Below are 42,254 nucleotides of genomic sequence, written 5' to 3' on the forward strand. Positions count from 1 at the left end.
ATGTCGTTAATGTGCTTGGGTGTATTCACTAATTTATCTCTTGAGTTACTTAATAGTAGTAATGCCGTAACCGTTGTTTATGTGGATTACTTTGCGCTTTTCATATTTGTAGTGACGCAACCTTTCCTCTAAATCAAACCTAACTTTGGCGATGTTTTCATTACGCATACGGTCTATGCAGGCTACGATTTTACGTGAGGTGAAACGATCGCTTTTCTTTTCCACTTCATCGACAGCAAGCAATAGCTCAAGCAACCCGCCACTTCGATTAGCCGAGTAAATATCCTTGTAGAGCTGTTTAATTGTCACTGACTTATTTGCTGTTTTCATATCAACACCTAACAATCTAAAGCGTCATCTAATCGCTGTCTTCTGAGCTTATATTGCTTGTACTGAATTAATCGCTCAGATAATGATTTATGACGTCTTATTTCAGTTTCTCTATGAAAAACAATGTGTGCCTTTTCTGATAAATCACACGCAATCATAACGCCGTGTTTTGTGCGAGTTTTATCAAGAACTGCAATAGGACCAAGAGCACCCTCTGTGCGAACGGCTGCATAGAGCTCTTTGTAACTTGCTTTTATTGATGAATTATTTCTCATGGCTTTCACTTCCCTTTTAAAGACCGAGCTTTTATCGAGATAACACCAAACGGATAAGCAGCAATAAGAACACTGCAGTTGTTGATGTAAAAACCAAGCCCATTTCTACCAAATTTAAAAACGTATTTATTTTTGAGATCTGATAGTTTCATTTTTTCTTGACATAGCGTGCATATCATTTGTTTTACGTGCTTGTTTTTCATGCTTTCTTCCTTGCTAATCCGTGAGCTATATACCTAGTGATTAAGTTGATAGCTGACGACACATAAGTTAGTTGCAATACAACAAGAGCTGCATAAGCAATCATTAATGGCTCATATCCAGACAACGTAAAAGCGGTAGAAATAATTAACATTGCAGGAATGGATATTAGAAGTCCCGCAAACAAGAAACGCGCAAAAGCTGAGATGCAATACTTCCAACCTTTAGGCGCATTAAGCGCATTAGATTGCGAAAGATACTTATCATACATAGCTCCCCACGCATCAAAGCGCTCATCACAGGGCTCGTTATGCGCCTGTTGAGCCATGTATCTTTTGGCCATGAAAAGCAAAAACTCTTGCTTACTTGTGATTGGTTTCATTCTGATAACTCCAAGTGATTAATAGAAAACGAACCGATATATCCATCCAATGAAACAGCAACTTCGCCATAAACTATTCTAGGTTTGCTAGAAATTACGCCTTCATGGAAATCCTCTTTATCAGAGACAATGCGGAAAAACTTCACTTTTGCACCGACAGGAAACGCTTTCGCTGCTTCTGGTACTGTCCAAGCTTTCATGCTGTATCCTTGTGTTGTTTTAGCTCTAACGCGAGCGACCATTTAAGAATTTATAGCCTCGTAACGTGAGGCGAACGACCAGTTGCGCACATGGTAAGCGGTGCTATGATGTAGCTTCCAAAAAAACATCAACACACAAGGTATTAAATGAATAAATTAAGTTATTACTCAATGGTAAGCTCCTCAGAAAAGTTTTCAGTTCCACCTGAGAAGCCGCCACCGCCGCCATCTAACAAAAAAGGATAAATTTATGAGTAACCAATTAGCTCGACATGAATTAATGTTTAACATTCACTACTCTCATTCGCTTGCAGATATGAATGCTTGCTATTATCAGCGCATCAGTTCCAGTATTACTTTTTTATCAATACTTCTTGGTACCACTGTGATGGCGACAAACCTTAATTCGTTATTTGTCGGCTTTTTGGTTACTGCATTTTCAACTTTTTCTTTTGTGGTTAAACCCGGCGAAAAGGGTGTTTTATTTCAAATTCAACAAAAGCGTTACATTGAATTGATTGAAACATCACTTTCCGATACAGAGCTAATGCAAGCATTTCAGGTTATTCAAAAAGATGATTTAAAAACCATTCGCAATTTTGAAGCCGCCGCTTACATTAGAGCAGGTAAAATAATGGGTTTAGATGTAAGTGATAAACAATTAACTCGATTTCAATTTTTTATGACTCACCTTGGCGGTGAAACATTAAAGCGAAAAGATAATTAACCTTAATTGGTGGCGTTAATTCGCCACCATTTTTTCATCATTAATCTGTATAGCTCTTATATAATTCAGTCCAACCATTAATCTGCGAGGCTACAGGTGCGCAGCTGTGATTTTCCGCATACGCCATGATCATCTTTATTAAAAAGTCTTCTCTGCTCATCACTTATTCTTCTAACTTACTGAGCCACGTTATTTGTGGCGCGCCATAAATCTGCCCAATCTTTCAAATGAGCGGTCGCCGGTGTGTGCCCATGATTTTGCATATATGCAATTGCCATTTTTGCGATAAATTCTTGCTGTTGCATCATTACGTTGTCCTCAGTCGATAGCCACCGTTATTCCACGACTCTAAAATTGATTGTTGGTGGAGTAAGTTTAATATCTGCTTGCTTTGCTCTTGTGGTATACCAAAGGCCGCTTTTAACCCTCGATAACTAGGCTTTACTGCGCCACTTAAAATAGCCTCTTTCGCCTCACTTAAAACACTTGCAGCAAAGTGCATCTCAAGTGTTTTGTTTGTACTTACACTTGGCAATACACTTTGAATTTGTTGACTTACACTTGGTGGTGTAACCGTTGTATTTATTTGGCTTGATACACTTCTTACACTTGCTTCAAGTGTATTTAATGAATGTAAAGTGAGAGCCATGACGACAGAAACCACCTCGATAGATACCGCTATAAACAAGGTGATTTTTGAGTCGTACTGGCTCAAAATTGAAGAGTCTTTTGCGTTTGATTGCGCGTGATAAAGCGCATTCAGCTCGTTGGTTACACGAGAAACCGTGATTGCCGTTTTATCCGCTTTTGATATTTGGTTTGCGCTGAGTTGCGTCTTAGAAAGTAACTGTAAGTTGTCTAACTCCAGTTTCTTATTATTGATTTGTTCGGTTATGGCCACGTTCTGTTTTGTGGCTACCGTCATTTGATTTGCGCCTTTCTCAATCGCTGAGATAGAAGCAATAGTACTTATCACCATAAGCGAGCCTGTTAACGCAACAAGAAGTAAGGCGATAAGTGAATTCTGTTTAGCGACAGTGGGTATAAAAGTGGGTGAAATAGTTTTTACTAAATCAAGAGTGATCCCAATGATCGCAAATATAGCCGCCACACCAATGGCAGAGCCTAATTCGTACATGAATGAATACGTTAGATATGCAGATGTAATCGCACACGAAAGCAATACAAGCATGCAAAATGCTTTAGCTAGTGAAGCTAAGGAAATATTCATAATACAGCCCTGAATTAAAGAGGCATTGGTGGAGTGGCGTCAGAGCCAAACTCTGTTGCTACCGATAAAAGCGTTGAAGCTAGATCATGATCACCTAAATCGTAAGCCATCTGAGATAGCGAGCCGATTTGATTTGTTAGGCTTTCGCGCATTTTTTCTGAGCGGAAATGAAAAGAGCTGTCAGGCATACCATTTTCTTTCATGGCTTCCATTTGGAATTGATAACCTTGAAGCAATCCGTTATATACAACAGTAAGTGCGCTAGTGCTTGTCATGATCCGTATTCTCTCGAATAACAACCTGTCGGTTGTTGTTTAACGTAATAATAGCGATTTTTTCATGGGGAAATATGAGCATTTCCTCCGCGAATTTGTTGTGTTTAATTTCCATCTGAACGATGGCGCGGTAGAAGTTCGACGAATATTCATGAGCAGGAACAATGCTAATTGGCTTGTGCTTTGTTACTGAGAATATTTGTACTGAAACCATACCTATGCCACGTAAGTATCTTTAGGGACTTTTACATCCCAACCTGCCGCCTCTAAAGAGGCCATAACCATTTGTGCCTGATTAACATAAAGCGTGGAACACTTCCCAATTTGAAGTGTTGGTATCTGGCATCTGTAGGCCATAGAGCGCACAGCCTCAAGTGTTAATCCGTGTTTTTGAGCGTATTCCCTTAAAGTAATCGGAGCCATATCTGGCTGAATGATTATTACTGGACGCTCACTATTTCCATTCATTTACTGTATCCTCTAAAAGTTTTACTGGCGCAGTCTGGTGCAACAGCCTGCAATACCACCCATACGTCTGGATTATTCCAGACAATTGTCAGGAGGTCAACATGTCTTTTGAAAAAAAACTAAAAGCTATAATTAAAGAAGAGGGTTATTCACAAGCAGGTTTTGCAAGTGAGATCGGGATATCAACATCAGCGGTGGAAAAGTATATTTCTGGAAAGCAGGAGCCTGCAGGAGGGGTTATGTTAAGAATTGTAAATCATGAAAAATTTAAAAAGTACACATTATGGCTAATGACTGGTGATGTTAATCCAGATGCCGGACAAATTTGCCCGGCTTTCTCAACTCAAGAGAAATGCGGATTAACTATTGGCAATGGCGATATACAGAAAAAGGCTTAGCTGTTTTAGCTATTGTTTTTTATCGTTGGGGAGGGCATTTCAATGTCTATTAAATCTATCCCTAATGGTTATGAGGTCGATTGTCGTCCGCAAGGTCGAAGTGGTACACGGTATAGAAAGAGATTTAAAACTAGGGCGGAAGCTGTTCAGTATGAACGTTGGCTTATCTCAACCCAGAACCAAAAGGGCTGGCTAGAGAAACCTAAAGATAAAAGACCGCTAATTACCTTGATTAACTTGTGGTACAAGCATTATGGACAGCAGCTTAAAACTGGCGAGAAAGAACTTAGGCATCTTATTAAATTAGATAAAGAACTTGGTCAGCCCAAAGCCTACCAAGTTACTAAGAGTCTTCTTTCTGATTATCGCGCTAACATGTTAGCTGCTGGAAAAAAAGCGACTACAATCAATAGAAATCACTGGCGATTAAGTGGTGTATTTAAAGTATTAATCAAGTCTGGAGAATTAGTTGGAGAGCATCCATTAAAGGGGTTCGCGCAATTAAAAGAGCCTAGTAGAGAGATGGGATTCTTGAGCCTTGATGAAATTAGGCTCTTGCTTAATTCTTTAGAAGGGGACGCTCTGAAAATTGCAAAGCTTAGTCTAGCTACTGGTGCGAGATGGAGTGAAGCCGCAAATCTAAGAGGCTCCAACCTTATCTCTGGTAAGGTAATATTTATTAATACTAAGAATGGTAAAAATAGAACGGTGCCAATAACCCCTGAGCTTTTTAGTGAGATATTCACAGGTAAAAGTGGGAGCTTGTTCAAGCCGTGTTATATGGATTTTTACGAAGTATTAAAGAGCCTTAATTTTGATCTACCTAAAGGTCAGGCAGCGCATGTATTAAGGCATACATTTGCGAGTCATTTCATCATCAATGGAGGCAATATCTTGACCTTGCAGAGAATACTAGGTCATGCGTCTGTGCTGCAGACAATGACATATGCACACCTTGCCCCAGACTATTTAACTGAGGCTTTAGAATTCAACCCTCTGGCCACATTGTGACCCAACAGGTGTCATAATATGTAATAGTTAGTTATGTTTATAGTCAATAACTACTTGATTGCAATAATAACCTGTTGATACTTAAGATATAAAAAAGGCTGATTATTTCAGCCTTTTTTATTGTTTATAGTTACTAGAATTTACTTAACGCTAAATTCTTTTGATAATTGGTGAGCAAGGTATTTAAACATATTAAATACAGCGGTTGTTTTTTCTGTTGGTAAGCCTTGCTCTGATAAAAAGTACTCACCTTTAAATACTAACACTTCGTCTTTTTCTTCTACGCTAGTTGCTCGCATACCTTCAACGTAGCTCTCGTGATCTTGAATGATTTGGTTGGCGATTAACAGTAAATCTGCCTCTGAAATGGATTTTTTATCGCTCATATATCACTCATTTTTTGCTATATAAAAGAGGGATTTTAAGCATAACGGTTAGAAAATACAATTGATGTAAATCATGGCTAGTAAAATAAAAATTCAGTGAAGATTGACAATTTTATTGTGAGCAAGTGCAAGATATTTAACTCACCTTTTGAGCTATGGACGTGTAAATGATAATAGAGTCGGCCTAATTAAAAAAGGGAGTTTGATGGTAGGTTATGTCTAAATTACATCTAATTAACAACTGTCCAAACTACGACCATTCAGTAACGAATGTAAAAAAAGTGGTTGACGTAGTGCCATCCTCCCTCAATAGTAATATATAGATAAAGTTTAATTTATAGCTGTTGATATCATTATTTTAAGCAGCATTGTATTTCAGCACGAGGACGTTAGTGAGACATTATGGGTAAATCTCTAGTTATCGTGGAGTCACCAGCCAAAGCAAAAACAATAAATAAATACCTTGGCAAAGACTTCATCGTAAAATCCAGTGTAGGTCACGTACGTGATTTACCTATGGGCTCAACGAGCACAGGTAAAAAAGCGGCTGCGGCATCGACTAAAGGCTTAAGTGTTGAAGAAAAAGCACGCATTAAGAAAGAAAGAGATAAAAAAAATCTAATCAATAAAATGGGTATTGACCCATACAATGATTGGGCTGCTAACTATCAAATTCTTCCAGGTAAAGAAAAAGTAGTTGCTGAATTACAAAAATTAGCGGAAAGCGCAGATACTATTTATCTCGCAACCGATTTGGACCGTGAAGGGGAAGCTATTGCGTGGCACCTTCGCGAGATCATCGGTGGTGATGATTCACGCTTTAAACGTGTGGTTTTTAACGAAATCACTAAAAATGCAATTCAGCAGGCTTTTGAAACTCCAGGTGAGTTGAGTATGCCTGGTGTAAATGCACAACAAGCACGTCGCTTCTTAGACCGTGTAGTTGGTTTCATGGCTTCTCCATTGTTGTGGAAAAAAGTGGCCCGTGGTTTATCTGCTGGCCGTGTTCAATCAGTTGCTGTGAAGGTATTGGTTGAGCGTGAGCGTGAAATCAATGCATTTATTCCTGAAGAGTTTTGGGATATTCATGCAGACACGTTAACTGCAGACAAAGAAAACTTCCGTCTACAAGTAGCTCAACGCAATGGTTCTGCCTTCAAGCCGTTAAATCAAGCGGATACTCTTGCAGCTGCTAGTATTCTTGAAAAAGCAGAATATGAAGTGTGTAAGCGTGAAGATCGCCCAACAAAAAGTAAGCCATCAGCACCGTATATCACTTCAACACTGCAACAAGCGGCAAGTACACGTCTAGGTTATGGTGTGAAAAAGACCATGATGTTAGCTCAGCGCCTCTATGAGGGCGGTTACATCACTTATATGCGTACTGACTCAACTAACTTAAGTAAAGAGGCTGTAGAGGCGTTACGTGAGTTTATTGGTTCTGAATATGGCGATAGCTATTTACCTTCAGCCCCTATTTTTTATGGTAGCAAAGAAGGCGCACAAGAAGCCCACGAAGCGATTCGTCCTTCAAGTGTTGATGTGAAAGTTGATGACCTACAAGGTATGGAAGCGGACGCTCATAAACTTTACAACCTAATTTGGAATCAATTTGTTGCTTGTCAAATGACACCAGCACAATACGATTCAACCACATTAAGCGTAAAAGCCGATGAATTTACTCTAAAAGCAAAAGGACGCATCCTTAAGTTTGATGGTTGGACTCGCGTGCAACGTCCAATGGGTAAGAATGAAGATCAATTATTACCAGCGGTTCAACTTGGCGATAAGCTAAAACTTGAACAGCTTGATCCAAAACAACACTTCACTAAACCACCAGCGCGTTTCACAGAAGCGGCATTGGTTAAAGAACTTGAGAAAAAAGGCATTGGTCGTCCATCGACTTATGCATCAATCATCTCAACTATTCAAGACCGTGGTTATGTTCGTGTTGAAAGTCGCCGTTTCTATGCCGAGAAAATGGGTGAGATCGTAACAGACCGTTTAAATCAATCGTTTGATGATTTAATGGATTACGACTTTACTGCTCGTATGGAAGGCAACTTAGATAAGATTGCTGAAGGCGATAAAGATTGGAAAGACGTACTTAATGCTTTCTTCCAAGATTTTACTGACGATATTGCTAAAGCTGAGCTTGATGAATCAGAAGGCGGTATGTCACCAAATAATATCGTAGAAACTGATATTAAGTGTCCTACTTGTAGCCGTAATATGGGTATTCGTACTGCATCAACTGGCGTATTCCTTGGATGTTCTGGTTACGCATTACCACCAAAAGAACGTTGTAAGACAACCATTAACTTAGGCAATGAAGAGGGCATTATTAATGTTCTTGAAGAAGACGTAGAAACCGCAGCACTACGAGCGAAGAAACGTTGTCCTAAGTGTGAAACGGCGATGGACCCTTACCTAATTGATCAAGATCGTAAGCTTCATGTTTGTGGTAATAACCCTAACTGTGAAGGCTACATTATTGAGAAAGGTGAATTCCAACTTAAAGGCTATGATGGTCCAATTGTCGAGTGTGACAAATGTGGTTCAGACATGGAACTTAAGAACGGCCGTTTTGGTAAATATATGGATTGTACGAGTGAAACGTGTAAAAACACACGTAAGATCTTAAGAAATGGTGAAGTTGCGCCACCAAAAGAAGATCCTGTACATCTTCCTGAATTGGAATGTGAAAAATCAGACGCGTACTTTGTGTTACGTGATGGCGCATCAGGTTTATTCTTAGCAGCAAGTACATTCCCTAAATCGCGTGAAACTCGTGCGCCATTAGTGGAAGAGCTCGTTCGCTTTAAAGATCGTCTGTCTCCTAAGTTCTTATACTTAACAGAAGCACCGACGCACGATCCAGATGGTAAGCCAGCAGTGATTCGCTTTAGTCGTAAAACGAAAGAGAATTATGTTCGTACTGAAAGTGATGGCAAACCATCAGGTTGGACTGGTTTATACATCGATGGCAAGTGGGCAATTACCGATAAGCGTAAAAACCAAAAGCCGAAAAAGAAGATTAATAATCTTTTTTGAAAATAGCTAACTAAAAAGTTAAAAGGAGCCGCAGTAATGTGGCTCCTTTTTTATGCCATTAAATCATAACTCTTCATATTTTTAATTATTTTACTATATTCATTGATCTAACGCGGTATACCGAACAGCAACTAAGACCATAATAAAGGCAATATATTTTTACTGTTCTATGGAAGTCGGTAGCGTTATGCGTCAATACATGAAGTATTTAATCCCAACAGTTATTCCTTTAATTATTTTATTACTCCCTTTGTCCGCTTTTCCTTTTGAAGGAATGACAATAATTCAGCAGCGTGTCATTGCTATCTTTTTATTGGCAGCACTGTGTTGGGTATTTGAGCCAATTCCAATTTACGCAACCTCAGTAGTCATTATTGTTCTCGAACTATTAATGGTTTCTGATAAAGGATTTATCTTATTTAAGATGAATCAAGATGCACCTCATTTTGGAGAGTTGCTAAATTACAGTGATATTATGGCAACCTTTGCCAGTCCGATAATTATGCTGTTCTTAGGTGGTTTTTTCCTAGCAATGGCGGCAACGAAATATCGATTGGATGTTAACTTAGCCAGAGTATTGTTAAAACCATTTGGAACCAACCCTAAGTTTGTCATGCTTGGCTTAATGTTGATTACAGGTATTTTCTCAATGTTTATGTCGAATACGGCAACAACGGCGATGATGCTATCGATCTTAACGCCTGTTATTGCCGTATTTGGTCCGAAAGATCCAGGCCGAGTTGCGTTTGCTTTGTGTATTCCTATTGCGGCGAACATTGGTGGTATTGGAACCCCGATTGGAACCCCACCAAATGCCATTGCCTTGAAATATCTTGTTGGAGACAACCTAATCACATTCGGTGAGTGGATGGCATTTGGTGTGCCATTTGTCATCGTGATGATGGCGCTTGCTTGGTTCTTAATTACCTACTTATACCCAGCAAAACAAACCACTATGAATTTAGATATCAAAGGGAAGTTCTTAAAAACACCAAAAGCGATCATGGTGTACATCACATTCGCAGGAACGATCCTTTTATGGTTAATGGGGTCAAGTCATGGCATGAACTCATATACTGTTGCGCTAATTCCAGTTGCGGTTTTCTCTCTGACGGGGATCATCAACAAAGAAGATCTTAAGAAAATATCATGGGATGTGCTGTGGTTAGTTTCAGGTGGTATTGCTCTTGGTTTAGCGTTAGATAAAACAGGCTTGGCTAAGTTAGTGGTTCACAGTATTCCTTTTGATGCTTATTCTCCTTATGTGGTTTTATTTGGTGCTGCATTCTTATGTTTAGTCATGGCAAATTTCATGTCACATACAGCAACGGCGAACTTATTGATGCCGATCATGGCTGCGTTAGGTACTTCAATGACGTCATTGACCCCATTAGGTGGTGAGCTAACCTTAATACTGATAGTTACATTTGCCGCTTCTCTAGGTATGTCATTACCAATCAGTACACCACCAAATGCATTGGCGCATGCAACCGGTAATGTAGAAAGTAATCAAATGGCAAAAACAGGTGTGATATTGGGCGTCGTTGGTGTGTTATTAAGTTTTGTAATGGTATGGATCCTTCATACTGTGGGCCATATTGGATAGCCTATGAATCAAGAAAAATTACAACGTTTGATTGATGCCTATTTTAGTCAAGAAGAGCGAAGAATTGTTATTCCTGCGGGTGAAACGATCTTAGAGCAGGGTGCCGACAATGACCGTCTATACTATGTTTGCTCTGGTGAGTTAGAAGGGTTCTATCAAGAAGAAGAGAGTGAAAGCCAAGTTATGGTATTTAGTGCCTCTGAAGGCGCATTCATAGGCGTTCATAGTTTCTTTTCTGAAACCTTAATTGCTTCATCAACCGTAGTGAGTAAAACAGAAAGTGAACTTGGGTGGATAGATACAAAGACCACAGCAGTTGAGCTAGAGCGCTATGGGCCACTTACCGCGCAGTTTACGCCTATTATTGTTAATGAGCTTTCTCGTCGTCAGCGCAGAGCCATGCAAGAATCGATAGAGAAAGAAAAAGCACTACAAAAACTCTACTCTGCAGAGCAAATGACCACACTTGGTCAATTGGCTGCGGGTATTGCTCATGAGCTTAATAATGCGGTTGGAGTCTTAAGCAGTAAAACAGAGCGTCTTCAGTCTATCATTTTAGAGTTACTAGAAGAGATACACCCAGAAGCGAGTAGTTTTGTTGATCAAGGTTTGATGAATGGTCAAAACATTAGTTCATCAGAAGTTCGCACAAGAGGGCGTGAAATAGAAGAGCGTTATGGTCTTGAAAGAGATCTCGCGCGTGAATTAGCTCGTGCGGTGCCTAGTGGTGAGTTATCAACGTACTGGTTAAGCGCTCCTGAAAAAGCCATACGCTATTGGAATATCGGTCGAGATCTTCATGACATGAGGTTAGCGGCAAGGCATTCTGTAGGTATTGTTCGCTCGGTGAAACAACTAGGTAGAACAGATATAGATACCGATGAAATCCTTGATGTGAATGACAGCATTAATAAAGCGCTCGTCTTATTACAGAGTGATTTGAGGCGCGTCTCTGTGCATATGAGCCCAGCAGCAATGCCAATGGTAAAAGCATCAGCCACTGAGTTAGTTCAGGTGTGGGCTAATGTGATTAAAAATGCCAGTGATGCAATGGAGAAAATACAATCACCAGAAATTGAAATTTCGACTCGAGTATCAGGTCGATTTGTTTTAGTGACGATTGCGAATAATGGTCCTGAAATAGATGAAGTGACTCGCCGTAAAATATTCCAACCGAATTTTACCACCAAAAAGGGCGGACTTTCTTTTGGTTTAGGGCTCGGTCTAGCCATCGTAAAACGAATTATTACAGGATACGGTGGCTCAATTGCAGTAAAGAGCAATCAAGAGAAAACCATTTTTAGAATTAAATTGCCAGTCGAGGACGGTCATGGAAAAACTTAATCTGATTTGTGTAGACGATCAAAGGGAAGTGCTGAGTGCCGTTTTGCAAGATCTTGCACCACTTAAATCATGGATTAATATCGAGGAATGTGAATCTGCGGATGAAGCATTAGACTTGATGGATGAGCTAGACAGTGAAGGAGGATATATCGCTTTAGTATTATCCGATCACGTAATGCCAGGAAAAAATGGTGTTGAATTATTGACTGATGTTTCCCACGATTATCGCTTTTTAAGAACAAAAAAAGTTCTGTTAACAGGGCAAGCAACTCATCAAGATACAATTATCGCTATTAATCGAGCGCGTATTGAAAGCTATATTGAAAAGCCATGGAACGGGGACGAATTAAGAGTGTTAGTTACTCGTTTAGTGACGGAATATATTTTTGATAAAGGGTTGGAATATACTGACTATCAAGAACATTTGGATCAACAAGTTGTTCTTAGCCGATTAAGATAGTGCCAAATTAAAACGCCTTACATAAGCAAACTATGTAAGGCGCTTTTATAGGTTACTACACTTGAATTAATTCGTTACCAGAGTGTTCACCTTTTGAAAAGGCATCAATACTACCTAGTGTTGTCGCAGCTATATTATCTAATGCTTCTTCCGTTAAGAAGGCTTGGTGGCCAGTGAAAAGTACATTATGGCAAGCAGATAAACGACGGAAAACGTCATCGGTGATAATGTCGTTTGATTTATCTTGGAAGAAAAGCTCTTTCTCATGATCATAAACATCTAAACCGAGCGCACCGATCTTGCCTGCTTTTAAGGCTTCAATAGCGTTGGCTGAATTTAATAATCCACCACGACTGGTATTAATGATCATTACGCCATCTTTCATTTTTTCAAATGAATCTGTGTCTAATAAGTGCGTGTTTTCAGGGGTTAATGGACAATGTAGTGTAATTACATCTGATTTCGCAAAAATCTCATCTAAGGTGGTGTATTTCACCCCTAAATCAATCGCAACTTGGCTTGGGTATGGGTCATAACACAAGATTTCCATTCCTAAACCTTTAAGAATTCGCATGGTTGCGAGCCCAATTTTACCCGAGCCAATAACACCAACCGTCTTACCAAAGAAATTGAAGCCTGTTAACCCTTCTAGAGAGAAGTTGGCATCACGAGTTCGTTGATACGCTTTATGGAAACGACGGTTTAAGCACATCATCATTCCGACAGCATGTTCGGCGATGGCTTCTGGTGAGTAAGCGGGCACTCGAACTACTTGGAGGCCTAGTTCTTTTGCCGCATCAAGGTCTACACGGTCAAATCCCGCACAACGCATAGCGATTAATTTAGTGCCTTGATTCGCAAGTTTAGTGAGGACAGGAGCAGATAAATCATCATTAACGAATGCACAAACTACATCGGCACTATCTGCAATAGGTGCTGTACTTTCAGTAAGTTGAAAATTGAAATATTGACATTCGAATTGGTAATTTTGATTGATACTATTGAAAGAAACTTCATCATAAGATTTAGTACTGAACATTGCGATTTTCATATAATATCCTTACAAATAAACAGGTTATAATAATGCTAACTCTTTCCACTTTACCACTTCTTTAACTAAAAATAAGATAAAACTCATGAATAAAATGTTTTAATGCTTATGGTATTAAGAGTATTTACGTATCAGAACTATAATTTGTTCATAGTTAACTATTATTTTCCTAAGTTTAGCGATTGCGCTCATGTAATTGATAATAGATATCATCTAGACTTAATGAATATTCAGTAATGAGGTTTTTATTATGATGCAGAAAATAACAAATTGGTTGAGTAGAGATCCAGAACCAAGAACTCGAGAAGAGCTTCAGTACCTTGTCGATATTGGTAATATGGCAGAATTAGAAGATCGCTTCTCTTCTCGACTTCAATTTGGTACCGCTGGATTGCGAGGAATGGTAGGAGCTGGGCCTAACCGAATGAATCGTCTGGTAATTCAAGAAACAGCTACTGGATTAGGTCATTATTTAATAGACCATATCTCGAATGCTAGCGAAAGAGGTGTTGTTATAGGCTATGACGGCCGCACAGATTCCCAACAGTTTGCACACGATACAGCAAGTGTATTAACAGCATTGGGCATCAAGGTTTTTTTAACAACCAAAGTTGCGGCAACACCTATTGTAGCTTATGGGATTAAGAAGTTTAATGCAGCCGGAGCCGTCGTGGTTACCGCAAGTCATAACCCACCAGAATATAATGGTTTTAAAGTGTATTGGGAGAATGGGGCGCAAATTATTCCGCCACACGATTCAGGTATTGCCAATGAGATCGATATTGCAGCCACAAAGCCTATTCCACTGATGTCATTGAGTGATGCTGAGGCTCGAGGGCTTTTAGTGTGGTTAGATGACGAATACTATCAATGTTATCGTAATGCAATGAACAGCAATCCACTGCTTTCAAATCATACCAACCCATCAGCCATTTCAATTGCTTATACAGCGATGCATGGTGTGGGTGCCGATATGGCAGAAACCTTATTGCGTGATGCTGGATTTAATCATGTGGTAAGCGTGGCAGAACAAAGAGAACCAGATGGAACCTTCCCAACGGTAAATTTCCCTAATCCTGAAGAAAAAGGGGCTATGGATATGGTTATCGCCCTTGCTGATTCAGTGCAGGCAGAGCTTGCATGCGCTAATGATCCTGATGCAGACCGTTTTGCACTTGCTGCACGAAAAGATGACGGTAGCTATCAAATGCTTACAGGCGATCAGGTTGGTATTTTATTTGGGCATTATCTGTTGAAACATACAGAACCAAGTAAGCAGCTTGTTGGTAATACCATTGTTTCGTCCACGTTATTGAAAAAGGTTGCGGAATCGAAAGGGGCAGAGTATTTCCAAACGCTAACGGGCTTCAAATGGCTAACTAATGTTGCGATGCAAAAACAAAGTGAAGAGAAACAATTTCTTTTTGCTTATGAAGAAGCGCTTGGATACACCATTGGCAGTGAAGTGTGGGATAAAGATGGTTTATCTGCTTTAGTTGCTTTTGCTCAATTAGCGGCAGAACTTTCAACACAAGGTAAGAGTGTCTGGGATGAGTTGGAATTAATTTATCGTACTCATGGATTGTATATAAATGCACAGCGCAGTATCGCTTTAGCACCAAATTATCCGCCGGTTGGCGATAAGCTAAGAGCGAATCCACCAAAGCAAATTGCTGGAGTGAATATTGCGGTTACTGAAGATTTAAAAGCGTCATTGAGATATCTCTCAGATGGCACGACAGAATCAATCGATTTACCAGCCAGTGATGTTGTGATTTATCATTTAGAAGATGGTTCTCGTATTATTGTTCGCCCATCAGGTACTGAGCCAAAACTGAAGTGTTATTACGAAGTGGTGGTAGCGATTGCACCAGCAGATGAATACTCGGTCATTCAAACTAAAGCTAATGAAGCGATGGATCATTTAATTGAAGAGCATCAAAAGAGCCTAGTTTAAAAGTGAGAAGATCAAGAAACTAAGCTTTTAAAAAGTAGGATAGAAACAAAAACGGTGAGCATTAAACTCACCGTTTTTATTTTAAATAATATAGATTTACAGAGTGGTTACAAAAGAGCTCAGCATCCATAGTGCAAGAATGATAAAAATTCCGCCCATGAATTTGTGTTGATACGTTCTGAATTTCACGTTATTGATTAGTGACTTTCCAAGTGTTCCCACTAATGCTACCAAGATTAAGTTAAACAATAAACCAAGAACGTTAAGCAATAAGCCAAGCACCAACATTTGCTCACCAGAGGTTGCCGCTATATTGGTTGAAACAAATTGCGGTAAAAACATCACAAAGAAGACTAATGCTTTAGGGTTTAGTAAATTACTAACTAGTGCACGCTGGTAAAACGTGGTTGCCATTGTCGAACCTTGTTGTAGTTTTGGTGCCTCATCTGCTTCTGCTCGAATACAATCCCAACCCATCTTTAATAAGTACGCGCCACCAACTAGGTGCAATGCTTTTAAGGCTAAAGGACTCATTGCGATTAACGCAGATACACCTAAAGCAGCAAGGAGCGTCAAAATAATTCCCGAGGTCGCATTACCTAAGCTGGCAAATAAACCCACTTTACGGCCGTAACTCATGCTTGAACTTGCAATCAACAGCATATCCGGACCAGGTAATAAAAGTAGGGCGATAACGGCGGTTAAGTAAACAGGAAGAATAGTAATATCAATCATTATTTTATTTTGAATTATAAATCAGGTGGCGGATTTTATAGCAGTAAGATCTACTTTTCCATTTTTAAAGCGCCATTTTAGAATAAATAATCAGCATGTTAAAAAATAATGATATATTTGTTATTAAGTGGTATTGGATGTGGCTTTTATGTGTCTAAGTTACTAGGGTTACCACGGTAACTTGTCATTTCGCTTATCTTGCAACCCACTCAGCTTCAATCAGTGTTTTTCCATCGAGTTTTAAGCGGCTAAGAAAAATATCGCCCATGTGAATTTCTCCAACACCTTGAGGTGTACCAGTCATGATGACATCACCGTCATACAATTGGGTATAGGATTTTAAATCAACAAGGATAGTTTCTGGAGAGTAAATCATTTGGCTAACTTGGCCACATTGGACTCTCATACTGTTAATAAAGAGCTCAATTTGAAGTTGGCTAATATCTATATCATTAAGAGGGATGAAACGGCTAAATACCGCTGAGCCATCAAATGCTTTTGCTCGCTCCCAAGGCAATCCTTTGCTTTTTAGCTCAGATTGTAAGTCTCGTTTGGTTAAATCAATACCAATCGCAACGGCAGATAGCTGTTCTTTTTCAATCAGAAAACAGATCTCTACTTCATAATGTAGGCGCTCTTGGTGAAAAGCTGAAAGTGTAGAAGTAATACATGAGTTCGGTTTATTAAATACCACCATTTGTTCTGGTATCGTATTATTTAATTCATTAATGTGGGCAACGTAATTGCGACCAATACACAATAATTTAGATGGAGTGATTAATTTTTCTCCAAAACGAACCGAATTCATTTTCCTATCCTTGGTTTTTAAATATGCAATGCAGAGTGTACCTGAACTCCTCTTTTTTCAATCGTACTCTGTTGAGTTTTTAGTCAAAAATCAGATCTCTAGCTCAACTACGAATAGGATCATATAGATAATTATGGTGATCTGTTGTGCTGTTAATGAGATAAGTCAGATCACCGTTTATATGGTTTATTATTTTTGAATTATTTCTTGCTAGGGATTGTAGGCAAAAGTAAAAAAGGAAGATTGAATAAAAGCGACAGTTTGATCAAAAAAGCCACGCTACCTAAAATTCTCACAAAATAGGTAGCGTGGCTTTTATCTTTAAAAAATCGATTATGTTAGCTGATTCCGATTAACGGATGATCATTTGCTCACGCTCAGGACCAACAGATACCATGCTTACTGGCACACCCATTAATTCTTCAATACGTAATACATAAGCTTGAGCCGCTTTTGGCAAGCTTTCAAAAGTACGACAACCTGTAATGTCTTCTTCCCATGCTTCCATGTTTTCGTAAACAGGGCTTAGTGCTGATGTTTGAGGCCAGATTGGGTTCTCAGTATGTTCGCCAGCGTAAGACGTACAGATTTTAAGATCCGCCATGCCACTTAAGCAGTCAATTTTTGTTAGTGCGATTTCAGTTGCTGCTTGTAGTTCAACACCGTTACGCGTTGCTACTGCATCGAAGTAACCCATGTCACGTGGGCGGCCTGTTACTGCACCATACTCGTTAGCTGCTTCACGGAAGTTATCTTGCTCTTCCATTGCAGTAACTAGCGTACCTGTACCAACAGATGAGCTGAATGATTTCGCTACAGCGATAATACGCTCAGGGCGTAATGCAGGTAAGCCACTGCCGATACCAGCATAAGCCGCTGTAACGTTTGAAGAGGTAGTCCATGGGTATTCACCGTAAACTAAATCACGGCCAGCACCGAGTTGTGCTTCAAACAATAAGTTTGCATCGTTCTTCTGCATTACTTTTAGAGGCTCAGTCACGTTACAAATGAATTTACGCCAAGGTGCAGTTACTTCTAGTAGCCATTCTGTCATTTCTTCCGCTGTTTGGTTGAAATCACAAGTAGGGTAAAGTGCTTTAAGTTGTGGCATTTTCCAATCAAGCATGAACTTGATACGTTCTAGAAGAACCTCAGGTTGCATTAACCAACCAACAAGGATACCTTTTTTCATTACACGATCGCCGTATGCAGGAGCAATACCTTGACGGGTTGAACCGTAAGCACCGTCGCCTAAACGTAATTCTTCAAGTGTATCTTCAAGCGCATGAATAGGAAGGCAAAGCGTAGCACGGTCAGAAATGTGCATTTTTACTTCAATACCAGCCGCTTTAACTTCTGCGATTTCTTCGCTTAATGCCGCAGGGCTAATTACCATGCCAGGACCAAGAACCGCTGTACAGTTTGGGTTAAAAATACCGCTTGGAAGTTGGTGTAACTTAAAGGTACCAAAGTCATTTACTACAGTATGACCGGCGTTATTACCGCCTTGAAAACGAATACTTGCAGACGCATCAGCAGCAAGAAAATCAACGATACGGCCTTTACCTTCATCGCCCCAATTAGCACCAACAACAACAATAGACGGCATAACACAAACTCCTAAATGATTAAGACGCTATGCTAATCCCAATAATGCAATATGAGAAATTAATTATAATTATCGACTTGATAAGAAATCCATATATCATATTGAGTGAAATGTATTCAAAAAGAGAGTATAGGCATGCTTGATCTTAACTGGCTTAAAACATTTGTCACGTTAGCAGAGTTAAAACACTTTGGTAAAACGGCAGCAGCCCTTCATATGACACAACCCAATGTCAGCCTACATATTAAACAGTTAGAAAGTTCGACTCGAGTAAAGTTGATTGAGAGAAATCCGTTTCATTTAACGGAAGCAGGGACTCGTTTATTACAAACCAGTCAAGATACGCTAATGGCATTACAAGTGTGCCAAGCGGATTTGAATGCGATTAATGATTTGAGCCGTGGGACACTAACCATTGCGGCTAGTGATATTATTTCGCGTTTATTATTGATTGGGCCATTCCAATTATTTAAGCAAGAGTTCCCAGGCATCGATTTTTCTCTGCTTAATACCACTTCTTCGCAAGCGTCTGAATTAGTGAAAAGTGCAGAGGCCGATTTAGGGTTTGTTATTGCACAGAAAGAAAGTCAGCCCCTGCATTTTACGGAATTACAACAAATCAAATGGTGTGCATTGGGTAATCACCTGGCAGAGTGGCAGCAAGCGAATCTTGATCCTACAATTACCTTAGATGATGAACCGACACTGATTTTGTTAGGCCATGATACTCGAACTCGTGATTTACTTGATTTGGCCTTACCGTCTTTGAATTTGCCCAAATATCGAATAATGGAAGTAGGAAGCGTAGATGCTCAGATTGATTGGGCTGAGGCTGGTTTTGGTGTAGCAATTGTGCCTGAATTTTCGATTCATCCAAAGCGGGATATTAAAACAATGGTAACGCCATTACCTAAGTTCCCAACAACTAGTTTAGGCTATATTGTTAGGCAAAATCAGGTGTTATCTAAGGCGATTAAACAGTTATTAAAATGGGTAGATGAAGAGATTATTCGTTCGCAAAAATAGTCATCTTAACGACACATGTGTTTTATAAAGTATATTGACATTCATTATTAAAGGGTCTAGAAATGTAACTAAATATTACCGAGTAACTAATTGACACTATTGTAAGTTACTTATTAATTAAGGCCGAATTTAGTTAATTCGACAGTTTATATTCTTATTGTTTATTCAATTCAATGGAGCTAAAACGTATGCCTCTTCATTCTAAAGATACAGTCAGAGATGATCTCCTTGACGATGTTTATTCGTCAGCTGACCTTTCGTTATCTATGCCAAAATATAAAATGCCTGAACAAGAACATGACCCTCGTCATGCCTATCAAGTCATTCATGATGAACTAATGATGGATGGTAATTCTCGACAGAACTTAGCTACATTTTGCCAAACTTGGGTTGAAGATGAAGTCCATAAATTAATGGATGAATGCATTGATAAGAATATGATCGATAAGGATGAATATCCTCAAACCGCAGAACTTGAAGCACGTTGTGTCCACATGTTAGCCGATTTGTGGAACTCACCAGATGCAGAAAACACACTTGGTTGCTCAACTACAGGGTCAAGTGAAGCGGCAATGTTGGGTGGTATGGCTCTAAAATGGGCTTGGCGAGAAAAAATGAAAAAGCTTGGCAAACCAACAGATAAACCCAATATGATCTGTGGCCCTGTTCAAGTGTGCTGGCACAAATTTGCACGTTACTGGGATATTGAATTACGTGAAATCCCAATGGAAGGTGATCGTTTGATCATGACGCCTGAAGAGGTGATTAAACGTTGCGATGAAAACACCATCGGCGTTGTTCCAACATTGGGTGTGACATTTACTTGTCAGTATGAACCTGTAAAAGCGGTGCATGAAGCGCTAGATAAACTACAAGAAGACACAGGATTAGACATCCCAATGCACATTGATGCGGCGAGTGGTGGTTTCTTGGCCCCATTCTGTGATCCCGATTTAGAATGGGATTTCCGTTTACCTCGAGTTAAATCGATTAATGCGTCAGGCCATAAATTTGGCTTGAGTCCACTCGGTGTGGGCTGGGTTATTTGGCGTGATGCGTCAGCCTTACATGAAGATCTGATTTTCAATGTGAATTACTTAGGTGGCAATATGCCGACCTTTGCATTGAACTTCTCTCGTCCAGGTGGCCAAATTGTAGCGCAATACTACAACTTCCTACGTTTAGGTAAAGAAGGGTATCGTAAGATCCACCAAGCGTGTTACGACACGGCTGTTTATTTATCATCTGAAATTGAAAAACTGGGTATGTTTGAGATTATCTATGATGGTAAAGGTGGTATACCTGCAATGAGTTGGTCATTGAAGGAAGGCGTTGATCCCGGTTTTAACTTGTTTGATCTATCGGACCGAATTCGTTCTCGTGGTTGGCAAATTGCTGCTTATGCTATGCCGCCAAAACGTGAGGATTTAGTCATCATGCGTATTTTAGTGCGTCATGGATTCAGTCGTGATCAAGCTGACTTGCTAGTGGCTGACTTAAAACATTGTGTTGAGTTTTTTGCAAAACACCCGATCTCTCATGGTAGTGATGAGTTGGAATCGTCAGGTTTTAATCACGGTTAATCCTTTTAACTGATATCTAGAAATGGTGTTTTTTAGATCCTCTATTGTTCTATAGAGGATCTTCCCTCCTTAAAAATATAGGAAATAATTATGAATATCGGTCAAATAGGTCGTCCATTTACTTGGGTCCGTTCCAAAGGTTGGGTTCAATTATTTACTTTGCTGTGTGTTACCTTCTTTAGTCATTTGGCTTTGGCTGAATCATTAGAAAATCAGGCTGCTCAAGATGCATCTGGTGTCTTTGGTTTTCTCTTTTCTTATATTGCACACAATCCATTTGTGTTTCTTTTCTTAAGTATTGCTATTGGTTATCCGTTAGGAAAAGTCACCATTAAAGGAATTAATCTAGGGTCAACCGCGGGTACCTTGGTTGTAGGTGTTGCTATTGCATTAACTGCTTTCTCTGTTTATGGCTTACATATAAATGCACCGGGATTGGTATCTGATATCTTCTTAATGATGTTCATGTACGCTATTGGTATGAAAGTTGGGCCTCAATTTTTCTCAGGCCTCGCACGGGGAGGATTAGATTTTGTCGTTATAGGCCTAATTGTAGTGTTTAGTAACTTTCTTATTGTGTTCTTTGGTTCGAAATTATTAGATTTAGCACCTGGTTATGCGGCTGGGATTATCTCAGGCAGTTACACAGTAACCGCAGTCATGGGGGTTGCTCAATCTGCTATTGATTCTGGGGCGGTTAAAGCGCCTGCGGGGATGACGCTTGATCAAATAAGTGCCAATATTGCAGCCGGTTATGCCATCAGTTATATCTTATCTAGTGTTTTTATTATCTTACTTATTAAATATTTACCTGCCATGTTTGGGGTTGATCCAGTTAAAGCAGGTAAAGATGCTGAGGCTGAGTTTGGTGCAGGAGGTGATACAGAAGCATTGCCAAGCACCAATGGTTTTTCAAATTTAGGCGTGCTTCCTTTAGATATTCGAGCTTATCGTGTTGATCACCAAGAATTGGTCGGTCAGAGTGTAGATGCGTTATTTCATCGTTATCCTCACGCTGCGATCCTTAAAGTAGTTCGTGGAGATGAGGTTATTGACTCTTCGGATAATCCACAGTTACAGCTTGGTGATATTATCGGTATTCGCGGTGATTACCATGTTTTAATCGAGGGCGGGGAATCTACGGTTGGTGTTGAAGTTGATGAACCAAGAGCACGTAATGTTGATATAGAAGTGGCTGATATTCACTTAGGTAAATCGGTTTACACAGGCAAAACAATTGAAGACATCAGCAAAGAAGTTGGCTTTGGTATCTACATGAAAGCCTTATTTAGACAAGGGCACCAACTTCCTATTTTGCCGCAAACCGTAGTCGAAGTTGGGGATGTAATCCGTGTTGCTGGCTCTGATTGGTGTGTTCAGCAAACTGCGAAGAAACTTAATAGTAATCCAATCGTTGAAAGCACACTGACTGAAACCTTCTACTTAGCTCTTTCTTTATTGATTGGTTATGTATGTGGTCATTTGAGTGTCACTTTAGGCGGTATTCCATTTGCTTTAGGTACGTCAGCAGGTTGTATGCTGACGGGGATTGTCTTCTCATTCCTACGTACTCGTAACCCTGCATTTGGTGGCCCTATGAGTGAGGGGGCTCGTAGCTTCTTACAAGATATTGGTTTGAGTTTGTTCGTTGCGGTATTAGCTGCAACCGTTGGACCTAAGATTCTAGCGTCGTTCCAAGGTATTGTGGTTATTAAAATTGCAGGCTTAGGTTTAGTTGCTGCGTTACTTCCACCGCTGCTTGCTTGGATTTACGGTTTCTATTTCCGTAAGATGAACCCTGCGATTCTCGCTGGTGCTTGTGCTGGTGGTCGTAATAGTACCCCTGCAATGAAAGGGGCTCAGGACGAGTGTCAAAGTGATATGCCTGCGGTAGGCTACCCAGTTCCTTATGCTCTTACTTCTATGATAGTGCTCGTTCTTGGTTATCTCACAATGGTCTTGTATTAATATCAATTCCACTGGTACAAGATTGTAATCTATAAAAAAGCCATAGTGATGAAATATCATTATGGCTTTTATATTCTTCTTTTCTTTCTCTTTTTTGGTCTTTTTTTCTCAAGTACATTAGTGAGGAGTTCCCTTTGTGGCTCTGATATAGGGAACTTATCCATCAATTGGTTTTGAGCATTTAAAAGCAACGTTTTTTCCCATGCTTTAAAGACATCAAACTCAAGTAAAATAGCATCATTTATTTTGATGAAAAGTTCATAGTCGTTCATAACGCTCCTTAATTGTTGCAAGAACCATAACATAGATGGATTTTAAATATCGAGTTATCGAGCATTTTAACCAGCGAGGATGATCAATTATTTACTACGATTGGTACTACAAAAGGAATGACGGCATTATTTATAGAAAGGCTATTTATTTTCCCGAGTTTTATAGTGATATGCCATAATAGAGGGACATAATTACTCTATCGGAAATGGTCAAATATGATGGGTGAACATTATTCGATCAGTAAAAATAGCTTTGATGTTTTTCGCTTTTCAAAGAGGGAAGTCGACAAAATAGCTTTAGTGACTGAAGGTGGTGGCCAAAGAGGTGTGTTTACTGCTGGAGTACTTGATAGCTTCTTGCAAGCAAACTTTAACCCATTTGATTTACTAATAGGCACTTCTGCGGGTTCTCTGAATTTAGCTTCTTATATTTGTGGTCATAAAGGACACGCTTACCGCATTATTGATCAAGTGACTCGCAGTCCTGATTTTTTCAAATTGTCTCGCTTCTTATTGACTGGCGAAGGGATGGATTTGGATTGGTTAATCGATAAAACTGAATCTGACATTCCTTTAAATTGGAAAGTAGGGGAAGAACATTTAACGACTAAGCAGGTACTTGCTGTAGCCGCCCATGCAACTAATTTTGAAACCAAGTATTTTGACCTATCCACCAGTAATTGGAAAGATATCCTGCGTGCTTCTTGCGCCATTCCAGCGCTACATAAACAGCCCGTAATAATGGACGATAAACGTTGGCTTGATGGTGGTTTAACAACGCCTATTCCAGTGCAAGCAGCATATGATCGAGGTTTTCGGCATATCGTTGTTATTCGTACCGTGCCTGTTGATTTTAAAGAGAATCACGATTGGTTGATCTCTCTTGCTAAGATGACAAAGAACAGCACACTGGATCATATGGCTGCGATGTTAGTGACTCATGAAGAGAACTATCGTAAGACTCAAGCATTTCTAGCGAACCCTCCTGACGATGTCATTATTTATGAAATCTCGCCAAACAAAGCGCTTCAATCTAAAGTGCTTGGTAGTACGAAAAAGCAATTAGATGCCGATTATCAACACGGTAAAGCGTTAGGTAATTTATTTCTTGAAACAATAGCTTCTAAATTGAGCTTATCGCACCTTCAACAAGAGCAGTTCTTAATACAGACTCGTGAAGAGCGTTTCACCGATGAAAGAAAACAGCAAGAGTACAATACTCAAATTGATGCTATTTGGAATAGTAAAATTTGCGGGGAGGTTCTTGGTGTTGAGCGTATTCCGCTAAAATGGATTAACGTTAATCCCAATAAGAAAAAACAAACATTAGTTATTGTAAATGGACGCAATGAAAGCTATTGGAAATATAAAGAAGTCATTTTAGAGCTGAGTCAGTATTATAATATTTATGCCTATGATCACCGTGGCCAAGGTGAATCAGGACGGATGACACAGGATCACGAATTAGGTCATGTGGATGATTTTCATGATTATGTTATGGATCTTTATATATTTATGGAGAGAGTTGTGAGGCCAAACTTGGAGGGGGAATGTTTTATGCTTTCTCACTCAATGGGAGCTGCGGTAATGACTCAATATTTATCGACATTTGACCATCCGGTGAAAGCGTCAGCGGCTACATCGCCTATGTTTGGGGTCTATATTCCGGGTAAAGCTCATGGTTTAAAAAAGCAGACATTGAATCTACTTGATGTGCTAGCAAGTAAACCAAATTATGCATTGGGTCAAAGCCATTTCAAAAAAGTGAGATACGAAGAAAACGTACTTACGCACAGTAAAGCACGGTATCAAATATTTGTAGACTTGTTTGTAAATAACCCTAGATTACGATTAGGTGGACCAAGTACGCATTGGATAACAGAATCAATAAAAGCAGGTAAAAAATGCATCGCTACTGCACATAAAATAAAAATTCCAATGCTGATCTTACAAGCCGGTGATGATCTTGTTGTGAGTAATATTGCGCAGTCGGAGTTTCATGAGAAGTGTAACTCAAGCCATTTAGAACAAGTTGAAGGCGCTTATCATGATATGTTGATAGAGAAAGACATTTATAGAGATATAGCGATTAATAAACTGCTCGATTTCTTTACAAGTGATTACCGGTTTTATTGATAAATAACAGTTTTTTTGTTTTATAACTAGAAGGCTGCTGTTGATATTAACGAATCGTTTATGAAAAAGCCCTACTGAATAATTTCAGCAGGGCTTTATACTATTTCAGGTATTAGAACTTATAGTTCAGACCTACGGTAACAATGTATTCTGATTCGTCATAGAAGGTAATATTTGAATCGGTTGAGCTGTAACCCGCAAAAGAGATGAACGACCAATCCTGCCAATCCATGAATTTAATGTACTCGTAAGCTGCAAAGAAGCTCAATTTGTTGTCCTTGCGAATCTCAGTATAAATTGGGTTTTCAGCACCGAATGTTCGTTGATTATAACCGGCAGTTAATACCAACTGGTGTCTTTGCATTATTTTAAAGAAACTGACTTCCGCACCGTATTGATCGTAAGAGCTTGCTTTTCCGTCCGCAGATGAAGATTGGTAAATAACAGAAGGTAGGACGAATGAAGTGCGACTTAATGGTAAACGATATTGACCTTTTAAGTAGATTGTATCTGCGTCTCTTTTTAGTACATCTACGACATCATCGTTCTCGATATCTTTGGTTGCATAAGCGCTATCAATAGTAAAATTTGAGCCAGCAATATTATTCACTTTAAAACGAAATGCATTGCCTGATGCATCTGTTTCTGTTCGAGCTGAGTCGACTAAATATGGGTTAGCCCATGTCTTGCTTGACATAACGGTTGGTAAAATAGATACATCAACTACCATTCTTGAATCAAACTGATACTTATAACCCACCTCAAGAACAACAGTACCTGTGGCGATATCTTGGCGAGTGGTACCTGCATACACTTGCTGATTTAACTCTTGGCCAAATGTATAGGCTATGCTGCCAAGAGGAAAAGCCATAAATCCGTTATCGCTAGAGCCTTTTTGGTACACGGAGCTAATAGTATCTTCACCTTCGGTATTAAAATTGGATGTTGAAGATGTAAACCCTGTTGTTAATGCAATTTCACCACTAATGCCTTCTTTATCTGCAAGTTGAGCCATTGCCGAAGGTGTAACCACGCATAAAATGAATGAGAAATTACGTAAATTCATAAAGAGTCATTCCTTGAATTATTATTTAATTAACCATAGTGAAACAGTAATACATAAATATCAACAAAGAAGTGCTATTTAGAAATTATAAACTCTGCTTATATTGCTTCGGCGTTGCGGCAACCATGTTTTTAAAGTTGCGATGGAAATGACTTTGGTCGGTAAAACCAAGATCTGTGGCAATAGAGGCAATATTTTCTCCTTCTTTTAGCAAGGCTTTGGCTTTATTTATCCGCATTACTATTTGATATGCATGTGGGGTAATGCCGTATTGCTTTCTGAACGAGTGGATGAGGTAATAATCACTTAACCCTGAGATTTCAGCAATTTCTGAAATGGAAATGTTTTTATTAAAGTTATCTGAAATATACTGATAAGCACACTCAATGGCTTTTTTAGATATGCTATCAAGAGAGGGACTATCGCTGTCTTTTAGGATTAACTCAGAGAAAAAATTAATCGCAGTTTGTTCAACTTTGATTGCAGATTCATCTTCTATTAGAGTTTTAGCCAGTGATTGAAATCCTCTATATAAGAAAGGACAATCACTGTGCGTCATTTGAATTGGTTGAAATTCTTGATTGCTTCCATTCGATATTTGAGATTGAAGATCGGCAATCCAGTCTGGTTCAACATAGAGCATTTTGTAGCTCCAGTGAGTGCCTTTTTGTGGGTTACATGAATGGACTTCTTCCGGGTTCACGATAACAGTTGAACCCGGTCGAATAGTTTGTTTTATATTTTGATTTACATACTCACTAATCCCGCTATCTACCACACCAATTGAAAACTCTGGGTGAGTGTGTTTTTTATAGCAGGCGTTTGAATTATCGGAGTACCGTAGTTCAAACGGAAGAGCAGATGATCTTAAAAAGTGAGGGTTTGAATTAGCCAACGTAACGTCCATTTATTATTTTGATATAAAGAATACATACACTACTGTTAATGCAAGCAAGCCTCCCATCGCTCGATTAAAGATTTTATAATGAATAGGGTGCTCAAGGTATTTACCAATGGTTAAACCTAATAAAGCCCAAGTTGATATACAGCAGTAACATACGATAAAAAATATCACACTAAATGCCCCGAGGTCTTCGATAGGAATCACACCGTTACTAGAAAATACGGTGACACCAGACAAAGATACAATCCAAGCTTTTGGATTCAACCATTGACACAATAAGCCTTGTAACATGGTTGGGGCATCGTCCTTTTTGTTTTTATTTTGTTCGGTTCTTTCGCTAGTTGCTACTTTATAAGCCAAATAAAGTAGGAAAGCGCTACCAAGGTAATTTAGAACTAGCGTTGCTGTATGCGAATCATCAAAGGCTTGTATTAGCCCAAGCCCCAATATAATAAGAATAGACACAAAACCAACAGTTGCCCCAAAAATATGTGGAATTGTTCTTGTGTATCCATGATTAGCACCAGTGATAGTAGCAAGAATATTTACAGGTCCTGGTGAGAGGGAAGTGACAAAGGCAAACATTGCCATCGCTAAAAAAAGACTCATTATTTATCCTTAAAATTCAGTTACTTCTTTGTTTCCTTCAATGAAGCGATGTTCTTGTAAATCGACGATACGATAGCGTTTTGCCTTGATTTTTCCTGTTTTACAATAACCAGCCTTATTTTCCCAAAATCCGGCATTAAACTCGTCGGTTAATCGTAATTCAGAAAGGCACTTAACCCCTTTATAGCGATACCGCGAGAAGTCGATCAACCTTAATGGATAGCCTTCTTCTAAAGATAGATCTTCACCATCAACGGCCCAAATAAGCATAGTACGGTTCTCAAGGGCGTCAATAAAAGGGATAGTAGAATCATATTGTCCTTTTTCAGTACCAACACTTATTTGTTTTAAGTAATAGTCGCGATATTCACCGCTATTTACTTTAAGGTGATTTAACACATCACCAAGTAAAACACCTGTCCATGTACGGCGAATACTCCAATTACAAACACATACTTCTCGACGGTTTTCTGTAATTGGCGCAATATTTTTTAGCTCTTCAAGACCAATTTCGAACGGAGTTAACTCATTAGGTAAAAAGATTTTCAATGACCATTTTTGTGCATCAAACTCGACTGGTGGCCCCTCTTGGTAATAGCGTAATGACGAGGGTTTCTTCTCTATAAAAGGGGTTTTCGTAATTGCTTCCATAATACGACTCACTAATCCGTTAAATTTTTAACACAGCGAAATCCAACAATATTATCTCGAACTGTTGGTGGGTAATTGTCTCTACTTGAGCAGCGCATATAATCTTCATCATGCAAACCAGAACCCCCCCTAACAACATGGTCAAAGTTAATATTAGATATACATAAAGGGTCTTGATTTTGAGTATCCCATGCGTAATTTGGAAGATAATTATCTAAACACCATTCTGCAAGGTTCCCACCCATATCCATACAACCAAATGGAGAGCGATTTTGCGGATGAGCATCCCAATCTGTCGATCTGCGGTCAAATTCTTCAGGCTCACAATCAGGTGCAAAATTTGCGATAGAAGAGGTTGGTTCTACATTGCCCCAAGGGTAGGTTCGGGTATCATTCCCTTTGGCAGCATACTCCCACTGTGTTTCTGTGGGTAGCTCTTTGCCTACAAATTTTGCATAAGCCTCCGCTTCATACCAACTAATACCTGTTACTGGTTTTTTATCACCATTCCAGTTTTTATCCTGCCAATAAAGTGGCTCAGTTATTTGATTTTCAGTAATAAAATTGAACCCTTTATGTGACCAGTAAGATGGATCTGAATACCCACCTTGCTCGATGAATACTCTAAAGTCTTTATTTAACACAGGGTGTATGTCCATAAAAAAAGGCGATAAAGTAATTAGGCTAACGGGCTGTTCATCAGGACTTAAGTTCGAGCCTCTTCTGTATGGTTCGCCTGATACCAGTACCATATTATTAATAATGCTCATCTAATTAATCCTAGGTTTCCAGTGTATTTATTAACTATTTTCTTTGTTCCGTAGACCGCGATACCAAGATATTCGATATCTTCGGCCTTGGTAGAAGCTAATTTTTCTGAATAGTCTTGATAGTTTTTAGTACTTTGAGCCACGTTTGAAAAATCAACTAATGTCGCTTCTTCTTTTAACGAGTTTCTTATTGATTTAATAGACTCCGGTGAACTGGCTAAAATAGGGATGGGGATAGAGGTGATCCCCGTGTGAACTTCACCGTCATTATTAATATTATCTGCACCGATGAGTTCTGGATGTAATTTACCTAGCGATAAAGTAAGAACAGCCGCAGTATTCGCAATTAACCCTTGTGGCAAGGTTTTATCTATCACGAGTACGCATTTTTGATTGTCCATTACACTTCTTCCTTTTGACGTTGTTTATTTTTTATAAAAAGCACCCAAGTCATTTGAATGGTTAGAGGGGCTGAAATCTTTTCTAGCTGATAGAGTTTGATTGAATCTGAATTGACAAGACAACAGTCTGATAAGCCTTCAGACACATGAATTGCAGATTGACTCGTTGAGGGGGAAAGTTTGATATTTAAATTGGCACTCGATAGATCTATTACGCTTGGACTCGCAGTTTTGATTAAGCCATCAAGACGTGAAATAGGGGCGTGATGAGTATCGATGGTTATGGTTTCGTTATTATTTATTTTTTGTTGTAATTCATGAAGGTTTCTACAGCAAAGGTAGTATTTAGGAGGAGAAAAAAAGAATGACCCTGACAGCAATGTTTTTGGGTTCATGTAAAAATAATCTGCTTTTTTATAGGCGTTCGCAACAAGTAATGCAACATTGTCATTCTTTTCAACGAAATCTGACGCTTTTTCAAACGTATCAAAAAGTAAGATCTTTAATGGTCGTTTGAGTAAGTTTGCATAGTAATTTGCGGCAGCTTCACTGCTTGAACTTTTAGGTCCCAGAGTGGCAACTGTTGTGATATTGCTGTTATCTCGTAGCCAATAAAAATTATGATCCATGATGGTGTATCAATCCTTGTTTTAATTATGAAATTATAATAATTCAAGGAGATAGCTCATTATTGTACAAAATTGCTTTTTGAATCTAATTAATAAAGAACTTTTAAAGAAGAAGATAAAGGCAGATACTTAGACTCTTACTAACAGCGCTGTTTATAAATAGTGTTCATCGTTATAAAGAGAAAAACATGAAAGTAGTAAAAAAAGGGCTGCGAGCCGTTGCGGTATTAGAGGCTTGCAAAGGTGTGGTATCTCTTTTGGTGGGATTTGGTTTGCATGTTCTTGCTGGTCATAATATGCGTCAATTTGCAGAAAATATCGTCAGTCGTTTACATTTAAATCCTGCTGGACACTTACCTAGTATTTTTATTCATTCCGCGAGTAGTTTAACAGATGCAAGAATGGGGCTATTAGCCATTGGCGCACTAGTTTATTCGTTGATTCGACTCGTTGAAGCCTATGGATTATGGAATGGACTCGTATGGACTGAATGGTTTGCTTTGTTGAGTGGCGCGATTTACTTACCTTTTGAAATCTATGAAATGATTTTTCATACAAACGTATTAGGTATCGGTGTCTTTTTTATTAACGTATTTATTGTGGCTTATATGGCATATGCGCTGTATAACGAAAGAAAAATGCAAAGGGAATACTCACTATAATCTTTAGTTTGCCGTTATTTACTTGTGCTGTTATTTTCTTATCCGAACATATTTACGTTCGGATAAGTATTGTTTCACACAAGTAAATGATATTTAGAATGGGTAGTGACTAAACATATTATCTAGCATGATCTGTAATGGAAGATCGCTATCTACAGTACGTGCGTACGTTCTTAATCCTGCTATTTGGACCTGAACAAATTGAGCAAGCTGTTTTGTATCTTTCTTTTTCTCTATTTCTCCAATCTCTTGCGCTTGTTTTAATACCTTTTCAAACTCAGATTCCATTATCTTCAAAGAACGTTTTGCTTCAGCTAATAACTCTTCATTTTCATTCGTTAATTCAGTGACCGTTTTTACTAACATGCACATGCCACTAGGGGAACTAGAGCGCTTTTCTACGACAATGTGATGAATAAATGACTTAAGTCCTAGCAGAGGGGATTTTTGTTCATTACAACATTGTTCTAAATGCGTGATCCCTAGTTGAGTGTAACGCTGTAATGATTCTTTAAATAATCCTTCTTTACTGCCGAATGCGGCATAAATGCTTCCTGGACGCATATCGATCACTTCTTGAAGATTACGCATTGATGTTCCATAGAATCCTTTCTCCCAATAAAGATCAACCGCTTTATCAACAACTTGTATGCGATCAAATTTTGAATTCTTAGCCATAAAAAGATGCCTCAAATAACCCTCTTGAACATTTGTTCAAACAATACCTTGAACGATCGTTCAAGTCTAGTTATATTGTTTTTACGCCACCGAATACCAGCAGGTGATGAGGTTGGTTTGTTTAATTATTAAAAGGATACCAATATGCTTAAGTTTTATTTTCATCAAACACCTAACCCTATGAAAATTGCCTTGTATTTAGCTGAAACAGAGTTGCCATTTGAGTTAATGCCAGTAGATACCTTAAAAGGTGAGCAGCATACAAAAGAATACCGAGCGATTAATCCAAATGGGAAAGTACCTGCAATTGTTGATGATGGAGTTCGTGTTTTTGATTCAAGTGCGATTTTACTTTACCTATCAGAAACGAGGGGGAAGCTTGGTGGCAAAGCAGAAGACCGTGCCGAGATGCTTTCATGGCTATTATTTATAGCTTCGGGTCTAGGTCCATTTTCAGGTCAGTCCGTACATTTCCGTCATTTTGCACCTGAAAAATTACCTTATGCAATCAACCGCTATTTATCTGAAGCACAACGTCACTATGACGTTTTGGATAAACACCTTGAAGGTCGTGAATATATTGTCGGTGACGAGTTTAGTATCGCGGATATTTCGGCATGGGGTTGGATTGATAAAGCGACAGTTGTTTTAGGTGAAGAGGGATTAGCTCCTTACCCAAATATTCAACGTTGGTTTGATGGTATCAATAGTCGTCCTGCTGTTGAAAAAGCACGGAATATAGCAAACAACGTTGAGTTTAAATCAGAGTTTGATGAAGAGGCTAATCGTTCTCTTTATCCGCAAAATTTTGCCAAAAGCGGAAGTGCTAAATACTAATATTATTTTTATAAAAATATTTATATCGTTTTTTAGGAGTCAGTATGGAACAACAATATATCCCACCTAAAGTGTGGACCTTTGATAGTGAAAGCGGTGGTGAATGGGCGAAAATTAATCGTCCGGTTTCAGGTGCTACACATAAAAAGCAGCTACCAGTAGGTAAACATGATTTACAGCTTTATTCGATGGGAACACCAAACGGACAGAAAGTGACAATCATGCTTGAAGAGTTGCTAGAATTAGGCATCACGAAAGCGGAATATGATGCGCATTTAATTAAAATTAGTGAAGGCGACCAATTCTCATCTGGTTTTGTTAATGTAAACCCTAACTCTAAAATTCCAGCTCTTGTTGATTCTTCAGGAGAAGTGCCAATTGAAGTCTTTGAATCTGGCTCTATCTTGTTATATTTAGCTGATAAATTTAAAGCTTTTTTACCTGAAGCTCCTGAAAAGCGCGTTAAAGTGATGAACTGGTTATTTTGGTTACATGGTTCTGCACCATATATTGGTGGTGGTTTTGGGCATTTTTATGCTTATGCTCCTGAGAAATTTGAATACCCAATCAACCGTTTTACAATGGAAGTAAAACGCCAGTTAGATGTGTTAGATAAGCAACTATCTAAAAATCAATATATTGCAGGAGATGAATATACTATTGCTGATATGGCTATTTGGCCATGGTATGGTAATTTAGTTCTTGGATCCTTATATAATGCGAAGGCATTTTTAGATGTTGATAGCTATGTTTATGTAAAAAGTTGGGCGAAAATGATGTTAGCTAGATCTGCTGTTCAGCGTGGCAGAGTTGTGAATAGAACATGGGGAGAACAATGGGAGCAAGTTGCTGAGCGTCATAGTGATAAAGACATAACAGAGGTTCTATTACTTAAACCTGAATAATTTATGGCTGCTATAGTTAGGCTAAGGATTTGATATGAGGCATTAAATCCTTGGCTTTTTATATTTAATATATAGATAAGACAACTAATTATTGTTGAGATAATAATATTTTTAACTATTACAGTGTTTACAATGTGGTTTATTACTTATATATTGATTTGGTTACCACGATAAACGACTAGGATACATTCATGCTTTCTTCTACAGCCCTACAATTTGCTGCTTTGTGTAAAACAATGCTCGGTGCTGTGTCGCGTGTAACATCATCTATTATTGCTGTCATTCTAGTGATTATTAACTAGGCTGGCGGCACTTCCGTCAGCCAGGCTGACGGGAGACTGCTTTATTCTCTTCTTGTTTTTCTCAGCTAATCTGACGGTCCACAATAAAAGCTACTAGGGTTAAGCCCAATAGCAATAAGGACTATGACATTGAAAAAACAAAATTTACTTGCTATCGGTTTAATGACTTTCGCCATGTTTCTTGGTGCAGGAAATATTATTTTCCCTCCATTTCTTGGCTTAGAAGCAGGCACTCAATACTTGCCAGCAATGCTCGGTTTTTTGCTTACTGCCGTTGGGTTACCATCGTTGACACTAATTGTACTAGGCCGGTTAAGTAGCAGTGGTCAATTAACACAGGCACTACCTAAGCCGTTAGCCATTGCCTTTTGGGTACTGTTATTTACTGCAATTGGTCCCGCATTTGGCATGCCAAGAGCGGTAACTGTGGCTTATGAAATGGGCATAAAACCTTTTGTTGAAGGTGATTATTTATTAATTTTCTCAGTTTTGTTTGTTGGTGCGACTTTGTTATTAGCATTTCAACGTGGAAAATTAGTTGATTATATAGGTAAGGTGATGACCCCTTTACTTGTGCTGATGCTAGCGGCTCTAGCAGTAGCTGCTATCATAACGCCTTTAGGTGCATTTAATACCCCAAGTGCTGATTATCAATATAAAGCAGTAACCAGTGGTTTAATCCAAGGCTACATGACAATGGATGCTATTGCTGCTGTTGGTTTTGGTTGGATTATAATCAAAGCAATTCAAGATAAAGGGTGTGAGTCACCACAAGAAATTTTCCAAGCGACAGTAAAAGTTACTGTTGTGTATGCCTTATTAATGTCGGCGTGCTACTTAGCGATGGCATATGTTGGTGCGACTTCTGCTTCTATTTCAGAAGGGGCAACGAATGGTGGTGAATTACTAACTCGTTATGTTGCAGAGATCTTCGGGCCATTAGGACAGTACTTATTGGCAGGTATCATCATAATGGCGTGTTTAACCACAACCGTTGGCTTAACCAATGCGTGTGCTGAGTATTATCAGCAAACTTTCCGTTCACCTTTTGCAATTACGGCAATCATCGTAACAGTATTAACAGGCGTTATTGCTAATTTTGGTTTGGAGCAAATCTTAGCTATTAGCTTACCTGCTATTTTAATTCTTTGTCCTATTGCCATTGCTTTGGTGCTCACGGCACTGTTCTTACCTACGACAAAACGCAATGTAACTGCTTATATAACGATTGTTAGTATTACAGTGGTATTTGGTAGTTTAGATGCATTACATATTCTTGGACTATTGCCAGAATCGCTAGCTATCCCGTTGAATGACTATGTTCCAATGTTTGAAGCGCATGCCAGTTGGTTCTTACCAGTGTTTGCAGCTATTGCTATTAGTAAGATATTAGCTAGAAAAGCGAATATTGAAGCGGTTGAATTATCAGAAAAGGCGGCAGGCCTAAAATAGAGAGTGTTCTTTGTCTTAAATAAAAACGGGTGGCTTTTCGGCTACCCGTTTTCGTTTGTGTTCGATTTTAACAAGCCAGAATGATCAAATACTTATGTAGATTGGTATAATATAGCAATACTAATAAACAGTTATATTAAAACTTGTAAGTTACCCCCGCGTATAAAGTACCAATGTTCATTGCATAATCGTCTGAGTAGCTGTAGTAACCGTAATCTTGGTATACATTCTCTTCAATGAAAAGATCACCTTCATAAGCTACACGAAAAGCTAAACCACTTAATGCTTGTGGAGCGTACTCAACACCAATACCATAGTGAAAAGATGTGTTAGTTTCGCTAATAGAGTGACCTAAAATGTCAGTCGATGATTCTAATGAACCTAAGCCTACAATACCAAATGGACGCCAGCCACTATCAAACGTGTAACCTAGGTTTGCAGCAAGAGAAATAGATCTTGATTCGATATCAACGCCTTTAAAACCAGTAGATTTCACTATCGAATGATTTACATTGATATCGCCATATTTTGTATATTGAAGTTCTACAGCCACAATACGGTTGAATTGATAACCACCTAAAAACTTAATCGTAGAATCATCAGTATCAATAGTTGTGCCTGTATAATCAAATGCACCACCATCATCAAAAGTAGTAGCACCAACACCACCACCTAGATAAAAGCCTGAAATGTTATCGTTAGCATTAGAAAATGCAGAGAATAATACAAATAGAAGTGCAATTTTTTTCATGAGATTCTCGTTTAAATTGAAAGGATAAAAGTGAGTGAAGTATAAGAAGTTGGATGAGTTAAACTAAATAAAATTAACACATTTGAAATTTGTTTGATTTATATATCCATAATAACTAAATTTGTTGAAAGTTAGATTTATATAAGCAATTGATTATATTGAATTTTCTTATTTTTCAATGCGGTAAAAGTAGTAAGGCGTTGATTTGAAATGTTTATTAGGTAAACTTCGGGTGTATAAATAAACTCATAGAAACAGTGGCTTTTATTTATAACTTTCATCTCTTTTTCATGAGAATAAATAGATTTTTTTGTTGTTATAAGGCGTAAATGCAAAAGATAGCTGTCGCGAATTTGATTTTAATACCAGAAACTCGAACATTAACAAATCATCTTGGAGAGACAATAATATTAAGACCATTACCTTATAATGTCTTTATGTTACTTCTCGATCAAAAAGAACAGAGTGTCTCACGTGATCATCTCTTTAATGAATGCTGGGAAGGCGTTGTTGTTACTGACCAAGCATTGACTAATGTTATTTCAGGATTAAGGCGTGATTTGGTTCAGTTAGCAGCGGAAGGCATTGAATTGAAGACGGTGAGTAAAATAGGATATTTACTTACAATTAATGATGACTTTCTCGTTACCGAGCCTCAAAGAAAAGTAAGCACTTTTCTTGTAGAGACTGATAATCTTACGAAAGTGGAAAAGTTAGCCTTAATCCGCGAAAGCATCTTTGGTAAATCATCTAGAATTTCACAACTTATTACTTTTTGTTTGTTAGTTGCCATTGGTGGCTTATATTGGGCTCAGGGGCAATCATCAGCGCCTCATTTTTTAATGAAAGAGCATTATCAGCATTTCAATATTAATAATACTGACTTTTATTTATTGAATAAAACCCAAAAGAACATTGAGCTTGATAAGATTCAATTACAGCTTGAATCAATGGGTCTACAAGAATGTAATGCAGACATTTATATAAGAATGTATGAGTCAGCTTATGAAGATGATGTTTTATCTTTAAGAGGGTATATGCTTTCAAAAAAGAGCAATAGGAATGGAAATTATACATTAAGTCAGTTTTCACATCAGGAACTCTCTAGCGTCATTGTAAATGCAGTAATGAGGGCGAAATTAATATGCGATTAGTTAATTTTTTTCTATTGTTAACTCTAATTGCTTATGGTGCTTATCAATGGAAAGAGGAGGCTGAACTTGAGCTTTCAGGTTCACGTTGGAGTTGTAACGAGTTGTCGAGCAACTTTACCTCTGATGCATATAAAAAATATCAAGAAATAGGAGAGCGAGACACTATCTACTTTGCTTCTTCATCTCATTTAACTATCTATCAAAGTGGCGAGCTCGTTTTTAAAAATGGTAACCGTGAAAAATACGAAGTCATTATGGATGTGAGTTATAAAGTAAAGAAGAATAAACTCTCTTTATTCTATAAAAATATTGATTGGCATAAAAAACCAGAAAGTGCGCCTATATTTGTTAGGGATACAGAGTCATTGGAAGGGCTTGAAGCCGATGTTAAGTTTATGATTGATGATGATCAACTCTACTTTTTTAATCGTAAAAGCAATGAAGATAATAATTTTATCTGTTTTTCTGTATAGCTTAAATAATAGGTGAGTAACATTACCTCTTAAATTATTGAATATTTACGATAGAGTTCCTTTCTCTTCATTGTAGTGTGAATTGATAAAAATAATGAAGATTACATGGAGATAAATGTAGTTGCAATGTTACCTGGTTGTATCTATAAACTGTAGTTATAATAACTACTTATAAATATTTTGTTTTATTTTTATAAATTTGAATGATGTGTGATCTGCCGCTATTTATTAAATTTATAAGATGATTATTATCCTCTCGATTTTTTGGTGTTTAAATTACTGATGTAATAAGCGGTAATTTAAAAATAGTTATATAAAACCTATCATCAGGGAGATTGATATGTTTTTAGTCGAGTTCTTAATTGTATTAATTTGTATTCTAGTCGGTGCCCGAATTGGCGGTATCGGTTTAGGAGTTATGGGCGGTATTGGTTTAGCTATACTGAGTTTTGTATTTGGTTTACAACCGACAAGCCCACCTATTGATGTAATGTTAATGATCATGGCGGTAGTAGCCGCAGCTGCTGCAATGCAAGCCGCTGGTGGTCTTGAATATTTAATCAAAATAGCTTCGAATATTCTTCGTAAAAACCCACGTCATATTACTTTCATTGCTCCTTTAGTGACGTATATGTTCACCTTCTTAGCAGGTACTGGGCATGTGGCTTATTCTGTTCTTCCTGTTATTGCAGAGGTAAGCCGTCGTAGTGGTGTTCGCCCTGAGCGTCCACTAGGCATGGCAGTTATCGCTTCACAATTTGCGATTGTAGCAAGTCCAATTGCCGCGGCTGTTGTTGCTCTGGTTGCTTTTTTAGAACCTCAAGGCATTACATTAGCAAACGTATTGATGATAACAATTCCAGGAACTTTCTGTGGTTTAGCTCTTGCTTGCGTTATCGTAAACAAAATCGGTAAAGATCTGAAAGATGATCCTGAATACCAACGTCGTATGCAAGATCCTAAGTTCCGCCTAGAAATGGAACAAGAAGTTAAAGTTGAAGAGATTGAGATTAAACCTGGCGCTAAAAAAGCAGTAGGCCTGTTCTTATTCGGCGCAATTGTGGTAGTTGTTATGGGCGCATTCCCATCGCTACGTCCTAACTTCAATGGCTCACCAATGGGAATGGCACACACCATTGAAATCGTCATGTTAGCAATGGCTGCATTGATTATTCTATTATGTAAGCCTGATGGTAACGAAATTACTCAAGGCTCTGTATTCCATGCAGGTATGCGTGCAATTGTTGCTATCTTTGGTATCGCATGGTTAGGCGATACTTTTATTGCTGGTCACTATGAGATGGTAAAAGAAGCGGTTTCTGGGTTGGTTGAAGTTGCGCCATGGACTTTCGCTTTTGCACTGTTTGGTTTATCTGTAATGGTAAACAGCCAAGGTGCAACAACAGCAGTATTAGTGCCTGTTGGTATCACGCTAGGTCTTCCACCTGAAGTCATTATTGCAACATTCGTTGCTGTTAACGGTTACTTCTTTATTCCTAACTACGGTCCTATCATTGCTTCAATTGACTTTGACCGTACAGGAACAACCAAAATCGGTAAATACATATTTAACCACAGCTTTATGATCCCAGGTTTATTAAGCATGGTATTTAGTATTATTTTCGGTTTCATTTTCGCAAGCATGGTTTTATAGTAACCTAGCGTTGAAGATTATAATAACCACACTTACTTATAGTAAGTGTGGTTTTTTATTATTTGAATCGGTAGAGCAGTTATAAAAGCAATCTTAGATCAGTTTAAACAATGAAAGATCAGTTTTTTGTTGCTCTGCTAATATTGCTAATTCTTGGCTAACTTGTTGTGTTTGGTGAATCGAGGATACATTTTCATTTACCAAATCAAAGGTACGAGTTGTATTTCGCGCAATGTCCTCAGTAACTGAATATTGCTCTTGAGATGCGGTAGCAACCAATGTATTAATATCAGATATTGTTTGAACTGAGTTTGCGATATCATTAAATGATATTTTAACATCTTCAGATAAAACAACAGATTTTTGGATGAGTGTTACATTATCTATCATATTGTTATTGGCTTTTTCAGATTGAGTCTGAAGTTTAGAAATTATATCTTGTATATGCTTGGTTGATTGTTGTGTTTTTTCCGCTAAGCTACGAACTTCATCAGCGACAACAGCAAAACCTCGACCTTGTTCACCTGCACGAGCTGCTTCAATTGCGGCATTTAATGCAAGGAGATTTGTTTGGTCGGAGATTGAACTAATGACAGCGATGACTTCACTAATATTGATTGTATTGGTTTTTAATTCTTCAATCATTGTAGCTGTTTGTTGGACTGAGATATTAATACTTTCAGTTAATAGAATCGATTCGTCTAAATGCTTTTTACCTATATCAACATTATTTATAGCTGACTGAGCTTGTTCTTCAGCTTGTGTGGCATTCAGTGTTACTTCTTTTGAAGTACTTGAAAGTTCACTAATCGCTGTTGAAATTTCTTCAATTTGAGCTAATTCATGTTGTGAGTTTTCAGCAGTAATTCCCATAACGACATTTGATTCTTCAGCACTGGTTGCCAATTGCGCACTTCCTGTATCCATTTTCTGTAATATAGAATGAAACTCGTCCAGCATTTCATTTAAATATTTAGTACTAACTCCAAGTTCATCTTCAGATAAAACTTTAGCTCTAATGGTTAAATCTTTATTTTTAGAAACAGACTCGACAATTTGTGATAATTGTAAAGCTTGAGAAATTAATAATTTTGAAATAAATACAGAAGAAATAATGGTAATAGTTAGAGTAGATAAGATAATGAAGGTAGTAGAATAAATAGATTTATTCACATTATTATTTAACTCGTTAATTACCGTGTTTATATCAATAACTAATTCATCTTCATATTGCTTAAATTCATTAATTAGATTGGTTGATGCTTGATACCAATCTGTAGCTGAGACGGTATAGTTTCCTTTCTTGTAGTTATTGTTTACCATTTCTCTAATATCAGATACTTTTTTAAATACAGGGCTAGCAAGAAGAGTATTTAATCTTTTTATCTGTTGGCTACTTGCATACTCTTCAAATGTTGAAAGGTGTGCGTTTTGAGTTGCATCAAGAGTGACAAATGTTTTATATAGTGATAAAGAAACAGGCCCCGTACTCGACAAAATATTATTTAAACTTGCACGCTCTTTTCCTGCGGCCTCTTTAATCTCTAAAAATAATGAGTAATTTCTTAAGTAAGGAGTTAATGTTTTTTCAGTTGAATTTTTTACGATAACATTACTTAAAGATAAAAATAATTTATTGATATCAGTGTAATATTTAGCGGCGTTAGCAGCTGAAATCTTGAAGGAATCAACATTGTTTCGATTTGAATTAAGTAGCTCAAGCTGTGAGAAAATACTTAACATATCATTATAAACAATAGGGTGAGATTGCTGTAATGATATTGATTTTTCTTTTAGTGATTGTAAGTACTTGCTCAATACCGCATCTGTTTCATTTCGCTGAGCTAACATTTCGTTTTTAAAATTAGCGCCTTTTGAGCTAACAAAACCAGCAGTTGATCCGCGTTCTTTCTGAAGCTAATGAACTATTAGGCTACCTTCAATTGATATCTCAGTCATTGAGCTAATGTTTTGTAGCTCTGAACGAAGTGAAATTGTAGTATTTAGTGTATTAAGAGAAAAAAACAACATCCCTACTATAGGGAGTGTGATAATAAATAGGATTTTTTGTTTAAATGTTAATTTTTTAATGAAGTTCATAATATAATCTGCATAAGTTTAAGTTCCTGTCTTTTTAATTAGTCAATCTGTTTGTTGTGTTTTATTTACAAATTCCATACTTTCTTTGTGGTTTCTTAAATTCGAGATAATAATATATTATTGTTATTAGATAATATCTACCACTTTTGAGTACAAATTTATATGAAAAAGTAATGATAAAATAAATGTTTAATAACATAAGCGAAGGGTTTGTTGCGTAAGTGATACTGAATATTAACAAGTGATCTTTGTTAGTATCAGCTGGCTAGATAACGGTAAGCAAATTAGTTCAATGGAAAGGTAGAGGGCGGCTTAGTCAGAGTTAGTCTTTATTATTAAACAACTCATCTTAATTAAAATTCTCTTTAGTAATTAAAGGAGATTTTTTGTCTCTGTTCCTAAGCATTGATTTCGATAATTAGAATAATCGCCATTCAACTGCTACCTTTTAATAAGAGAATCAGCTCAATAGGGCATTTTCGATGTATGGATAGGAGGGTGTTATGTATGATGAGAAAAGGGTTTTCCGTCATTATATTATTTTAATGGTTATCTTTGTGACAGCTATGTTTGTAGGGATAGAAAAAAGTGAAGCGAATACCAAACTAAAAGTTGGAGCTTACCATTGTCCTCCTTTTATCTTTCATCAAAATTCTCAACAGTATGATGGCTTAAGCATGGTGCTGTGGCAGCGAATTTCAGAAATCATGAAGGTTGAATATTCAATTCAAAATTACGAATTAGATGATTTATTGCTAGCCGC

General features: G+C 38.1%; 43 protein-coding genes and 2 pseudogenes. 20 read left to right on the forward strand and 25 right to left on the reverse strand.

Annotated elements, in window-relative coordinates; genetic code table 11:
• Positions 1 to 45 precede the first annotated feature (45 nt).
• Genes PVK71_RS18645 through PVK71_RS18665 form a run of 5 tightly spaced genes read right to left on the reverse strand, consistent with a single transcriptional unit; the run spans position 46 to position 1,388 of the window.
• Entirely contained in the window at positions 46 to 330 is a 285-nt protein-coding gene (locus PVK71_RS18645; RefSeq protein ID WP_274420716.1) for a hypothetical protein, read from the reverse strand.
• An 8-nt stretch (positions 331 to 338) separates the two neighbouring features.
• A complete protein-coding gene (locus PVK71_RS18650) occupies positions 339 to 605 on the reverse strand; it encodes a hypothetical protein (RefSeq protein ID WP_274420714.1) in 267 nt (88 codons plus the stop codon).
• A 5-nt stretch (positions 606 to 610) separates the two neighbouring features.
• On the reverse strand, positions 611 to 808 hold the full coding sequence (locus PVK71_RS18655) for a hypothetical protein (protein WP_274420712.1): 198 nt from the start codon (positions 806 to 808) through the stop codon (positions 611 to 613).
• Positions 805 to 1,188 (reverse strand): hypothetical protein, encoded by a 384-nt coding sequence (locus PVK71_RS18660; RefSeq protein ID WP_274420710.1) that lies wholly within the window; start codon positions 1,186 to 1,188, stop codon positions 805 to 807. Before PVK71_RS18660 ends, PVK71_RS18655 begins: the two co-directional genes overlap by 4 nt.
• Positions 1,185 to 1,388, reverse strand: a complete 204-nt coding sequence (locus tag PVK71_RS18665; RefSeq protein ID WP_274420708.1) for a hypothetical protein — start codon at positions 1,386 to 1,388, stop codon at positions 1,185 to 1,187. The genes PVK71_RS18660 and PVK71_RS18665 overlap by 4 nt, the downstream gene beginning before the upstream one ends.
• Positions 1,389 to 1,638: 250 nt before the next feature.
• On the opposite strand from PVK71_RS18665, the gene PVK71_RS18670 reads away from it, so the two are divergent.
• A complete protein-coding gene (locus PVK71_RS18670; RefSeq protein WP_274420706.1) occupies positions 1,639 to 2,115 on the forward strand; it encodes a hypothetical protein in 477 nt (158 codons plus the stop codon).
• A 176-nt stretch (positions 2,116 to 2,291) separates the two neighbouring features.
• Here PVK71_RS18670 and PVK71_RS18675 read toward each other — a convergent pair whose 3' ends face one another.
• From PVK71_RS18675 to PVK71_RS18690, 4 genes are all read right to left on the reverse strand, one after another.
• Positions 2,292 to 2,423 (reverse strand): hypothetical protein, encoded by a 132-nt coding sequence (locus PVK71_RS18675; protein WP_274420705.1) that lies wholly within the window; start codon positions 2,421 to 2,423, stop codon positions 2,292 to 2,294.
• Positions 2,423 to 3,346 (reverse strand): hypothetical protein, encoded by a 924-nt coding sequence (locus tag PVK71_RS18680; protein ID WP_274420704.1) that lies wholly within the window; start codon positions 3,344 to 3,346, stop codon positions 2,423 to 2,425. The genes PVK71_RS18675 and PVK71_RS18680 overlap by 1 nt, the downstream gene beginning before the upstream one ends.
• Positions 3,347 to 3,360: 14 nt before the next feature.
• Positions 3,361 to 3,621 (reverse strand): hypothetical protein, encoded by a 261-nt coding sequence (locus PVK71_RS18685; RefSeq protein WP_130066635.1) that lies wholly within the window; start codon positions 3,619 to 3,621, stop codon positions 3,361 to 3,363.
• 216 nt (positions 3,622 to 3,837) lie between these two features.
• Positions 3,838 to 4,089, reverse strand: coding sequence for a hypothetical protein (locus PVK71_RS18690; protein ID WP_274420702.1), 252 nt, complete (start codon positions 4,087 to 4,089; stop codon positions 3,838 to 3,840).
• A gap of 101 nt (positions 4,090 to 4,190) precedes the next feature.
• Here PVK71_RS18690 and PVK71_RS18695 point away from each other — a divergent pair, with 101 nt between their 5' ends.
• Both PVK71_RS18695 and PVK71_RS18700 read left to right on the forward strand, forming a co-directional pair.
• Positions 4,191 to 4,487 carry a helix-turn-helix domain-containing protein gene (locus PVK71_RS18695; RefSeq protein ID WP_274420700.1) on the forward strand — a complete coding sequence of 99 codons (297 nt, stop codon included), beginning with the start codon at positions 4,191 to 4,193 and terminating at the stop codon, positions 4,485 to 4,487.
• 42 nt (positions 4,488 to 4,529) lie between these two features.
• Entirely contained in the window at positions 4,530 to 5,498 is a 969-nt protein-coding gene (locus PVK71_RS18700) for a phage integrase (protein WP_274420698.1), read from the forward strand.
• 140 nt (positions 5,499 to 5,638) lie between these two features.
• On the opposite strand, the gene PVK71_RS18705 is transcribed toward PVK71_RS18700, so the two are convergent.
• Positions 5,639 to 5,884, reverse strand: coding sequence for a YciN family protein (locus tag PVK71_RS18705; protein ID WP_274420696.1), 246 nt, complete (start codon positions 5,882 to 5,884; stop codon positions 5,639 to 5,641).
• 402 nt (positions 5,885 to 6,286) lie between these two features.
• On the opposite strand from PVK71_RS18705, the gene topA reads away from it, so the two are divergent.
• From topA to PVK71_RS18725, 4 genes are all read left to right on the forward strand, one after another.
• A complete protein-coding gene (gene topA, locus PVK71_RS18710) occupies positions 6,287 to 8,938 on the forward strand; it encodes a type I DNA topoisomerase (protein WP_274420693.1) in 2,652 nt (883 codons plus the stop codon).
• Positions 8,939 to 9,125: 187 nt separating this feature from the next.
• Positions 9,126 to 10,544, forward strand: a complete 1,419-nt coding sequence (locus PVK71_RS18715) for an SLC13 family permease (protein WP_130086759.1) — start codon at positions 9,126 to 9,128, stop codon at positions 10,542 to 10,544.
• Positions 10,545 to 10,547: 3 nt separating this feature from the next.
• Positions 10,548 to 11,888, forward strand: a complete 1,341-nt coding sequence (locus PVK71_RS18720; protein WP_274420690.1) for an ATP-binding protein — start codon at positions 10,548 to 10,550, stop codon at positions 11,886 to 11,888.
• A complete protein-coding gene (locus PVK71_RS18725) occupies positions 11,875 to 12,348 on the forward strand; it encodes a response regulator (protein WP_130043396.1) in 474 nt (157 codons plus the stop codon). Before PVK71_RS18720 ends, PVK71_RS18725 begins: the two co-directional genes overlap by 14 nt.
• Positions 12,349 to 12,403: 55 nt before the next feature.
• Here the strand turns inward: PVK71_RS18725 and PVK71_RS18730 are convergent, their stop codons facing one another.
• On the reverse strand, positions 12,404 to 13,399 hold the full coding sequence (locus PVK71_RS18730) for a 2-hydroxyacid dehydrogenase (RefSeq protein ID WP_274420687.1): 996 nt from the start codon (positions 13,397 to 13,399) through the stop codon (positions 12,404 to 12,406).
• Positions 13,400 to 13,649: 250 nt separating this feature from the next.
• Between PVK71_RS18730 and PVK71_RS18735 the strand changes: the two genes are divergently transcribed.
• Positions 13,650 to 15,356, forward strand: a complete 1,707-nt coding sequence (locus tag PVK71_RS18735; RefSeq protein WP_274420685.1) for a phospho-sugar mutase — start codon at positions 13,650 to 13,652, stop codon at positions 15,354 to 15,356.
• Between the two features lie 96 nt (positions 15,357 to 15,452).
• On the opposite strand, the gene PVK71_RS18740 is transcribed toward PVK71_RS18735, so the two are convergent.
• The 3 genes from PVK71_RS18740 to PVK71_RS18750 all read right to left on the reverse strand — a co-directional run bounded on the left by PVK71_RS18740 (position 15,453) and on the right by PVK71_RS18750 (position 18,508).
• Positions 15,453 to 16,091: a LysE family translocator gene (locus PVK71_RS18740; protein ID WP_274420683.1), complete on the reverse strand. Its 639-nt coding sequence runs from the start codon at positions 16,089 to 16,091 to the stop codon at positions 15,453 to 15,455.
• Positions 16,092 to 16,284: 193 nt separating this feature from the next.
• Positions 16,285 to 16,899: a fumarylacetoacetate hydrolase family protein gene (locus tag PVK71_RS18745; protein ID WP_274420680.1), complete on the reverse strand. Its 615-nt coding sequence runs from the start codon at positions 16,897 to 16,899 to the stop codon at positions 16,285 to 16,287.
• A 352-nt stretch (positions 16,900 to 17,251) separates the two neighbouring features.
• Positions 17,252 to 18,508, reverse strand: coding sequence for an adenylosuccinate synthetase (locus PVK71_RS18750; protein ID WP_274420678.1), 1,257 nt, complete (start codon positions 18,506 to 18,508; stop codon positions 17,252 to 17,254).
• A 135-nt stretch (positions 18,509 to 18,643) separates the two neighbouring features.
• Between PVK71_RS18750 and PVK71_RS18755 the strand changes: the two genes are divergently transcribed.
• From PVK71_RS18755 to PVK71_RS18765, 3 genes are all read left to right on the forward strand, one after another.
• Positions 18,644 to 19,534, forward strand: coding sequence for a LysR family transcriptional regulator (locus PVK71_RS18755; protein WP_274420676.1), 891 nt, complete (start codon positions 18,644 to 18,646; stop codon positions 19,532 to 19,534).
• A 188-nt stretch (positions 19,535 to 19,722) separates the two neighbouring features.
• A complete protein-coding gene (locus tag PVK71_RS18760; protein WP_130048631.1) occupies positions 19,723 to 21,117 on the forward strand; it encodes a glutamate decarboxylase in 1,395 nt (464 codons plus the stop codon).
• Between the two features lie 90 nt (positions 21,118 to 21,207).
• Complete coding sequence (locus PVK71_RS18765; RefSeq protein WP_274420673.1) at positions 21,208 to 23,085, forward strand: aspartate:alanine exchanger family transporter; 1,878 nt, start codon at positions 21,208 to 21,210, stop codon at positions 23,083 to 23,085.
• Positions 23,086 to 23,153: 68 nt separating this feature from the next.
• On the opposite strand, the gene PVK71_RS18770 is transcribed toward PVK71_RS18765, so the two are convergent.
• Positions 23,154 to 23,357: a hypothetical protein gene (locus PVK71_RS18770; protein WP_274420671.1), complete on the reverse strand. Its 204-nt coding sequence runs from the start codon at positions 23,355 to 23,357 to the stop codon at positions 23,154 to 23,156.
• A gap of 216 nt (positions 23,358 to 23,573) precedes the next feature.
• On the opposite strand from PVK71_RS18770, the gene PVK71_RS18775 reads away from it, so the two are divergent.
• Positions 23,574 to 25,493 (forward strand): alpha/beta fold hydrolase, encoded by a 1,920-nt coding sequence (locus tag PVK71_RS18775; RefSeq protein WP_274420669.1) that lies wholly within the window; start codon positions 23,574 to 23,576, stop codon positions 25,491 to 25,493.
• 112 nt (positions 25,494 to 25,605) lie between these two features.
• Here PVK71_RS18775 and PVK71_RS18780 read toward each other — a convergent pair whose 3' ends face one another.
• From PVK71_RS18780 to PVK71_RS18810, 7 genes are all read right to left on the reverse strand, one after another.
• Positions 25,606 to 26,559: a DUF2860 domain-containing protein gene (locus tag PVK71_RS18780; protein WP_274420667.1), complete on the reverse strand. Its 954-nt coding sequence runs from the start codon at positions 26,557 to 26,559 to the stop codon at positions 25,606 to 25,608.
• Positions 26,560 to 26,644: 85 nt separating this feature from the next.
• Positions 26,645 to 27,454: an AraC family transcriptional regulator gene (locus tag PVK71_RS18785; protein ID WP_274420665.1), complete on the reverse strand. Its 810-nt coding sequence runs from the start codon at positions 27,452 to 27,454 to the stop codon at positions 26,645 to 26,647.
• A gap of 15 nt (positions 27,455 to 27,469) precedes the next feature.
• Positions 27,470 to 28,072 carry a LysE family translocator gene (locus tag PVK71_RS18790; RefSeq protein WP_130048635.1) on the reverse strand — a complete coding sequence of 201 codons (603 nt, stop codon included), beginning with the start codon at positions 28,070 to 28,072 and terminating at the stop codon, positions 27,470 to 27,472.
• A gap of 9 nt (positions 28,073 to 28,081) precedes the next feature.
• Positions 28,082 to 28,723 (reverse strand): molybdopterin-dependent oxidoreductase, encoded by a 642-nt coding sequence (locus tag PVK71_RS18795; RefSeq protein WP_274420663.1) that lies wholly within the window; start codon positions 28,721 to 28,723, stop codon positions 28,082 to 28,084.
• A gap of 11 nt (positions 28,724 to 28,734) precedes the next feature.
• Positions 28,735 to 29,493, reverse strand: coding sequence for a formylglycine-generating enzyme family protein (locus PVK71_RS18800; protein WP_274420661.1), 759 nt, complete (start codon positions 29,491 to 29,493; stop codon positions 28,735 to 28,737).
• A complete protein-coding gene (locus PVK71_RS18805; RefSeq protein WP_274420659.1) occupies positions 29,490 to 29,894 on the reverse strand; it encodes a DUF2000 domain-containing protein in 405 nt (134 codons plus the stop codon). Before PVK71_RS18805 ends, PVK71_RS18800 begins: the two co-directional genes overlap by 4 nt.
• Positions 29,894 to 30,523, reverse strand: a complete 630-nt coding sequence (locus PVK71_RS18810; protein ID WP_274420657.1) for a hypothetical protein — start codon at positions 30,521 to 30,523, stop codon at positions 29,894 to 29,896. The genes PVK71_RS18805 and PVK71_RS18810 overlap by 1 nt, the downstream gene beginning before the upstream one ends.
• Positions 30,524 to 30,711: 188 nt before the next feature.
• On the opposite strand from PVK71_RS18810, the gene PVK71_RS18815 reads away from it, so the two are divergent.
• Positions 30,712 to 31,185, forward strand: a complete 474-nt coding sequence (locus tag PVK71_RS18815) for a DUF2127 domain-containing protein (RefSeq protein WP_274420655.1) — start codon at positions 30,712 to 30,714, stop codon at positions 31,183 to 31,185.
• A gap of 93 nt (positions 31,186 to 31,278) precedes the next feature.
• Here PVK71_RS18815 and PVK71_RS18820 read toward each other — a convergent pair whose 3' ends face one another.
• A complete protein-coding gene (locus PVK71_RS18820; RefSeq protein ID WP_274420652.1) occupies positions 31,279 to 31,863 on the reverse strand; it encodes a TetR/AcrR family transcriptional regulator in 585 nt (194 codons plus the stop codon).
• A 144-nt stretch (positions 31,864 to 32,007) separates the two neighbouring features.
• On the opposite strand from PVK71_RS18820, the gene PVK71_RS18825 reads away from it, so the two are divergent.
• From PVK71_RS18825 to brnQ, 3 genes are all read left to right on the forward strand, one after another.
• Positions 32,008 to 32,700, forward strand: a complete 693-nt coding sequence (locus PVK71_RS18825) for a glutathione S-transferase family protein (protein WP_274420651.1) — start codon at positions 32,008 to 32,010, stop codon at positions 32,698 to 32,700.
• Between the two features lie 44 nt (positions 32,701 to 32,744).
• Positions 32,745 to 33,605, forward strand: coding sequence for a glutathione-dependent disulfide-bond oxidoreductase (gene yghU, locus PVK71_RS18830; protein WP_274420649.1), 861 nt, complete (start codon positions 32,745 to 32,747; stop codon positions 33,603 to 33,605).
• A 431-nt stretch (positions 33,606 to 34,036) separates the two neighbouring features.
• A complete protein-coding gene (brnQ, locus tag PVK71_RS18835) occupies positions 34,037 to 35,359 on the forward strand; it encodes a branched-chain amino acid transport system II carrier protein (protein ID WP_274420647.1) in 1,323 nt (440 codons plus the stop codon).
• Between the two features lie 136 nt (positions 35,360 to 35,495).
• Here the strand turns inward: brnQ and PVK71_RS18840 are convergent, their stop codons facing one another.
• Positions 35,496 to 36,110 (reverse strand): porin family protein, encoded by a 615-nt coding sequence (locus tag PVK71_RS18840; protein WP_274420645.1) that lies wholly within the window; start codon positions 36,108 to 36,110, stop codon positions 35,496 to 35,498.
• Positions 36,111 to 36,439: 329 nt separating this feature from the next.
• On the opposite strand from PVK71_RS18840, the gene PVK71_RS18845 reads away from it, so the two are divergent.
• The 3 genes from PVK71_RS18845 to PVK71_RS18855 all read left to right on the forward strand — a co-directional run bounded on the left by PVK71_RS18845 (position 36,440) and on the right by PVK71_RS18855 (position 39,391).
• Positions 36,440 to 37,264: a winged helix-turn-helix domain-containing protein gene (locus PVK71_RS18845; protein WP_274420643.1), complete on the forward strand. Its 825-nt coding sequence runs from the start codon at positions 36,440 to 36,442 to the stop codon at positions 37,262 to 37,264.
• Positions 37,255 to 37,737, forward strand: a complete 483-nt coding sequence (locus PVK71_RS18850; protein WP_274420641.1) for a hypothetical protein — start codon at positions 37,255 to 37,257, stop codon at positions 37,735 to 37,737. Before PVK71_RS18845 ends, PVK71_RS18850 begins: the two co-directional genes overlap by 10 nt.
• Positions 37,738 to 38,077: 340 nt before the next feature.
• The gene (locus PVK71_RS18855; protein WP_274420639.1) at positions 38,078 to 39,391 is read left to right on the forward strand and encodes an anaerobic C4-dicarboxylate transporter family protein; all 1,314 of its coding nucleotides are present in this window, start codon (positions 38,078 to 38,080) and stop codon (positions 39,389 to 39,391) included.
• A 93-nt stretch (positions 39,392 to 39,484) separates the two neighbouring features.
• On the opposite strand, the pseudogene PVK71_RS18860 reads toward PVK71_RS18855, so the two are convergent.
• Positions 39,485 to 41,491: pseudogene (locus PVK71_RS18860) on the reverse strand (methyl-accepting chemotaxis protein).
• A gap of 503 nt (positions 41,492 to 41,994) precedes the next feature.
• Between PVK71_RS18860 and PVK71_RS18865 the strand changes: the two are divergent.
• Positions 41,995 to 42,254, forward strand: a pseudogene (locus tag PVK71_RS18865) (ABC transporter substrate-binding protein); the annotation flags it as partial.

The organism is Aliivibrio sp. S4MY1 (assembly GCF_028765545.1).
Classification (GTDB): Bacteria; Pseudomonadota; Gammaproteobacteria; order Enterobacterales; family Vibrionaceae; genus Aliivibrio.

What these genes read in the sequence shown, in the direction of transcription:
- PVK71_RS18800 (WP_274420661.1), bottom strand. Translation starts at nt 29,493, where the DNA reads ATGAGCATTATTAATAATATGGTACTGGTATCAGGCGAACCATACAGA.
- PVK71_RS18740 (WP_274420683.1), bottom strand. Translation starts at nt 16,091, where the DNA reads ATGATTGATATTACTATTCTTCCTGTTTACTTAACCGCCGTTATCGCC.
- PVK71_RS18760 (WP_130048631.1), top strand. Translation starts at nt 19,723, where the DNA reads ATGCCTCTTCATTCTAAAGATACAGTCAGAGATGATCTCCTTGACGAT.
- PVK71_RS18815 (WP_274420655.1), top strand. Translation starts at nt 30,712, where the DNA reads ATGAAAGTAGTAAAAAAAGGGCTGCGAGCCGTTGCGGTATTAGAGGCT.
- PVK71_RS18680 (WP_274420704.1), bottom strand. Translation starts at nt 3,346, where the DNA reads ATGAATATTTCCTTAGCTTCACTAGCTAAAGCATTTTGCATGCTTGTA.
- PVK71_RS18775 (WP_274420669.1), top strand. Translation starts at nt 23,574, where the DNA reads ATGATGGGTGAACATTATTCGATCAGTAAAAATAGCTTTGATGTTTTT.
- PVK71_RS18855 (WP_274420639.1), top strand. Translation starts at nt 38,078, where the DNA reads ATGTTTTTAGTCGAGTTCTTAATTGTATTAATTTGTATTCTAGTCGGT.
- PVK71_RS18695 (WP_274420700.1), top strand. Translation starts at nt 4,191, where the DNA reads ATGTCTTTTGAAAAAAAACTAAAAGCTATAATTAAAGAAGAGGGTTAT.
- PVK71_RS18670 (WP_274420706.1), top strand. Translation starts at nt 1,639, where the DNA reads ATGAGTAACCAATTAGCTCGACATGAATTAATGTTTAACATTCACTAC.
- PVK71_RS18765 (WP_274420673.1), top strand. Translation starts at nt 21,208, where the DNA reads ATGAATATCGGTCAAATAGGTCGTCCATTTACTTGGGTCCGTTCCAAA.
- PVK71_RS18790 (WP_130048635.1), bottom strand. Translation starts at nt 28,072, where the DNA reads ATGAGTCTTTTTTTAGCGATGGCAATGTTTGCCTTTGTCACTTCCCTC.
- PVK71_RS18780 (WP_274420667.1), bottom strand. Translation starts at nt 26,559, where the DNA reads ATGAATTTACGTAATTTCTCATTCATTTTATGCGTGGTTACACCTTCG.
- PVK71_RS18755 (WP_274420676.1), top strand. Translation starts at nt 18,644, where the DNA reads ATGCTTGATCTTAACTGGCTTAAAACATTTGTCACGTTAGCAGAGTTA.
- PVK71_RS18665 (WP_274420708.1), bottom strand. Translation starts at nt 1,388, where the DNA reads ATGAAAGCTTGGACAGTACCAGAAGCAGCGAAAGCGTTTCCTGTCGGT.
- topA (WP_274420693.1), top strand. Translation starts at nt 6,287, where the DNA reads ATGGGTAAATCTCTAGTTATCGTGGAGTCACCAGCCAAAGCAAAAACA.
- PVK71_RS18750 (WP_274420678.1), bottom strand. Translation starts at nt 18,508, where the DNA reads ATGCCGTCTATTGTTGTTGTTGGTGCTAATTGGGGCGATGAAGGTAAA.
- PVK71_RS18845 (WP_274420643.1), top strand. Translation starts at nt 36,440, where the DNA reads ATGCAAAAGATAGCTGTCGCGAATTTGATTTTAATACCAGAAACTCGA.
- PVK71_RS18650 (WP_274420714.1), bottom strand. Translation starts at nt 605, where the DNA reads ATGAGAAATAATTCATCAATAAAAGCAAGTTACAAAGAGCTCTATGCA.
- PVK71_RS18715 (WP_130086759.1), top strand. Translation starts at nt 9,126, where the DNA reads ATGCGTCAATACATGAAGTATTTAATCCCAACAGTTATTCCTTTAATT.
- PVK71_RS18810 (WP_274420657.1), bottom strand. Translation starts at nt 30,523, where the DNA reads ATGGATCATAATTTTTATTGGCTACGAGATAACAGCAATATCACAACA.
- PVK71_RS18795 (WP_274420663.1), bottom strand. Translation starts at nt 28,723, where the DNA reads ATGGAAGCAATTACGAAAACCCCTTTTATAGAGAAGAAACCCTCGTCA.
- PVK71_RS18730 (WP_274420687.1), bottom strand. Translation starts at nt 13,399, where the DNA reads ATGAAAATCGCAATGTTCAGTACTAAATCTTATGATGAAGTTTCTTTC.
- PVK71_RS18745 (WP_274420680.1), bottom strand. Translation starts at nt 16,899, where the DNA reads ATGAATTCGGTTCGTTTTGGAGAAAAATTAATCACTCCATCTAAATTA.
- PVK71_RS18700 (WP_274420698.1), top strand. Translation starts at nt 4,530, where the DNA reads ATGTCTATTAAATCTATCCCTAATGGTTATGAGGTCGATTGTCGTCCG.
- PVK71_RS18720 (WP_274420690.1), top strand. Translation starts at nt 10,548, where the DNA reads ATGAATCAAGAAAAATTACAACGTTTGATTGATGCCTATTTTAGTCAA.
- PVK71_RS18725 (WP_130043396.1), top strand. Translation starts at nt 11,875, where the DNA reads ATGGAAAAACTTAATCTGATTTGTGTAGACGATCAAAGGGAAGTGCTG.
- PVK71_RS18840 (WP_274420645.1), bottom strand. Translation starts at nt 36,110, where the DNA reads ATGAAAAAAATTGCACTTCTATTTGTATTATTCTCTGCATTTTCTAAT.
- PVK71_RS18660 (WP_274420710.1), bottom strand. Translation starts at nt 1,188, where the DNA reads ATGAAACCAATCACAAGTAAGCAAGAGTTTTTGCTTTTCATGGCCAAA.
- PVK71_RS18690 (WP_274420702.1), bottom strand. Translation starts at nt 4,089, where the DNA reads ATGAATGGAAATAGTGAGCGTCCAGTAATAATCATTCAGCCAGATATG.
- PVK71_RS18825 (WP_274420651.1), top strand. Translation starts at nt 32,008, where the DNA reads ATGCTTAAGTTTTATTTTCATCAAACACCTAACCCTATGAAAATTGCC.
- PVK71_RS18685 (WP_130066635.1), bottom strand. Translation starts at nt 3,621, where the DNA reads ATGACAAGCACTAGCGCACTTACTGTTGTATATAACGGATTGCTTCAA.
- PVK71_RS18705 (WP_274420696.1), bottom strand. Translation starts at nt 5,884, where the DNA reads ATGAGCGATAAAAAATCCATTTCAGAGGCAGATTTACTGTTAATCGCC.
- PVK71_RS18820 (WP_274420652.1), bottom strand. Translation starts at nt 31,863, where the DNA reads ATGGCTAAGAATTCAAAATTTGATCGCATACAAGTTGTTGATAAAGCG.
- yghU (WP_274420649.1), top strand. Translation starts at nt 32,745, where the DNA reads ATGGAACAACAATATATCCCACCTAAAGTGTGGACCTTTGATAGTGAA.
- PVK71_RS18770 (WP_274420671.1), bottom strand. Translation starts at nt 23,357, where the DNA reads ATGAACGACTATGAACTTTTCATCAAAATAAATGATGCTATTTTACTT.
- PVK71_RS18645 (WP_274420716.1), bottom strand. Translation starts at nt 330, where the DNA reads ATGAAAACAGCAAATAAGTCAGTGACAATTAAACAGCTCTACAAGGAT.
- PVK71_RS18655 (WP_274420712.1), bottom strand. Translation starts at nt 808, where the DNA reads ATGAAAAACAAGCACGTAAAACAAATGATATGCACGCTATGTCAAGAA.
- PVK71_RS18735 (WP_274420685.1), top strand. Translation starts at nt 13,650, where the DNA reads ATGATGCAGAAAATAACAAATTGGTTGAGTAGAGATCCAGAACCAAGA.
- PVK71_RS18805 (WP_274420659.1), bottom strand. Translation starts at nt 29,894, where the DNA reads ATGGACAATCAAAAATGCGTACTCGTGATAGATAAAACCTTGCCACAA.
- PVK71_RS18850 (WP_274420641.1), top strand. Translation starts at nt 37,255, where the DNA reads ATGCGATTAGTTAATTTTTTTCTATTGTTAACTCTAATTGCTTATGGT.
- PVK71_RS18675 (WP_274420705.1), bottom strand. Translation starts at nt 2,423, where the DNA reads ATGATGCAACAGCAAGAATTTATCGCAAAAATGGCAATTGCATATATG.